Consider the following 57,671-nt stretch of genomic DNA (forward strand, 5'->3'; position numbering starts at 1 on the left):
TGAGGCCGCTCCCGTTGCACTGACAGCACCCGCTATCGCCGCATAAGATCAAAATTGGTTCCTTAATTCAAAACTTAAGTCATTCACCGTGGGGAGTTTAATGCTCCCCTCTTTTGTCAACAATTCGTGTAAAGCATCTATATGACAGAAAATTCAGTCCCGAAAAACACAGCAACCAAGCCGCCCTTGAATTGGACAACTGTTACCTTTTTTACACTTGTTCATCTTCTTGCTTTGCTAGCTCCCTGGTATTTTTCATGGCAGGCTTTGGGCCTTACCCTATTGCTCCACTGGCTCTTTGGCAGCATTGGCATTTGCTTGGGATATCATCGGCTCCTCAGTCATCGCAGTTTCCAAGTGCCAAAATGGTTGGAATATTTGATTGCCTTGGTCGGAACATTAGCGTTGCAGGGAGGGCCAATCTTCTGGGTTGCTGGCCATCGTCTACACCATGCCCATACAGAAGATGAACAGGAGGATCCCTATTCTGCTAAGCGAGGATTCTGGTGGAGCCACATGCTCTGGATGTTATATCCCGAAGCAAAGTTTTTTGACTCAGACCTATACAGCCGTTATGCTCCAGAGTTAGCAAGAGATCCTGTTTATCGATGGTTAAATCGCAACTTTATACTCTTGCAAATTCCTCTAGGATTATTGCTCTATGGCCTAGGTGGATGGTCCTTTGTGATTTACGGTATCTTTTTGCGGGCGGTGCTGCTATGGCATAGCACCTGGTTTATTAACTCAGTTACCCACATGTGGGGGTATCGCACCTTTACTACTGAGGATAATTCTCGGAATCTCTGGTGGGCTGCTATCTTCACCTATGGAGAAGGCTGGCACAACAACCACCATGCCTATCCTAATGTCGCTCGAGCTGGATGGCAGTGGTGGGAAATTGATGTCACCTGGTGGGCGATTTGGGTATTGAAAACGCTCGGACTTGCTACAAAAGTTGTCAAAATACCTGCCCATGTGAAGCCAACACTCAAACAGATTTTTTGATCACTCTTTACAAGTTAGCAAGCAGAGTCATCATTCCACTGACCGTAAGATGGAAAAGTCTTTCCCCGAATCACCTCAACAGTATGGGGTAACCGTTCCGAAGTGAATAGCCCCAGACATCGTTTAGCGCCACACCGCTGCTGACCAGGGAGACAGAGCCCTTAACCCTACAAAAGAGGGCTGTCTCCCTGGTCAGTTTTGCCATGGGACTCTTCCAGTAAATACCATGCTTTAAGATTTGAATCTAAGGTTTTTATATGGTAGGGATGGCCGTGCAATGCTGACATTTGGACGAGAGCTTTGTGGAGATTTGGCGACGGCTGAAACTCGAGAATGGCTGGTAACAAATGGTATGGGTGGTTATGCCGCTGGTACAGTGGCAGGCATTCTTACCCGGCGTTACCATGGCTTATTGGTCGCGGCTCTGCAACCACCCCTGGGGCGCACGCTGTTGGTAACCAAATTAGAAGAAGCAGTCTATACCAATAAGTCCTATGAGTTGAGCACCAATCGTTGGATAGATGGTAGTGTTTCTCCCCAGGGCTATCGGTTTATCGAAAGCTTTCGGCTTGATGGGAGCATACCAGTTTGGACGTTTGCCCTAGACGATGCCTTATTAGAAAAACGTATTTGGATGCAGCCTGGGGCCAATACAACCTATGTCCGATATTACTTGCATCGGGGCAACGCGGTGAAATTGTCGCTAAAAGCGTTGGTTAACTATCGGGATTATCACGGTAACACCCAAGCACGAAGCTGGCAGATGGAGACCGGATATGTTCCCCATGGCCTTTGTGTGCAAGCTTTTTCTGATGCGATTCCCTACTATCTTTTTAGCGATCGCGGCCAGTTTCAATTACACCATGATTGGTATCAGAAATTTGAGCTTTCCCTAGAGCGGTATCGAGGCTTGACCCATATAGATGATCACCTATGTGTTGCCAGTTTAGCCGTAGAACTGGCTCCAGGTGAATCATTATTGGTTGCGGCTAGTACCGTGGCTGCACCGTCCTTAGACGGGGAGTCGGCCCTGGCCATGCGGCAAACCTATGAACGCCAGTTGTTGACCCAGGCATTCAACATATCAGAACAACAGCATCCATTATCCACGTCAGGGGAGTTTCAACAGCTTGTTTTAGCTGCCGACCAGTTTATTGTTGATCGCCCCTTGGTGAATGAACCTGAGGGTAAAACTGTGATTGCCGGTTATCCATGGTTTGGTGATTGGGGACGGGATACGATGATTAGTTTGCCGGGGCTAACCTTGGCAACGGGGCGTCCCCAAATCGCGCGTACGATTATTCGGACCTTTTCTCGCTATCTGGATCAAGGGATGTTACCTAATCTGTTTCCTGATGCTGGAGAAACCCCTGAATACAATACGGTGGATGCGATTCTCTGGTATTTTGAGGCAATTCGAGCGTACTATGCAGCCACTGGAGATGATGCGCTGCTGAGGGAGATTTGGTCAGAGTTGGCGGCGGTGATTGACTGGCATCAATGCGGTACTCGCTACAACATTCATCTGGATAGCGATGGCTTAATCTATGCTGGCGAGCCCGGTGTGCAGCTAACTTGGATGGATGCCAAGGTGGAGGATTGGGTGGTCACTCCCCGCATTGGCAAGCCGATTGAAATTAGTGCGCTTTGGTACAATGCATTGCGCTGTATGGAACTGTTTGCGCGGGTTTTAGGGAAGCCAGCACAGGATTATAAAACCCTGGCACAGCATACGTTAATCGGGTTCCAACGGTTTTGGTACGGGGCTTACTGCTATGACGTTCTAGATGGTCCCGAGGGCCATGATGCGGCGATGCGTCCGAATCAGATTTTTGCCATTTCCCTACCCTTTGCTGGCGGTGAGGCTGGGGGTGCTTTATTAGAGCCGGAGCAACAACGATCTGTGGTTGATGTGTGTGGTCGAGAACTGCTAACGTCCCACGGGTTGCGATCGCTAACGCCCACCCATCCTCAATATGTTGGTACCTACGGTGGTGATTCGCTGGAGCGTGATGGTGCTTATCACCAGGGCACTACCTGGGGGTGGCTGTTGGGTCCCTATGTGCAGGCACATTTTCGGGTATATCAGGATGCGGCTCGGGCCAGGGAGTTACTTACCCCCCTAGTGCAGCATCTCCATGGGGGCTGTATTGGTAGTCTCAGTGAGATTTTTGACGGGGATGCACCGATGACACCACGGGGGTGTATGGCCCAGGCGTGGACGGTGGCAGAAGTGCTGAGGGTTTGGCAATGGTTGGGTTAAACCTGGTGTTTTCCATGTTTGAGCATCAGCCAGATGAGCACCGGGGCTCCTAGCAGGGCCATGACGGCATTAAGGGGTAAGACCGTTTGATTGCCAGGCACCTGGGCAATACTGTTGGCCACCAGGGCCAACAGGGCTCCTAGTAAGGCAACGGCGGGAACCAGCACACGATGGTCTTGGGTGCGGCAAAGACTGCGCCCCAGGTGAGGAACGGCAACACCTAGAAATGCAATGGGGCCGCAAAAGGCGGTGACGCTGCCCGCTAACAAAGAGGCGCTAAAGATCAGATAACAGCGGACCATTGTCATGGATAATCCCAGGCTGATGGCTTGTTCTTCTCCCAGGAGTAAGAGATTTAAGGGTTTACAGGTAAGTTGGGCAATGGCGAGTCCAAAGATGACGACGGAGAGCAAAATCGGTAGTTGTTGCCAGGTGACGCCGCTAAAGCTGCCAAAGGTCCAGTTTAGATAGGTGAGGGTTTGTTCAAGGTGGCTAAAGTGCAACAGGATAGTCACTAGGGCAGTGGTGATGTAGCCCAGCATCAGCCCAAACACTAGCAGGGCCAGGGAGCTACGTATTTGGTGGGCCATGAGCAGGATCAGGAACATTGCGATCGCAGCACCCACACTGGCGGCTCCGACCACGCTTAGCTGTCCCCACCAGCCAATACTGCCGCCGGTTAAGACAATCAGGGCCGCGCCCAGACTAGCACCGGCATTGATACCAAGGACTGACGGTCCGGCCAGGGGGTTGCGGAATAGGGCTTGGAGTTGGAGTCCGCTGATGGCCAGGGCTGAGCCTGCTGCCATGGCGGTTAGGGAGCGGGGGAGACGGAAATTAAGGATAATTTCTTGCCAGGCGGGCTTAGCGGCGGTGCCGCTCAAGAGAACGGTCAGCACTTCGTTGGGGGGAATGGCGACGGAGCCTAGGGCGAGGCTAGCAAGAAATATGATAATGAGCGCCAGGGTGAGGAGGGTAAGGCCACCGAGGTGGCTGATGGAAAGTGATTTAAGTCGGTGATTAGTTAGTTTGTTGAATATTTTTTTTGGCTGGGAGATGGTTGGGTGTTTTGTATGGGTGGAGTTGAGGGTGTAGATTTTGTTGGCCATAGTTTTTGGGTGGGTGAGGTAAGTTTTTAGTGAGATAGTCTTTATGATTAGGAACTTCCCAACCCCCCCTTTTTGAGGTGCACTGCGGAGTTCTTCTCCCTACCCCTCTAATGCGAGGGGCGTGGGGACGTTGAGGTCCCCACATCAGGAGGGTTTCAGGGAGGAAAGCCCTGAGCAACCCCCATCCCTACTCACCGCTCCCCATCCACAATATTCACCCTCCTCACCTCTGTCTCATACCTCCCATCCCCATACAACCAAACCAACCGGAACCCTGGCTGAGTATCATCCATAGCCGTAACCGCTGGTGTCACCTGCAAACAAGTCGACGGACACCCATAAACCCCAATGCCCCTGGCTGTTTTGTGTTGAAATTCATGGTGAATATGTCCAAAAACAACTAACTTCACCTGCGAAAATTGCTCAATCAGCGCGAAAAACTCATCGGCATTTTTCACGCCTATTTGATCTACCCAATCGATGCCCACAGAGACGGGATGATGATGCAGTGCAATTAAAGTGGGCTTGGGCGGATGATGGGTTAAATAAAAACGCAGTTTTTGTAACTGCTGTTCAGAAAGATGACCTTCGCCAAAGGTGGCATCTAGAAAAACTGAATCAAGCAAAATCAGTTGCCATGGCCCCAGATCAATGGAGCTCAGCCCCTGACTAGCGGGCAGAACCTGGAGTACTTGCTGCAGCATGTCTAAACGATCGTGATTACCAGGTAGCCAGTAGGTGGGAATTTGCAGAGGTGAGAGTGCATCCACCAAATTCCCATAGGCCTCAGCCTCTCCCTGTTCAGCCAAGTCACCCGTCAATAGCAATCCATCAGGCTTACATTGGGCAACCTCCCGTAACACTGCGTTAAAGGTCTGCCAAGTATTACAGCCCCGCAGCTGGTCCGTGGTTTTGGCTAACAAATGGCTATCAGTCACTTGGGCTAAGAGAATAGAATGGCTCATGGTTCTAGCTTTTGGTAATAAACCAGTTCATGGTCAGGTAATAGCTGTGGATGAAAGATCTTAACTAAATCTGCCAGGAGCAGGTGGGGTTTAACGGCCCCACTCTCCCAGTAGTCATTGCCGCCAGTGTCATTGATGCGGGCATTGTTGTTAAAGACGTTGCCCTGCTTAAAGGCATCAAAACTGCCATAGCGAGGGTCGGTTGCGATCGCATCGCCATAACTGAACCAATCTTGACTGACATTTACCCAGACATCAGCTGTCGCCGCCTGGTCAACGACAGACTCAAAGTCAAGCGGTATGGTAACCGTAGACTCATTCTCTTCCCACAGATAAGCAGAACCTGCATCTCTGAGTAACTGGGCGGCATAGCTCTTGCCACCTGGCATGTACCAGGTACCCTCATAACTGAAACCAGAAAAGACCGTTGGCCGGTCTAACAGACCAGCCGTCAGCTCCACTAGAGATTCATACTCAGTCGAAATATCTGTAAAGACCTGCTGAGCTTTAGCCTCCTGGTTAAAGAACAGAGCTGTAAACAGCAGCCACTCAGCGCGTCCGAGGGGAGAGTTTTCCACATATTCTCCTGCCAGGACCACTGGCAAGCCTGCCTGTATCAGACGACCGTAGCCATCAACATCCGGGTCGCCTATACCATAGGTCATGATCAGCTCTGGTTCACTCACGAGTAGTCGCTCTAGATCGAGAGTTTTACCAGAGCTAAAGGCTATGAGTTCCCCTTGTTCAATTTTTTGACGAACGCTAGGAGTATACACAAAGCTGAAGTCATCCATACCTACAAGCCCATCTAACTGGTTCAGCAGTTCTAGGTGAGGCAGGTAGGTGGTAGAAAGTGTAACCACTGTATTGACCGGGACTTGTATGACTTGAGCCTCTTCAAACCCTTCTGGAACCGGAGTTCCGCACTGCACTAGCAGATACTCAAAAGTCTCATTAGCCGCTTGCCAGGGCTGAGTAACGGTAACGACCTTGTAGTGGTTGTAATAGTCAACGGAAAAGCCAGTTGCGTATTTAGGCTGAACTTTGTTGGGAAAGTAGTCTGTGGCAGGGTTGTAGTCTGCGACACAGGCAGCATGATTATCAGCTGTGGCAGGTTCTGATGGAAGTTGTCGGCAGCCAGCCGTCGCCAACAGCCCTAATAGCAAGACGGTTGTTACAGACTTTAGAATAGATGATGTTGACGTGGTCGAGCCCCCCCTATAGTCTCCCTTTACAAGGAGGACAGAGGCCAGCTTTTCAAATCGATCCATTGTTACCCCTCTCCCTACTTGATCAGAAAGTTCCTTTCAAACCCACCTGAACGCTCCGACCTATGCCAGGAAACCCAGGAAACTCTTCAAACTGCTCATCAAAAATATTGTCTAAGCTGGCATTCAATGCCCAGCTGTCGCTTAGAGGCAACCGTAGCTTAAAGTCCAAGGTTGTTCGCCCATCAAGGGTTTCTGAATTACCCCGATCAACAAAAGTATCACTGATGGAGCGTAAGAATAGAGCCGCGTATACCCCATCGCCGGGTTCATAAGCCACACCTAAATTAAAGCTGTCGGCATTGGTAAACGGCAAAGAATTACCTCGATCATCGGGGTTATCACTTTCCCTAATTTCTGGACGATTCCACGTGTAATTTGCAAAGGCAAACACACCGTCAAGCACTTGGTAATTTAGCTCCGTCTCAATCCCGATGGCCTCCACTCGATCAATGTTTTCGAACCTCATGGTATCACTGTCAAAGTTAATGGCATCCTTAATTTCATTGCGATAGAAGGTAACCCTAAATAAGCCCCGGTCGCCGATTTGTTGATCAATACCTACGTCAAAGCTAATGCCAGTTTCAGGTTCAAGGTTTGGGTTGTTGGTGTTGAATGTGGTCAGAAAAAGATCCGATAAGGTAGGCACACGAAAATTGCGAGCAAAGTTAGCCCGAAAATTCGTGGTATCGGTTAAAGCCACCCGTGTACCTAAGTTAAATGAAGTAAAAGAGTCTTCATCAGCCAGATCGTTAAAATCTTGTCGAATACCGGCATTAACACTGACACGAGAGGTGATATCAGCCTGGTATCGAGCAAAAATACCGGTTTGATTAATGCTTTTGTCATAGGCCTCAGTGGTTAAATCTGTCAACAAATTAGTTGTTTCGTTGTCTGCTTGAACATTACGGTAGTCGACACCGTAGGTAATGTTCTGATTATCAGCAAACTGCCAGGTATGCTGCAATTGCCCACCTAGGGAAATTTGATCGATCCTATCTTCTGAAGGCGTATCAAAACTGCTATCGGCAATGGGATCCTTGAAGGTAAGGTCAAGGAAATCACCAAATAATCGTGCTGTTAGCAATGAGTTATCCCCTTGCCCCAGCTTGGATTCATAGGTTAAATCCAGTAGTAAATTTTCTGTATACTGACTATCGTCTTCAGTCAGTGTATTGAACGCACCAAAGCCGCTAGGAGTCGGCACACCACCAGGAACATTTAAATCTTTGGTGAGATACAATGCCCCCAGACTTACCCGATTGCGTTCATTAAGGTCAGCTGCCAACTGAAAATTAAGATTGTTATAAAGCACCTCCGCATTGCTGCGATCACCCTCAAAGTCTGTTGTGCTTAGGCTAAAAGGAAAATCATTTTCTGAATCGGTACGGTTATAACCGAGTCTCCAATCAATATTGCCAGTGTTTCCCCGCACCTGTAGTGCCTGACTGTTATAGCCAAAGCTGCCAAGATCTAAGCTAGTGGTCACCTCTATGCCTTCTTCTTCCAGCGGTCTGCGGGTAATGATATTGATGACACCACCAATGGCATTGGATCCATACAGGACTGAGCCCCCCCCTGGCAGCACCTCAATTTGTTCGACCGCATCGGTTGTAAAGTTCGAGAGATCAAATCCACCGGCTGCACCGATCTCGTTTATTGGACGACCATCTAGCAAAATCAGGGTTTGAGCTGTTCCACCTCCCCGAATAAACTGACCACTCTGAGAGCCCAACTGACCACCGGCTGTACCTTCGCTCAATATTCCGGGTAGATAGAGTAGGGCTTCATCAACAGTGCGGGCTCCCTGCGTTTCAATTTGCTCGCGATTAATCACATAAACAGGTTGTGTTGATTCACGAACAGTGCCTTCACGACGAAAAGGAGAGTAAACAGGCTGATCAAGGATACTTTCAACAACATTAATCCGAATAACGTCATCTACCTCAGGAGTCTGAGCTAATTCAGATTTTTCTAGTTTGGTTGTTTCTCCAGCCCAGGCAGGTGATGCCAATAGAAAAGATAGAAGCGTTAGAGAAGCAGGGAACTTGGACATAGTAGACATTGGTCTTTTGGTTTTAAGTGTGTATTGTGTGGAGAAACGAACAACCAAAGGATCACCTTTATCCCCCAAACCCTTCTCCTGAAGAAGGAAGGCAGTAAGAGAGGAGATTTTTTGAGAAAAACAAATTCTTTCAAGCCAAAAATTCTCTCCTTGAGGAGAAGGAGAGGGATTTAAGGTGTGGAGGCCAAAGCAACTTGCAGACAAAAGTTAAGGCTAGAGCCATGCTTCAGATGACTATTTAGCTATGCCACTGAAGCTAAAGACCGTATGCATAGACTCTAGTCAATTCTGTTTCAAGGGCTATAGACATATCGACAACAAACTCGCCGTTGGAGCCTGGACCGGGCAAAAAAGATTTGATTCACATCCGTACCTCGCAGATATTTTAAGTCACAGCATCGGCGGGCGTTCTGACTGAGAGGCATAAACAAAGTTTAGAACCTCTTTCACAGCTGCGGGACAGTGGTAGATTTTCACTACGCTTTCCCCATTAACTCCAGTGGCTGCTCCCCACTAGAACCGATCCAGAGTAAAATCATATCACACTGATCTAAACTGAGATGTTCAGATTAGATAACTAGATACTGTTGGCCTCCTCAAAAGACTTTTGCCTGAGCCACCTTGTGAGCGACCTTGATAACCAATGCCTATCCAGGTCGCTCCCCACCATTCTATGAATCTGCAACGGCGATCATTAATCTGTTTACTATGCCTCAGCCCAGCTTGACTATTAAAGCGACGTATTCGACCTTGAGTGCATCTGAGCTGTTGAGTAAAGTAGCACCGCAATATAAAATGCCGAATCCTGTCTCCTGCGAGTTTTGGCATAGGGGGCTCAATGACACCTATAAATTATCTTCCGAAAAAGATGATTTTATATTGCGGGTGTATCGACACAATTGGAGGACACGCTCAGAAATAGAGTTTGAACTAGCGGCACTGATGCACTTACATAAGCAGGGGGCAGCTGTTGCTATTCCTATTGAAAGAAAGCAAGGAGGGTTTATTACCCCGATTATGGCTCCAGAAGGAGAACGATACGTTATTATCACTCAGTTTGCCCAAGGAAATATCTTAAAGTTTAACGATCCAAAAGATGCAACTCTCTTTGGTCAGGCAGTGGCAGAAATACACAGTTGTTCTTCAGGATTTGAGTCTAATGCTAGCCGCTATACGCTAGACCTCAAACATCTTATCGATGAGCCTTTGGTCAAGATCCAACCTTATTTAGCAGAAAGGTCCTCAGACTGGGAGTTCTTAAGTGAGTTAGCCAACAGTCTTTTTACAATTGTTAATGCTACAGAGGTAGGTAAGTTGGACTATGGGTTTTGCCATGGTGACGTTCATGGAGAGAATGCCCATGAGCATGGTGGCAAGGTCACACACTTTGATTTTGACTGCTGTGGTTTAGGTTGGCGCGTTTATGATCTGGCCACATTTAGGTGGGTGATTAGGCTGCTTGGCAAAGAAGATGCCCTATGGTCAAGTTTTCTAGAGGGATATAGGTCAAAGAGAGAGATTTCTGATTTGGATTTAAGTCTTGTCGAACCGTTTATTGCCATACGAGATATTTGGTTCTTTGGGCTTAATACCGGTCATTCCCTGGCCCAGGACTGGCTCAATGATGACTATATTAATTTTCATCTAAATTTTCTCAACCAGATATCTGAAAAGATCAGCTCAGGTAACTAATTAGACCTAAGGGTGGACAGGCTAATCGCTCGCAAGCGACTGGACAAACTGTTTACCACAATCCTTACAGAGATAACACTGCTTTCCTCGACGACGACCATTTTTTGATAGCTGTTTTGACTGACAGTGCGGGCATATCATTACTTTCATTACATTGGTGGCACGATCATTCCCAACATGCGGTTCTAAATATGACACTAGTAAGTCCTCAATCTGCTGTGTCAAGCGCTGACGATGCTCTTGGTCAGAGGTGTGTAGAGCCTTCAGAATCAAGGCATTAGAACTGTGCACACACACTTCGGCCAGAAGGTCACATTGGGCTTGCCCTAAGGATGAATTGCGCTGTTGTAGAATGTTGGCCAGGAAGTCAATGGCTTCTTGGGTCATGCTGTCGTCAATCGACTGGAACATATCGCGAGCGGTGTAAAACTGGACAAACACCACTCTAGATACGGGCTGCTCAAACAGCTCTACTGCTGAAGATATAAGGGCATGAATCATTGGCCGCAGGGGTAGCTGCACAATTTCTGGCGTATTAATATGGGCCCAAAACTGCTTGACGCGTTCCACATGGCGCAGCTCCATCGCGTTAAAAATAGCCGCTTTATCTGCAAAAAACTGATACACAGACCCAATGGCTGTCCCAGCTTTCGCTGCAATTTGATGGGTGGTGGCAGCGTTATAACCAACCTCATCAAAAACTGCCGCCGCCGCATCTAAAATTTTTTCCACCCGCTCTTTGCCCCGCTCTTGCTTGGGCTGTCGACGAAGATTTTTTGACAAATGCGACTGGTCTGTCATATTTTTAAAACACGACGGATTCCTCACAATTTTATAACTAACGGAGACCCCCATGAAGTCTATGCTTTTTGGTGCGCCCTGGTTATTGGCGCACAGGTCTATGCTGGCAGTGGATCAACCGCGCAAAATGTCGCTGTATGGCAGTGACTACGTGATGTGGAAGGATGCCATTGGAGACATTCATGCACTGCCCAATGCTTGCCCTCACATGGGAGCCATGCTGTCAGAAGGATGGTGTGAAACCAACAGCGGCACCAGTACGGTAACCTGTCCATTTCATGCCCTTGCCTTTGATGGCAAGGGCTGTACGGTATTGCCTGGGTCAGGTAAGAAAACGCTGCCTCAATTAAAGCCGTTAAAACTCTTTATTCAGGGCGATTTTATCTGGTCCTATGGGGATCATCAGCCAAAAATTGGGATTCCCACAGTGTTGGATGATGTGGCCAAAACATATAACTTTGTGGGTCATACCGCTGATATCAGGGTTGAAACTGATTTACTGACGATGCTGCTCAACATGCATGACTATAACCATCAAAACGGTACTCACCGAGATTTATTTCGGATTACTGAGGTAGAATTTCATCAGTTTGTTGATCAGGGGCATCGCTCCCATGCGTTTTATGAAATGCCCACTGAACCTTATTCTCTATTAGAGAAAGTGAGAAAGCCAGATCTCTTTCTATTGCCTAATAGGCTGAAAGCTCACCTGGAGAACCATTTTCCATCTTTGGTTATTTTTCATGGAGAAACTCCATTGGGTAAAATTGCTCAATGTCATCTCTTTATACCTGAAGCGGAAAACCGAACTCGCACATATATCTTGTTGTTTGGTCAGGTAAAACACCCTCTATTTAATCTGCTAGGTGACAGCTTTCTTAACTTTAGCAAAGTGGTTGTCGAACAAGATGCAGATATTCTGGGCAAAATTTACTCTGATACACCTAGAAAAATCAAGCTCAACAATGAAGTGGGTATGGACTGGGTACGTCGTAACTTTGAAAGTTTTCCAACTGTTGTCGAACCTAATCTTTCAAAGTAATGGAAGGTAACAAGCTATATTGAAATTTTGCTTAGAGATTGTTATCTTCTGACCATTTTTTTAACTCTTCTAGAAAGCCTAGGGCAGTACAACCAAACGTTGTGATTTCGTAAGCCACGGCAATGGGTCTTGTGCTGATTACCTGGCGTTTCACGAGTCCTGCGTCTTCCATCTCTTTAAGACGCTGGTTCACCATTTTCTTGCTAGCACCGCCAATCTGACGAGCGAGATCATTAAATCGCACGGGGCCATCTTTGAGATGCCAGAGAATTGAGCCTTTCCACTTTCCCCCTAAAACTCTCATTCCTCGTTCAATGGAGCAAGGCTCCAGGCAAGGCTCAACTGCCCGTTTACGACCATGACTATCGGTTTCAATTTCTATGGCCAAGCCCATGACTGGTTACTAAAAGTATACTGGTTGACTATCGTATCTTAGATTTGTACGGTATGCGTGTCTGGTTTTTATTCCTTAAAGGAACTCCCATGCACGATATTCATCTGTATACGGCTTCAACGATGAACGGTTGGAAGCCACTGATTTTTTTAGAGGAAGCAGAGGTTGGCTATGAACTAACGCCGATTGACTTTAGTCAAAAAGAACAGAAGTCTGATTGGTATATACGGCTGAATCCGAACGGACGTATTCCTACGATTGTGGACCGAAGTAATGATGATTTTGTTGTCTTTGAGTCGGGGGCCATTCTCTGGTACTTAGCGGAGAAATATGGGAAGTTTTTACCTGAGGATAGAAATTTGCGATCGCAAACCCTCCAATGGCTTATGTTTCAAATGAGCGGAATTGGTCCCATGATGGGGCAGGCCATGTATTTCCAGAGAATCGCCGAACCTCAAGGACATCGAGATGAGTTTGCCATCAACCGCTATGGGGCAGAGTCACGCAGACTGCTTGAAGTGTTAAACAACCAGCTTGACAATAAAGATTATCTTGTTGGTGATGACTTTAGCATCGCTGATATCGCTATGTACCCGTGGGCAAGATCTTATTATTGGGCCAAGGTTTCGGTAGATGGGTTAAACAATCTAAAAGCCTGGTTTGAACGCATCGATGCTCGACCCGCCACTCAGCGTGCCCTTGAGATTCCCAAGCCGTTTCCTGCCTTCTTTGGCAAGGGGGATGTGGCAACATCGGAAGCTGCTAATGCCAACCGTTTCAGAAGCGATGTTAAGTAATAATTTTATAGTCTTTATCTCTGTCTCAAGATCAAATAGTTGATGAAAACTTTCCAAAGACAATGGTCGTATTGTGACCACCAAAACCGAAAGCATTAGATAGAGCAATGTTCACGTCACAGCTATGGGGTTTGCCAACCGTATAGTTCAGGTCACAGTCTGGATCAAGAGATTCCACATTAATAGTAGGAGGAACAACATTGTATTGTGTAGCGAGGATGGTTGAGATCGCTTCAATCGCCCCCGCTGCCCCCAGTAAGTGACCAGTCATACTTTTCGTGGCAGATAGCTGCATCTGATAAGCATGCGTGCCAAAAACCTGTTTAATAGCGTTCGATTCTGCCACATCGCCTAATGGTGTTGAGGTGGCATGCATATTGATGTGATCCACCTTATCAGGGGTAATTTGGGCATCCTGCAATGCCCGTTTTAGTGCCAGAATCACACCAGCACCTGATGGGTCAGGGGCCGCGTAGTGATAGGCATCGGAGGATGCACCAAATCCCAGCACTTCGGCGTAAATCTTTGCTCCTCGGATCTGGGCATGACTCAATGTCTCTAAAACAAGCGCACCAGCCCCTTCACCGAGAACAAACCCATCGCGTGTAGCATCAAATGGACGGCTCGCTGTCTCAGGGGTGTCATTACGGGTCGAAAGGGCACGCATGGTAGCAAAACCGCCCACACCCAGCGGTGTAATCGGCGCTTCACTACCACCACAGACAATCACATTGGCATGCCCCTGTCGTAATAGCAGCACTGCATCCCTAATTGCATCATTTCCAGTAGAGCAGGCGGAAACAACGCCGTGATTAGGTCCTTTTAAACCGTATTGCATGGCAATCATGCCAGAGGCCATATTGCCAATCATCATCGGAATCATGAAGGGGGAAAGGGAATTAGCCCCCTTCTCTAACAAGACTTTTGATTGGGTTTCAAGCACCTGCAGTCCCCCAATACCTGAACCAAAGACAACACCGACAGCATCACGTTCGTCTTGCGGCCAATCGGTTAGGGCTGCATCGTTAATCGCTTCACTGGTAGCTGCCAGGGCATATTGGCAAAATCGATCCAGACGTTTTGCCTGCTTACGATCCATGTAATTTAAAGGATCAAATCCTTTCAGCTCACAGGCAAAGCGAGTTTTGAAGGAACTGGCATCAAAGCGAGTTAGGGGAACAGCTCCACTCTCACCGCGCCCCATTGCTTTCCAGAACGCATCAACGGAAAGACCAATGGGGGTAATTGCACCCATGCCAGTAACTACAACTCGCTCTTGAGAATTCATAAGGTAATCAAACGGTTTTACTTCACTAAAGTTATCGTAATATAATACCGACCAATCGGTTTTTTTGGTGGGCTTGATGGGCAAAGGCGAACAAACGCGACAGGCAATCCTAGAAACGGTAGCCATTCTGTTTAATGAGAAGGGCTATGCTGCGACATCCATGCAGGATATTACCCGCGCTACTGGGATTCAGCGGGGAGGGATTTACAATCACTTTTCCAGTAAAGACGAATTAGCCTTGGAAACGTTTGAATATGCTCTATCTGTTCTTAAAAAACAGTTAATACGCGGCATAGCTCCTCAAAAAACGGCTGTTGGTCGATTAAAGGCAATTGCGACCACATTTGCAGAGCTTTACAGCCAAAATCCACGGTTTCCCTGTGGTTGTCAGGTGCTGAATACGGCTGTTGAAGCCAAGCGACATATGCTACCGCTACGACAAAAGGCACAGGAAGCGATGAATCAGCTGAAAGCCTTAATTGTGGAGACGGTTGTTAACTGTGTTGAGCAGGATGAATTGCCGAATGCGGTTGATGGAGATGAGATCGCAACCATATTCATTGCTACGTTGGAAGGGGCTATGTTGTTAAGCGTTTTATACGATGATTCTGTTCATCTACATCGTGCGGTCAATCATCTTCACGGGTACATTAATAGTTTGGCCACCGGATCCAAAGCTTAGAAGTTAATAGAAATAATGGCTAAGAGAGTCTTCTTGCCACTATCATTTTGCAAAACTCTTTCTTGACTTAACCGCTGGACCAATCAGGTCAATTCGATCGGTCCAAATGCCCCCTGCATAGTTTGAGGGTAAGTCCCTAAGCCGCTCTGGATCATCAAAACCTTGGGAGAAGCCTTCGCCGTTATAGTCACCAACTAGGAAAACCTTGGTGCCCACATTGTTCATGCGTTGCAGAAATCGGTTGGGCCAGCCCCATAACCAGGGGGCAACGTTGGCAGGGACCAGAAGCATGTTGCGATCGCACCTATCCGGTACCCATCCAGTCCAACCCAAAGCTATATAGCGAATCAAACATTGTTTTAGTCGACGTGGCCACAGCGTCCGAATCGTGGGAAATTGTTCGCGAATAATACCAACCGGCTGGTCTGCACCATACACCATAAATTGTGCCTGACGTTCAGGAGGTAGCATCGCTAATCGCTCAGCTAAAAGCTCACCCTCCTTTGGATCCTGACTTTTCACATTAATAACAAAATTACGATCAGGAAAGGCATTGAACACCTCGTCCAGTGAGGGCATCATACCAACACCTCGTCCACGAAATGGATAGGTTTTTCCGCCATCGGCGGTATACCCATAACCAATGTCAAGGGCCTGTAGACTATCTAGAGTTTGCTCACGGGTAACACCAGCACCATTAGTACGACAGTCAATGGTCCAATCGTGAAATACAGCAAAATGCCCATCAGTCGTTGGGTGAACATCCAGCTCAACGATGTCAGCGCCATAGTCAAACGCCGCTTTCATCGACGGCAGCGTATTTTCAAGATAGTCATGGGGCACGGATAACATCCGTTCAGCAGTGCACGTATCATTGGTTAACCCCTGGCGATCATAGCCTTGACTCAACCCACGATGGGCCACCAATATCGGAGAAAGACCAATGGGTTTCACCCAAAAAGAAGCATTACTAAAATAGAGAAAACCGATGGCTGCCATCAGCACAATAGCCACTAGCTTCTGAAATTTACGCCGTTTCCTGACCATAAATGAACAACACCCAATTGTCATTACATGCTTGTTTCCAGTAATGCCTGAACAACAGGATGAAAGTCCTGCCATTGATTAAAGACATTCTCTGCCCACTGGTTTACCAGCTCATAATGCTGGGTGGCATTCTCCGCTCGCAGAATGTCATTAATTGTTAAATGACCTAAACAATCGGGCGGCTCTAACCAGACAAACTGATCTTTGTGTTGAACCACCTTTACCTTTATGTTAGAAAGCTCGCCAGCCGAAACATCTAACTTAAAATAGGCATATAGACTCGATAAATGAACATTTAACGAGCTGATGGTCTGACGACTTGGTTGACCTGGATGTTGAATCGAATAGGTGTCTACCGTCAGATCATGAACGGCCCAATAGGCAAAATCAGAATACTCGCGGGCAAGCACTTCGCCATACGTTGCCCAGCACCCCGGTGTGGATAACAGATAGCTGTGGGCAGCCCCATCAATATCGTCTGTTTCAGCCCCACAGGAGAAACACTTGATCAATGCCATAGCCACGATTCCCATACTTGATCGGGACACCCATCAGTATAGCCATAGCTTTAAAGATGTTGTAATTGCTCAACTCGGTTGCAAGAGAAATAAGGGATATGCTCAAAAATAAAGTCCCCCATAAAAGATTGTCGTAAAAGGTCTAAGGTTCTAGTTTTTAGGTCTACCTTCCAGTCACTTGGATGAGGCTAAATTGCCTAGTCCCTAACACCGAACACCTATCACCTGACACTACCGGGGATTTTATTTATTCACAGATCCCTTAACACTTATCTACTTAACCAAGAAGACCCAACCTACTTAAACCTCTCCCATATCTACCGTGTAGTGTCCCACCAGCGTGATTCTCTCATAGGACATCGGATACACATGCAAAAGATTGGGATTCTCCTGGTCTCGGTGTAGTACAACACCATTGAGACCAATATCGATGCGATAATCAACGACCCGATCATCACCATCAAGCACCATAGCCATAAATGGATGTTCCGTTGGATTGATCCGCTTTAAATCTTCATAGTCTTGCGTAAAGGGTGTCCCAAAGCCTAAAGGTCTATAAATGCCATCACTATAGTCTTCAGGAGCTAGCTGAGGAATTGCGTCCATATCCAATCCAGTTAAGATCAGCTTGCGCGTACCTTCACTGCCATTGAATACAATCTCCACCTCCTTGAGAGGTTCAGTAGCTAAGGGGGAGTCAATTTCCCGCCCGATTACTTTATCGAGAGTTTCAATTTGGCTATAGTCAGACCCCCACAGCCGGTTTTCATCATAGGTACCAGGGGGCACAAAGCTATGAAACTGTAGATCCGAACTGCGGAGATCTGCCCAAGTAGTTCCAACGATGTCGCCAACAATCAGGTTTGACTTTTTATCTTGTTCTCCAAGGGCCATAATCTCTGCATCAGCTAAATCGGTAGCCGTGACCTCCGACTCTTTGACCACATCTCGAAAAGCACCTAAATCAAGCTGCATGCCTTTAAGGAAACCAAATTTTGGCCAAGCCTCCAGATTGCGTGCCTGTGACCAATAGCTAACAGGGTTAAGATCCGAAACGATATCGGCATAAGCACCCCGAGGGAAATCGAAATATCCCTGATAAATAGTTTCCTGACCCGACGGTGTTTCAGCGTAGATTGCCAGTTCCCAGTAACTTGCGCCCAAACAATTATTGGTGAGGCCAATTGACAATTGATCAGCGCTGTAACCACCTAATCCACCCGGAATATCAATGTGTTCAGAGCCAGCAGCAAATATCACCCGCTGGCGATTAAACTCACGTTCGGTCAAAAACCATCGTCTCAATGCAGGGTTATTCTTAGCAAACTCTGGCACTTGGGGAATAAGCCGGCTGAGATCGATATTACGTAGATTAAGGGTTGTTTCTCCATCAGGACCAACAATGTCAAATGTGACATCTGTTTGATAATTATCGCCAACCTGAAAACCAATAGTTGAGCCGACAAAGGTGGAATCTTCGGCTGGCGTTTGGAGCGCCATCTGCTCAATATTCTTATTGCTATAACGACTAATAAACAACAAGAATCCTGAACCTGAAATAATTGCGGGGACTAAAAACCATAAAAGAAAATTTTTCTTACGGGGCAAAACCTCTTTGGAATGAGACGATTTATCAGACAGAATTTGCTCTTGATCTTGGGGCAAAAGAGTCATGGTAGAGCTGAGATTTGTACGTGTACATAAGCGATATTACTTAATATTTATAGAATTTTCTTGATCTAAGACCACATGAAATTTATTACAAAGGGACCCCCTGTTGAAATTACTTAGATAATTCCGCCTTAAGCTTGTCAAAAAAAGACGATTTTTTTCAGTAATATTCCGTATTTTAAAGTTTTTTTAGTAAAAAAACATACTTTAGACTACGCAAAAAACATGGAATCATTAACAATATTATTTTTTTGTAATTTTGAAGCTTATTTATCCTGTTGTTAGCAAAACCCCTGGAAATACGTTGTTATTTTTCTTTTTTCGATAAAAACAAATGCTTTTTTGTACGTATACATACCTGTCTATATGTCTGTATATCTATACAATTTGCGGTATAGTTACGGTGTAATACTGATAATGAAGTTTGTGATTTTTATTGTGTTTAAATAATGAAAAAGAATCCACATTTATAATACTAAATACCTATTATTATAAATGTAATTGATACTAATTCCCTGCAAAAATAGCCTTTAAGAAAGTATTTAGAGCATTTTTAGAAGGATTCGCTGACTATAAGTTCGCTAACGTCTAAAAGCTTGGGTAAATCCAGTATTTGTATAATCTGATCCCCATAAGGCACTTGTCCTTGAGCATAGTCACTGCCCATAATTTGAGCATTATCAGTGACTTCTTGAATATCGCTTAAAGTTGCAGAAAATAGTGCATCACGAATCTCTTCTACAACAATAGCTATAAGACTGTCCTGATACTCTACAACAATAGCTTTAGGCAATCTTTGTAACGCCTTTAGGGGCAACCCTAAGGACTGAGTAATATCGATCACAACTAAAACTTTGCCTCGTAAATTGATAGCCCCAATAATGTGTTTTGGACAGCAAGGAACAGGAGTTGCCTGGCTAATAGTGATAAATTCTCGCACCAGATTGGAGTCAATACCAAAAAGATTATCACCTAAAGAGACGACGATTAAGGCTCTAGACTCCGTAATTGCGCTTTTCTCATCAAGTGACTGCCTCAGGTTTTTAGCTCGCTGATGAAAGATTGCTCGATCCTCAGGAGTGACCGCAGGTGCAAATGTTGTTATAGAAGTATCATCTAATAACTGTGTTTCAGAAAGTGCTTTCTCAGGTTGAGCGCGATAAAAATCATCGGCTAAAGAGCGAGTAACAGAGATGACCTGCTGGATTTCCCCAGTTTTGAACCAGGCTTGGGGAGAGTTTAAGATCAAAATATCGCTTTCATCTGTGACCATGCCTGAGAAAAATCTTTTTAGGTTAAGATTGGATTCCTCTTGTTGTTTATCCATATCAGCTTTGATATCTGATGCAGATAATTCTTTAATTCCTTGGACTGAGTTCACAATGATGCCTATGTTTAAATCTGCCTGTTGGAGAACAATAATGCTGTCGCTCAGATGATAATGTCGCGGTTGGGACTCATGATTAACTTGGAGGTCAACAATAGGTAAGGTGTCCCCGCGTCGATCAAGGACTCCAATGACACCCAGGGGTGCATTCGGAATGAGTACAAGCTCCGGTAAAGCAAATACTTCCTCAACGTAAGCTGTGTCCACTGCGGCTTGACACTGATTGATTTCAAAAAGGCAATAGGATGTTTCCATAATTGTTCTCTAATCGATTTCCTTTGAAGCTTGTTCGTACTGCTGAATAATTTCAGCAGCTGTGAGATTCCCAAATTTGGCGATTCTAGTGTCTCCAGGAAGTTGTCGAAGAAGATTGAGGGCTGTTTTTTGCATTTGCAGGCTAACATCTTCCAGGGAATCATCTAGAACCTGAAGTCTATCCTCAGTTATGACCGTTGCCTGTGGGAGCTGTTGCTGGGGCAGAGCCAATGATTCGCTGGCTATGGGTTTGATAACCGTATCTGCTGGCCGCTGGTAAGTAATAGATTCTTCAAACATTTTGACCCAAAACTTATCAGGATTTTGACTGTGAAGCTCAGTGTGTCCCACCAGGAGATAACCCAAGGGAGCAAGCGCATTATGGAATTTATCTAACGCCATTTTGACAGCTGCGTCACTAAAGTAAATAAAGACATTGCGACACAATATTAAATCCATATCTCTGAAATAACAGAATGGATTTAAAGATGAGTTATCGAGTAGGTTGCCAATTTGAAAGCTGACCATAGTTTTGATGTCATCGTTAATATGATACTGATTGTTTGCTTGTCTAAAAAAACGTTTCTGAATCTCTGGATCAATTCCCCGAAAAGACCAGGGACGATAGAGTCCTTTGCTGGCTTTCTCCAGTGCTACCGAGTTAATGTCTACTCCTAAAATTGTCAGATCCCAGTCCTTGATATTTGGGATTAAATCGTAAAGCAGCATGGCGATGGAATAGGGCTCCTCACCCGTTGAACAACCGGCACTGCAAATACGAATTGTTTTTGTCTGAGCCTTACGTTTAAGTAAATCTGGAAAAATATGATTTCTTAATAAATTAAACTGCCCTTTATCTCGAAAAAAGAAACTCTCGGTATTCGTGATTGCTGTGGTTAAACTGCCCCACTCCTGCTGACTTTTGTATGTCTCGGTGGCCAGTAATCGATAATAGGCTGTTATGGAATCTGAACCTATGATCTTAGCCCTGCGGGTAATCGTTTCTTTGAAGACTGCCTGATCGTTTTCTCTAATAATGATGCCAGTGCGCTTGACAATCAGCTGGATAAAAGCTTGAGTCAGCTCTGGACTTAAGGGCTCTATGGATGACACAGTGGGTTTTTACTCTGAATTTTAAGATAAGGACTAATTATTGGAGTTCGAGCGAAAACTGTTGAACAACTCTTAAAACGGTCGGCCCAATAGCCTGGATGGGTAAAACCTGTTGGGCTGCCCCCAGGTCAATGGCTTCTTTAGGCATCCCAAACACAATGGACGTTGCTTCATCTTGGGCAATAGTTAGCCCCCCTGCATCGGTGATAGCTTTCATTCCATCTGCACCATCACATCCCATTCCTGTTAATAAAATTCCAATGGCTCTACGTCCATAAAATTGGGCAATTGATTTAAATAAGGTAGTCACAGAAGGACAATGTCCATTGACCAGAGGTGATTTTGAGTGAATAAATCGGCCTTGATGATCAATCTCTAGGTGTTGACGCTCGGGTGGAAAATAAATGTTGCCAGGTTTAGGGCGTTCTCCGGCTGGGGCGATCTGGATTGAGAGGTGACAGGATTCATCCAGCCAGTCTATCAGTCCCTGTAAAAATCCAAGGCTGATATGCTGCACACAGACTATCGGTAGGGGGAAATCTGCAGGTAGCGATGTTAATATCTGCTGTAATGCCAGGGGACCACCGGTGGAAGAGCCCACTGCTAAAATTTTGGGTCTGCTACTTAGTTTTATGGATGAGGCGATTTGATTATGACGGAGCAATGCCTGATGAGGCTTAGATTTTTGTTGTTTTTTCTTAAAAACTTTGACACCAGATAGTATCTTTATTTTATCAATCAGAGCTTGCTTAAGTCGTATATTGTCGCTGTCTAATCCAGCTTTTGGTTTAGGTAAAATGTCCACTGCTCCAGCCTCTAGCAGTTGAAAAATACGATGAGTATCTTCTTCTTCTTGCACTGAAGCACTGACCACAAGTATAGGTAGTGGGTAGCGCAGCATGACCTGGGATGTGAATTCAAGACCATTCATATGGGGCATGAAAAAATCGGTGCAAATCACATCGGGACGTGTGTCAGGAATAAGGTGTAATCCTTCCAGTCCAGTTCGTGCTGTCCCCACAATTTCAATATCAGGTGAGGAACTGAGAATTTTTTTGAGAATTGCCAGGGCAACGGGAGAGTCTTCAACAACTAGAACACGAATAGACATCAGGTGCTAAGAATAAATAGGTACTAAATAAGTTTTGCTAAGGTTTCTAAAAGGGCCTCCTGATTAAATCGACCTTTAAGAATATAGGCACTTGCCCCTGCATCTGCACCACGCTGGCGATCAGCAGCCGAGTCTAACGTGGTTACTAGAATAATGGGTAAATTTTCAAATTTTTGGTGCTGACGAATTTTGGTGGCCAGGGAAAACCCATCAAGGTAGGGCATTTCTACATCAGAGACAACGGCATCAAATGTGCCACTCTGGAGAGTGTTGTAACCTTCGAGACCATTGTTAGCTGTAACGACGACATAACCAGCACCCTCAAACAATCGTTTTTCCTGAATTCGAACAGGCGGTGAATCCTCCACTAAGAGAATGACAGGTTTTCTCTGGGTGTTTGATTTAGTTATAGTGAGTGTTTCAGATCGCGACTGTTGCTGTACCGACTTAAGTAGGTCTGGCGCATTGAGAATCATACAGATTTCTCCTGAACCCAAGACGGTCGTCCCAGAAACATTGCGCACCCGCTTGAGTAGCTTACCCAGAGGTTGGCTCACCACCTCCTGTTGACTAATCAATCGATCGATAAAGAAACCGACGTGATCATTACCAGCATTGAGGATCATACAAGGTCGGGTATCATCAGAACTTAAGCCTGGTTGAGCAACCCAATCGTAGATGGGAGAGTTAGATAGCTCTAAAACATCGGTTAAATTGGCCACTGGAATAGCCTGGTCGCCTAACATAATTGTGTATTCTCCATCGCTGGTCAGAATTTGCTGAGGAGAGATCAGTAGGGTTGTTTTTAGAAACTCAATGGGTGCAGCAAACATCATGCCCTGGGTTTCCACTAGCACCACATTGGCTGTACTTAGAGCTGTGCTAAGTTGTAGGCGAAACGTGGTGCCTTGCCCGAGGGTAGATTCGATCTGAATATTTCCTTTGAGTTTTTCGACCTGGTTGCGGACAATATCTAACCCGACACCTCTACCAGAGATTTCAGTAATAAAGCTACGGGTTGAAAAACCAGGTGCCAGAATTAGCCGTTGAATTTGGCTGGTGGACATGGTGTCCAGTTCATCTGAGCTATAGAGTTTCCGTCGAACAGCGGTTTGTTTGATTTTTTCTAAATCTAGGCCTCTACCATCGTCTGTGATTTCAATGATTAGACTCATAGCCGTTTGATAAGCTTTGAGCCGTAGGGTAGCCACAGCGGGTTTACCCAGGGTTTCGCGTTCGGCTGAGGGTTCAATCCCGTGGTCGATGGCATTGCGCACAAGATGCATAAGGGAGTCTTTGATGCCTTCTAATAGCCGCTTGTCACCGGTGGATTCTGCCCCTTCAATGGTGAGATTGATGGTTTTAGACTGTTGTTTGGCTAGATCACGAACGACACGCTGTAGGGGTTGAAAGAGGGTGGATAAGGGCAGCAGCTGTAGTTTACGAACCTGATTTCTTAACTCTTCGGAGACCAGCTCAAGCTTAGTGCTGTTGCTTTGCAGGGTAGATCTCAAGTTTAAGATCAGGGTTTCTAAGCGATCTTCATAGGACTGGCCTGGGACAGCCTGCGGTTTATTTTTGTTGGCTTGCCATTCTTCCCAAAGCGTCATTAGCTGATCAGTTTGGGTCGAGGTTTGGGCGATTTGAATACGGGTGACGGCTAACTCTTCTGCTTGGGTCGTTAAGCTATCAAGATCGCGCAGTTGAACCCGAATGGTTTCGGTTTGGGGGGTGTCTTTATTGCCAGCTGGGTTGGCTGGGGTGAGTTCCAGCGTTGGCAGCGCGTTGGTGTCGACGTCGGCTAACGTTGCAACATCGGTAGGAATGTCAACGCCTGTGGGAATGGCGGTTGGCGGTAGGAGTCTGGTAAGGGTTTCCAGGAGCTGTTCAGTGTCGACGTTGGTGGGTATACCAGTGACGGCTTCATGGGCCAAATCAGCGATCGCATCTAGACCTGCATACAAGTGATCGCTGACCACCGCATCCAGCGACAGAGCCTGATTTTGAATACCACCCAGAATGTCTTCCACCCGATGGGTGAGGGCTTCTATCGATTCAAGGCCTGCACTTCTGGCATCCCCTTTCAGACTATGGGCCTCCCGTAACAATACCGATAAAGACTCCTGATCGTCAGGAGTCTGCTCTAAATTTAGAAGATTGGACTCTAGTACTTGCAGTCGTTCTGCCGTAGTCGTTTGATAAATCTGTCGCAGTTCAGGGTCAGCGATCAAATTGGCGCTGACGATCGCATCAGGTGCAGGGAGTGGTGTGGCTGGCACCTCGAACCCTTTTGTCACCTCATCTAACCGTTCAAACACTTGAGATAACACTACCTGGCTGGGTTCACCGGTCGTGGCTTCGTGGATCAGCTGACTGATGGCATCTAACGCATCTTCCAAACAACTGCCAATGTGAGCGGTAAAGGAGATGGTTTGACGCTGAATATTGTTGACAATCTCTTCAATAACTTCGACAAGATCGGCAATCTCGTCCAGTTCAGTCGCCCTAGAGTCACCTTTGAGACTATGGGTTTCCCGTCGCATTAGCTCCAGGGTGGTGGCATCATCCGGACTGTGCCCTAGCTGTTGAAGGCTAGCTTTTAAGGCTTGCAGACGATCATGACTGGTTATCCGATAGATCTCTCGCAGCTCATCATCGTCGATGTAAAGAGTTTTGACCGTGGGGTCTAAGCCAGGGGCTGGTGTAATAGTGGTTGAGGCTACAACCGCCTTGAGAAAATCCAGGGTCTGATTATAATCTATATCAATGGAGTCACCCGTAACCGCCTCGTGCACCAGTTGACCAATGGCATAAATACCCTGATAAAAGCAATCGCTGATATCCGGGGTAAACTCAGCCTGTTGTTGCAGGGCTTTGATTAACTCCTCTAGTTCCTGAGCCAGGATCGCAACAGCATCTAGACCAATGACTTTGGAGTCGCCCTTAAGACTGTGAAATTCTCGCCGCGAATCTTCGAGAATAATTGAATTATGGGGATCTTCTGTTAACTGTAGCAGACTAACTTCCAGGGTGTTGAGTCGCTGTGTGCTGGTTTCTTGATAGAGGCTGCGCAGTTCTGCATCTTGGATCATCATGCGTTTGAGTCATCGGGTTAGAGATTACGGTGAATTCGCCTGGTTCGGCAAACTCCCTGGCTGAGCCAGGGAGCCATGATGCAGTCAGGGCCTAGATGATCTTTTCCAGGTCTAGAGCGGCCTCATTTAGCTGATCTGTACCTACTTTGGTTTGGTTCAAACCACCAGCCGTTTCCTGAGCACCCCGGTTAATCAGTTCCATCGCGTGGACAACCTGTTTGATAGCATCTACCTGCTGTTTGAGGTTCAGTGACACTTGCTGGTTATTGATCACCACCTGATTGACAGAGTCCTGGATTTGATTGAAGGCTGATTCTGTGCGCTTGGCGATTTCCACACCTGTTTTCACAGTTTTGGTACCTTCCTCTGTCACCATGACGGTTTCATTAATTGCTTTTTGAATGTCAGACACCAGGTTGTTGATTTTGTCAGCTGATTGCTGGCTTTGGTCTGCCAGCTTACGAATTTCGTTGGCAACGACAGCAAATCCCTTACCATGTTCTCCTGCTCGGACAGCTTCAACCGATGAGTTAAGCGCAAGCATATTGGTTTGGTTGGCAAAGTCAATCACCAGTTGGGAGATATTACTAATTTGATCCGCCTGGCTACTAAGATTAACAATTTGCTCTGCGATCTCATCTACCTTCTGCTCCAGACTAAACATCCCCTCCAAGCTGGCATTCAATGAATTCGCCCCTTCTTCCGAGGCCGAAAAAGCCAGTTTTGCGGCTTCAACGGCGGCACTTGCCTGTTCAGCCGCGTGACGAGAAGACGCTTCTAGCTCGTCCATCGTGGTGGTCGTTTCATTCACCGAAACAGCCTGCTGGTTAGCAATCCGTTCTTGCTGGGCCACAGTGGAGGCCATTTCTTGGGTAGACGTAGCAATGTTAGAAGATACTTTTTCGAGCACCAATACTAACTGCCGTCCACGCCAAATCGCAAACGGAATCACCAGCCCCAGAGATAACACAACGGTTAAACCTGCAAAAAGTTTGAATGAGTTAACCGAGGCAAATACTTCGCTACGGGGTACTTTTGCGATCGCAGTCAGTGCATAGGCTCGATCTGGATTAGGCACAAACCGTTTATAAGCAATAATGTGTTGATCCAGGTTAATAATGCCCGATTCACTGGACAGGATTTGTTCCGCCAGCTCTGGGGAATAATCAGTTGCCAGGGTTTCCTCTTTACCCAAGTCAAAGCCCCACAACTTTTCAGAGTCTGGGTGAGCGAGAAAATAACCCTCTTGGTTAACGAGCTGTAGCTCCTCGTCCTGCAGTTCCTCTGAATCACTCAGAAACTCTAAAAACTTATTGGCAAATACATTGGAAATGATAATTCCCCGCTGCTGACCGGATGCATCTACCACAGGCGTAGCATAGCGAATAACCGGTTTAAAGGGGACTTCAATCTCTCCCTGTTCCTGGTTGAGATTCACGGGTGATGTATAAACGCTACCGGGTGATAACGAGACCGTCTCAGTAAAATAACCTCGGTCCCCTTTATTCTGCAACTGAGACCTCGGAATGGGAGTCACTGAACTACCATCAGAATCTACCCGCACCAGCTCTTCGCCAGACTCATCAATATACCGCAGCTGCATATATTGAGGCTTCTCCTCCATGATGCTCTGAAAGACATCCTGTAGACGACCAGCCCATTCATCATAGGAAGAATTATCTTGAGGATCGGTACCACCGTTGGCACGGGCACGGATCATCCCCTGAACTGGAGGCAGCTTACTCAGAAACAGAACATCCTCATTGAGCCCTGTCAAAAAAGTACTAATTTCATCAGTAGTTTCCTGCGCCTCTTCCTGTAGTAACTCGGTCGCATTGTTGCCTAAGGTATTACTGGCAGAGGTTGTACCCAATAGTCCAACGACTGAGGCTGGAATTGCTGCGCTCAAGATAATCAGAAGTAGAAGCTGCTGCTGGATTTTAAGTTTTTGGAAGCTGCCAAAGATGTTTGCAAACATGGTGAGTGCTCTTCTGAGATTAAGAAACTAAAAATTAGACGAAAACTGAGAATGAGGTGCAAAGAATGAGGAGACGCTGCAATTTCGCTGATTCAATGCATATTTGAGACTTCAGCCAATATTGTTGCCTATCCCATTAAGTGAATCTATCAACTTTAATTAGACACACCAAAACATGACTTCCTAATGAGTCAGAATCAGGATAGATATCAAAAAAAAAATAAAAAATAAAAAATAAAACTCAGGCACCATCAGAACAATTAAAATATGAAAGATTTCTCATCTAAAAAATCTCTAAAAGCAACCCAAAAATAAAAATTTTCTCATTTATGGGAGCACCTAAAAACGCAAGCTTTTTGCATCTGATCTAACTGTTTTATTTATCCAAGAATAAGAACTATATTTGACTATTAATCCTCTAAAAAAGCCAAAATTAAGCTATAGTTTTAGCAGCTCAGAGAGGGATAATGAAAGATATATGTTCATAACAAAGAACACCAGAAGCCCTCTATTTCAATTGGTTGCAGCTACCTTTCTAGACAAAAGTCTAGTACCTATCTCTACAAAGGATGGCAAATCACCTTTATTCAAAGGATCTAGCAATTTGTATAGACAAAAGTCTAATAGTTATTTCCATTGAAAACCATTAGAAATTCTCTATAACTCACTGCGAAACTGAAAAGTATATTCGTGATTTGGGCTGATTTACTACATCTTTAAAAAAGTTGCTGATAGGATTAAAGTTCAAGCAAGACAGGTGCTTTACCTAGCCAAAAACGATTAGCTTTGAAAATATTACTAATTATCAGTGGAGTGATATTAGTCCGATTGATCTCTAGAATTTATCATCAAAGCCATCATTGGTTAATTGTTAATTCGCATTAAGCTTTTGTTTTTAGTGCGAGATACTTTATTTGAGTTGGCTATAATCCTCTCTTACGTGGATGGTTTGTTGGTTAAACACTATTCATAGTCTTATTTATATTATTGATACTTTTTGGTTAAAGAACTGCCAATGCATTCCCCTTAACCACTATCCCAGCGTGTATTCATCTCAATCGAGAAGCGCTTAAAATCAGGAGCTTCTTGGCAATCATCGCACCCTTAAATACTGTTACCGATGGAAATTACAGAGCTGACTCAGCTGTTAAAGCTTCCCAACACAAACTTGGATGGATACTTGATTTTCAGCAATCAACAGTTGAGCTGGAAGCTCACCGTTATCCAAGGACAATTGCTCTACGCTGTGGATAATACACATGTTGTTCGACGCTGGAACAGAAACTTTGAAAAGTATTGTCCTAACGTGAGTTGGGCTAATACAGAAATACACCCCTCAACGGATGAGCCCTGGCAGATGCAGTGGCTAGATTTTGGAGTGAGTCAAAAACATTTAAGTTTGATTCGCGCCAAACTAATGATTCGTGCAATTATCCAAGAATGCTTATTTGAGTTAAGCCTGTGTAAGTTTCTCCAACATCACTGGCAGCCAAGCAAATTGTCACTGTCCCAAGTATCTCGAAGTCTGGCGCTATCCACTTGGGAAACCAAGATGACGCATCGTACAGTTCAAAACCTTCGACAGCAATGGCAGGCAACAGGATTAATGGGGCTTAACCCTAGCCTATCTCCTGTCCTGAAAACGTTTGTAGAACCACAAATATTGCAATTGCCCCAACAATATTTCACTGGTCGAAACACACTGTGGGATATTGCCGTAAAGCTTGATAAGTCCATTGTCGAGGTCACCCAGCATCTACTGCCCCTGATTAAGAATCAGGCATTAGAATTAAGGACTATACCTGACTTACCACTATCCAAAGCTAAACTCTCCATATCGCAGTCCTCAAAGACGTCAACTCGTTCAACAACGTCATCTGTATCCCGTAAATCAAGAACATTTTCGGCGTCGACCATTTCAGCAAAACTGGAAAAACCTGTCTCATCATTTATTGAGTCTGCACCGGCTCCCCAAGCCACAGATGACCAACCTCTAATTGCCTGCATTGATGACAGTCCTGTGCTGGCTCACAGTCTCAAAAAAATATTGGCTACGGCTGGCTATCGCACGTTGATTATTCAAGAACCCATGCAGGGTTTTTCTCAGCTGATTGAACATGTACCAAGATTAATACTGTTGGATGTCATGCTACCCAACGCTGATGGCTATAATATATGTCGATTCTTAAGAGACACACCCACCTTTAAAAACACACCGATTATTATTCTGACTGGGCGCAGTAGACCCGTTGATCGGGCGCGGGCCAGTATGGCCGGTGCAACAGAATTCTTGGTGAAACCACCAGAGCCTAACGAACTGCTCAGTATGATTCGTAAATATCTCCAACCATTATCGAATTAGGGATGGGGTAATGGGGTGATTATTTAAATGAGGTGCCCTAACAGTTGAACCTATCGGCGACTATTTCTTAGAGGTGAGCACGAACGTAGCGTAAAAGCTCGCTAAATCTAAACGGTTTGGTGATGTAATCACTGGCTCCCAATGATAGGGATTGTTGTCGATCATTATCACTGTCTCGTGCTGTTATGACAATGATCGGTGTCTGCACCCCTTGAGAGCGAGTTGCACTAAGAACCGACAGACCATCCAGGTCAGGTAACCCTAAATCTAACAAAATGAGGTCAAAATTTTTTGAAGTGGCTAGCGATAGAGCTTGAACACCGCTTTGGGCCGTATATATTTCATACCCAGCCCGGCGAAACCCTTTTGTTAGAAAGGCTGTAATTTGAGGCTCATCTTCGACAATCAGGATAGTTGCCACTGTGTATTAAGGCTGTAGTAAATTACTACTTCATTACAGCAGACGGTGAAAGGCTCGGGCAACAAACTTAGATGTATTCAGTACTTGGGCGGTATTTATGGGATAAAAAGCTTAGAAAGACGGAACCACAGGAAATGATGGTTCAAACTATATGCTGAATGTGAATTATTTAAATAGCCCTTGTGTTTTTGATCAAAAAATGTTTAAGAACATGGGGTTGTACGGCCATACCTATAGAGTAATCAAGATTCCGAGCGCTAAAATTTGACTTGACAGTCTGTTGGGAATGCTAGTGTGGGCAAAATTTTTATATTGTTAGTGACGATACGTTTCCTTGGGAAATTTTGCGTCAGTAGGGCCGGAGCTTCCCAGAAAATGGTCGGCACACATTGAAAGATGTCAATAGTCAATATTGTTTTGTTTGGTGCCCAAGACTTGAGATGAAGAATAGTCAGAGAACATGGCGATTTGCCCCTAATGTATTGCAATCACTGATTGTGGCTATTTTGTGCATTGGCTTGGCTAGTGCGTCAGCCATGGGAGCGCGAATGCCTGCTTCGTTCCCACTACACTCTTCTAACGGAGGAGATGGGCAATCTAGTTTGGAATCTTCTTCTGAATCATCTCAGTCGTCATCCGACGTTAGGCTGATTGCCCGTGCTTTGCCTGGTGTCTATGCGGTGCCATCAACCTGCTCAGTCCCGATCATTCCTTCAATCATTACTGAAGAGGAAATTCAATTACGGCAGTATCAGACTGATTTTGCTAAATATATAGAGGAGCAAGCAGAGTTAGATCGCCAGGCAGCCCTAACTGCTAAACGGGATGTACTGTCGATTGAAAAATTTCGACTTGATTGCGAAATCATGGTGCTGCACGCTAAGCAGTTGCTGGAAGCAAAGGATATGGCATTACCTCTTTCTGAACCAACGGTAACCTCTCAGGAAGTTGCATTTCGGAAACGCCAGTTTCAAATTGCTAAGGAAATTGACAATGACGAAATCATTGCCCATGAGGCTGGTGTTGCATCTCTAAATCGAGTCTGGACTGCCAGACGTGAGCGCATAGATGCCGAAATTTTACTGCTCCAAGCTACGGTTCAGCAGGAAGCGCAGGATAGACAACGTGATTCTGCCATTAATCGAGAGCTAACTACAGATGACATCAATGGGGCTGAGGTTGAGTAGTCTTTAGCGTGTCTGATGGTGGTGATCGCAAACAGGAATGCCCCCGTATGTACTCAATGGTACCCATGGTGTTCTCTCCCTGGGGGTACCATTGCGAGAATATTCAATATTAATCTGAATTATTTCTGGGTACCACATTCAAGCTTCGCAACATCATATTTAAACCAAAAAGAAATGATTGATTAAAAAAGTTTCTGTAAACTTCACCGTTCTATCCGGATTGTTTCCTCCGACGATAACGTTTCCATAAACCCATCTTTACCTGGAAGCATTACTTTGTCTGTCGGGCTAGCGTTTACTACTGCTTGGGGGACACGGTTCTACTGAACTGTTATACGGAGCTAGTTATGCTCATCGCGTTGCCTGCTTTTAAAGTCAGGCTTCCTGTTTATCATGCCAAGTTTTATTCCTATCCGACGGGTACTGCTGATGAGGCTTGGGTGCAAGGTATAACTGCCCTGACAATGAGATCCTTCGTTCAAACGTAACAACAGTCGCCCGCCATGGGGAGCAGCTCATCAGCCTATCTTCTCCCCTGGGGCCATGGAAATGTAGTCCGCTAGCAATTATTTAATTTCTGGGAGAAACCATGACGGATTTTTTAGAGAGAATTGGTAGTTTTACCAGTGATATTGGTGCTGAGATTGCGGCCTTTGATTCAGCTACCAATGCTGTGTTCATGGTGAGTGGTGATACTGAAGTACAGTTGCTGAGCCTGGCTGACCCCCATAACCCTGATCTGCTTAGTGTGTTAGATGTTGCGGATTTTATTCCTAACATTGATGGGGTAAACAGTGTCGCGGTTGCCAATGGGGTGGTTGCGATCGCAGTTAGTGCTGACCCTCAAACCGACCCTGGTTTTGTCGCGGTTGCCGACATCGACGCTGTGATCGCGGGTGAGCCTAACGCATTCCAGGTTGTGCAGGTGGGGGCTTTGCCCGACAACGTTGTCTTTAGCCCTGATGGGACCAAGCTGCTGACCGCCAACGAAGGCGAGCCCGATGACGGTGTGGACCCCAACGGGTCCATTAGCATTATTGACATATCCGGTGGCTTGACCGGTATTTCTCAGGCAAGTGTCACCACTGTTGGGTTTGAAGCCTTCAACGGTCGTGAGAACGACCTACGGGCTGATGGTGTGCGCATCTTTCCCGATGCCACAGTTGCTCAGGATCTTGAACCCGAGTATGTGGCGGTTTCTCCCGATGGCACCCAGGCATTTGTCACACTGCAAGAAAACAATGCCCTGGCTGTGATCAATCTGGCAACGAATGAAGTTGAGGGGATTGTTCCCCTGGGGCTTAAGGACTTTAGTCAGGTAGGCTTAGATGCTAGCGATCGCGATGGCGGCATCAACATCGATACCGAACCTGTGTTTGGCATGTACATGCCAGACTCCATTGCCTCCTTTGAGGTGAATGGTCAAACCTTCTACATCACCGCTAATGAAGGTGATGACCGGGGAGATGCAGACGAAGATGCCCGTGGCGATGCGATCCGTGTGGGTGATTTAGGTGACGTTACCTCCTTTGGCCGTAGTGGATTGTCCCTCGACGAGCGCTTTGATCCAGCCATCGCTGACGACGAAAATCTGGGCCGCCTAACAATTTCCTCCATCGACGGCGACATTGATGGCGATGGCGACATCGATCAGCTGTTCTCCTACGGGGCTCGCTCTTTCTCCATCTGGGATGACAATGGCAACCAGGTGTTTGACAGCGGTAGCCAGATTGCTGAGATTACGGCTGAACTGACTCCCGATCTGTTTAATGCCAACGATGGTGACCCCGCTGAGGTTGACAACCGCTCTGACAACAAGGGGGCTGAGCCTGAGGCAGTTACGGTGGGCGAAATTGGTGGTCGTCCCTTTGCTTTTGTGGGTCTAGAGCGGGCTGGCGGGGGTGTGTTGGTGTATGACCTGAGCGATCCCACCAACCCTGAATTTGTGCAGTATGCCCGCAGTGATGAGGATATTGCCCCTGAGGGTTTGACCTTTATCTCGGCAGAAGACAGCCCCACCGGTCAGCCGTTGCTAACAATTGCCAACGAAGAGTCCAATACCTTCGCAGTGTATGAAACTAATGTGCAGGCTGCTACCATCTCTGAGATTCAGGGTGCAAGTCATGTCTCTCCGTTAGAAGGTGAGTTGGTACAAACCGAAGGTATTGTCACAGCCGTTGACTTCCGTGGCTTCTATGTGCAATCTGCTGTTGATGATGGCAATGATGCCACATCCGAAGGCTTGTTTATCTCCACTAGCGGCAGTCCCACCGTTAGCATTGGGGACGAGGTGCGTCTGTTTGGTGAAGTCAGTGAAGTGGTTTCTCGCACCAACGAACTCTCTACTACCCAGCTCATTGATCCAGATGTGGTCATCCTCTCCTCTGGAAATGATTTACCAGAAGCCACGGTGATTGGTGAAAGCGGCCGAGTTGCGCCCAGTGAAATTGTCATCAGTGATGATGAACTACCGGTCAACCTACAGGAACCCGGTGGCAACTTTGACCCCGATGAAGATGCCATTGACTTTTACGAGAGTTTAGAGGGCATGCGCGTTACGGTTGAGGATGCAGTGGCTGTATCTCCCACCCGGGTATTTGGTAGATTCTCTGCTGAGGCGGTTACCTTACCTAACCAGGGTGCAGGCGTCACTCCTGAAGATGGTTTGACTGCGCGGGGCAGCATTAATCTCAACTCTGGTCCTGATAATACAGGCGATCAAAATCCCGAGCGGGTGCAGATTCAGTTTAATCCCAACCTGTTGCCTGAGGGCTTTGATACTCCTGCTCTCACCGTGGGCGATCAGCTGGGTGATGTGACCGGTGTTGTTGGCTATAGCTTTGGCAACTTTGAGGTAAATGTTACCGAAGAGTTTGACATTACCCCCAGCGGTCTAGAGCAGGAGGTTACTGATCTGGTAGGTGGCGACAATGATCTCACTGTTGCTAGCTACAATGTGCTCAACCTGGCCGCCGACGGTACTGATACAGCACAGTTTGAACTGTTGGGTCAGCAAGTGGTTAACAATCTCAATAGTCCTGACATTATTGCTTTGCAAGAGATTCAGGATGACAGCGGTGTGACCAATGACGGCACCGTGGATGCGACGGCCACATTACAGGCTTTGGTGGATGCGATCGCAGCTGCTGGCGGTCCCACCTACGAGTTCTTCGACGTGGCTCCAGAAGATGGCACCCAGGGCGGCGTTCCCGGTGGCAACATCCGCAACGCTTACCTGTACAACCCCGACCGGGTCACCCTAGACTCCTTTGCCACTATCGATCAAGCCCCTGCCTTTGATGGCACTCGCCTGCCACTGGTGGCCAACTTTGAGTTTAACGGCAATCTGGTGACCGTGGTCAATAATCACCTCACCTCTCGCTTTGGTTCTTCTCCTGTTTACGGCGGACCTCAACCCTTTGTACAAGCAGGCGAAGAAGAACGCGAAGCCCAAGCTCAGGCTCTCAACGATTTTGTAGACAACATTGTGGCCACCAATCCCGATGCCAAGGTAATTGTGTTGGGCGACCTCAATACCTTTGAGTTCACCAACGACCTGGCTGAGATTCTGCCCGGTACTGGCGATGAGCGAGTGCTAACCAACCTGGTGGATCAAGCTGTTGCCGATGATGATGCCTACACCTTTATCTTTGATGGCAACAGTCAGGTTCTGGACCACATATTTGTCACCGACTCGTTGTTAGACGGAGCCGAATTCGACATCGTGCATGTCAATAACGACTTCCCCCGCGATGACAACGGTGCACAGTTTACTGACACTGTTGTGGCTAGTGACCATGAACCTTTAGTAGCAAGATTTACCTTAGAAGAAACTGTGACTGCACCCTCTACCTTTACCCTACAGCTACTCCATGCAGCGGACCAAGAAGCTGGCATTCCTGCTTTAGAAGATGCCCCCCGATTCTCCGCCGTCCTTAACGCCCTGCGGGATGACTTTGATAACACCATTACCCTGTCATCCGGTGATGCCATTATTCCTGGCTTGTTCTTCTCCGCCAGTGAAGAGGCTTTTGGCGGTGCCGGTCGTGCTGACATTCTGATTCAGAATGAACTCGGATTTGAGGCCATCGCCTTTGGTAACCATGAGTTTGACCTGGATACCGACCTGGTGCGCGACCTGATTGCCGGTGCTGAAGATGACCCCACGACACCAGACGTAGATGAGTCATTTGAGGGTGCTCTGTTCCCCTATCTCAGCTCCAACCTGGACTTCAGCACCGATGAAAATCTGGCAGACCTGGTAGTCCCCGACGATCAGGCTCCTGAGCCCAACAGCATCGCAGCCACCACGGTGATTGACGTGGGGGGTGAACAGATTGGCGTTGTCGGTGCCACCACCCCCACCATCAACAATGTGAATGTTCGCATCTCTAATCCTGGTGATGTGACTGTTTTACCCCAGCCCTTTGATGGTGTACCTACGTCTGAGCAGCTGGATGCCCTAGCAGCAGAGATCCAGCAAGACGTGGATGAGATGCTGGCCCTCAACCCTGGGTTGAACAAGGTGATTGTTCTCTCTCACATGCAACAAATTGGCATTGAGCAAGAGCTGGCCACGCGTCTAAGTAATGTGGACGTAATTGTTGCCGGTGGGTCTAACACCCGTCTGTTTGATGAAAACGACCGTCCCCGTGATGGTGACACTGACCAGGGCACTTACCCCATTTTCACCACCGATGCTGATGGTAATCCCGTCGCCATTGTCAATACCGATGGCAACTACAAGTATGTGGGTCGTTTGGTGATTGACTTTGATGAGAATGGCATCATTATCCCTGAAAGCTATGACTCTGAGGTGAGCGGTGCCTATGCCACTGACGAACAGGGTGTGGCTGATCTGAATGCAGAGAACTTGGTGGATCCTGACATTCAGGAGATTGTCGATGCCCTGGAAGAGGTGATTGTTGCTAAGGAAAGCAATGTCTTTGGGGTTAGCGATGTGTACCTCAACGGTGTGCGCGGCAGCGTACGCACCCAAGAAACTAATTTGGGTAATCTGACGGCGGATGCAAATCTTGCGATCGCAAAAGAAACTGATTCCGATGTCGTTATCTCCATCAAGAACGGTGGCGGTATCCGTGATGACATCGGTCGCGTCGTTGTTCCCGCCGGTGGCACTGGTGAGCCAGAGCTGCTACCCAACGAAGAGATTCCTGGAGTGAAACCCGAAGGTGGCATTTCTGAAAACGACATTGTCAATAGCCTGCGGTTTAACAATGGCCTTACCCTGTTGACAATTACCGCCGAAGAATTGCTTGCCGTTATCGAACACGGTATTGCCGCCAGCAGCCCCGATGACAGCAATACCCAAGGACGCTTCCCCCAGGTAAGTGGTTTAGAATTTAGCTTTGACCTGACAGCTGACCCCAATGACCGGGTACAATCTCTAGTTGTTCTTGACGAAGACGGCAACGACGCCGATGTGATTGTTCAAAATGGTGAACTGGTGGGTGACCCCAGCCGCACCTTCCGCATGGTTACCCTTAACTTCCTAGCAGGCGGTGGCGATGGTTATCCCTTCCCTGACCGCGATGTAGTCCAGCTAGCCCAAGAAGACGATGCGGCCCGTACCGGTGCGGCCACATTTGCCCCCGATGGTTCTGAGCAAGATGCATTGGCAGAATATCTAGCCGCCAACTTTGGCACAGAGGAGACTGCCTTTAACAATGCGGATGCTGGTCGAGAAGAGGATACTCGCATCCAGAACCTGGCCTTCCGTGAGGATACCGTTATTGATGGCGGTAGCAATGGCGGCGGTAATGGCGGTGTTGAGCCCGATGCCGATGTTGTCGGTACCGACGCAGCTGATACCCTCGCAGGTGGTGAGGGTGACCAAACCATTAGCGGTGGCGATGGTGATGACATTCTTCGCGGTGACCTCAACAACCGCTATCCCCAGGGCCGTAGAGGTGGCAATGATGCCATCTTTGGCGGTGCCGGCAATGACCGTATCGGCGGTAAGGGCGGTGACGACCTGCTGTTTGGGGATGAAGGCGATGACCTGATCTGGGGTGACGACGGCGATGACCTGCTCCATGGCGGCGTCGGCAACGACACTCTCACTGGCGATAACTTCTCCGGTGGTCAAGGTAGTGATACCTTTGCCTTTGCAGTGGGTCACGGCACTGACACCATTACTGACTTTGAAGTCGGTACCGACTTTATTGGTCTGCTGGGAGATTTAAGCTTTGGAGCCATCACCCAGACAGTGCAAGGCAATGATTTGTTGTTAAGCACGGGGGGTGAGAATCTAGCTGTGGTTCAGAACGTAACAACTTTATTGGATGAGACGTCCTTTACTCAGCTAATTGCTTAATGCTCTATTAGCAGGCATTCAGGGTGGTTGGTTTAAGCGGTAGCATCTTCTACAGCGAACCAATCGTCCCGAATGCCAGCAAGGAGTGACTTAAAAACAGGGTGATGCGTCATTGCCTCGCGCATCACCCTGTTTTTATAAGCGGCCCCTCCGACTCCGCTCATTGAAGTGTTGGCTAACTCTATTGGAGATACTATGCGTTAGGCTTGCCCATGCCCATAGGGTTATAGCAACGGTATAACGGTCAAAACAGCAGCTGCCTAGCCGTATAAATCCCGTAGGTAGGTACAACTGTCAAATGTGACGTATGAGCACCTATCCACCATACTTAACTGTCAAATGTGACGGATAACAACCTGTTTTCCCGGAGTTATACGTCAAGAGTTGCATATAAGTTCTGTAAATAAGGATGTTATTACCTAACACTGACGGATAAGATCCGGAAATATGGATCTTATCCGTCAGATCTGACACTGAATATATAGTTATATGGATTCTATACCTGCTGTGACTCTCCGGAAAGTGGGTATCCTTGACTGCATATATCCTTGAGACATTAAGAAATAGGTTAAGTGAACTTCGATGTCAGAGTCTCTTCTTGGTTTAACTGTCACTAGGGCTATCCCACCAGAGGTTATAACAGGGCTACTTACTGGACAATATAAGCAATACGGTGGAGTGATTCGATGGGCTAGTGGCACTGAGAATGCGGGGCAAATTGTTCGGCATTTGCTCCCAGTAGCCAGTCAATCACTGACATCACCATTATTTGCTCCGATGACTAGTGCTTTAGGAGCAGTGAATACGTATCAGCTACATAGGCTATCTGGGCAAGTTGGTAATCTTACAGCAAGCGTCAACCAACTATTCCAGATAGCACATGGAACTATGCTTTTGTCAGGATTAAATTTAGCTGTTTGCGCTGTCGGCTTCACTGTACTAAATGCAAAGCTTAAAAAGCTTGAGGGAAAATTAAATGAAATTCAGCAAGAAGTTAAGGCAATCCGCGCTTTACTGGCACTTGAGGAGAGGGCAAAGCTTGGTGCTGCATTGCGTGATTTGCTCAGCATAGCCGATGTAAAAAATCTTAATCATCGTCACACAATACTCTTCAATGCAAAAAATGTTTTTGCTCCAGTTAGTATTAAGTATAAAGAGCTTTTGCAAAATGCCGACACTATAGAAACGGCAATGGCTTACGAAGAGTATTTCTGTCTTACGTCTTTAGCGCATGCCCACTGCTTAGCTGAGTTAGAAATGCTAGATATGGCATTTAGGGATATTCTAGAAACTCATATTTTCTGGAAAGAGCAATCCAGGCGAATTGCTAATGATCTACTCTTATCTAATAACCCCGAACGCTTTCTCTTTAGCGACTTTTCTCAAGATTTACCTGTTTCAACCTTGGCAGACTGGTTAGATTTTGCTTATGGCGAAGAAAAAGGTTACGGATGGATTGATGAACTGAGAGCTAAAACTCGTCCTTGGTATTCAGAAGATGGTTACGTTGAGGTTGGTAAAGGTGCTGAAAAGATTACATCTTCCTTATTTAACTTGGCCAGCCGATATACAGGACAGGTTGTAGAAGAAGAAACAGACCGACAACAAACAAAAGTGCTACCTTCTTTTCAAAAACTTGTAGCTCGTAATAATGTCTTAGAAGGCTATGTTGAGCAATATAGATTACTAGAAGCATCAGGTACTACTCCTACAGACTTTGAAACACAAATTGCTTCAATAGCTCAATCTGAAGCAGTTGATGGATACCTGATTTTAGAGCCTTCAAGTTAAAATGGGTAAATCTTGATTAATGAGGACATTTTCTAAGTAAACTACTGGGAGGTCGTACATGGAAATGCGTACAATTACAGTCCGTGTAGATACGGACACAGCAAGTGCCTATGAAGCGTCGTCGGAGATAGATCGACGCAAAATCGATTTACTACTTAACCTCAAATTGAAAGAGGTGATCAGAAAAATCCGGTCCTTAGAAGAAGTAATGGAAGATATGAGTCGCAAAGCTCAGGAACGAGGATTAACTCCAGAAATACTTGATGCTATATTAGCCGAGTCGTAAATTGCGTTGCATTTTTGATACTAACACTATAATTAGCGCTCTTCTTTTCAAGAATTCAGTACCAGGGAGGGCACTTTACTTTGCCTTAGCTAATGGAATTATTTTGATTTCTTCAGAAACTATTGCTGAATTGGCTGAAGTTATCAATCGTCCAAAATTTGACAAATACTTAACACTCGATGAGCGTGAAGAATTTTTAGAAGCACTTCTCTTAAGAGCAGAACTCATCGAAGTGTTGGAAGATTTAAAGATCTGTAGAGATCCTAAAGATGACAATTTTCTGAATCTCGCAGCAAGCGGTAAAGCGAATTACATTGTTACTGGGGATGAGGATTTATTAGTTTTGGGAACGTATCGTGGTGCTCAAATACTTAATGCGAAGAGTTTCCTAGAATCTTTTAGTTAGTAGTCTATCCATATAACCCTGCGCAGGAGCGGACGGAATGTATAATCCTGGCATAGATGAAAAAAGTGTTGACCGCCGCTCAGCTCCTCGTTATGCCAATTGGCGGATGAATACCTTAGGATCAGGATATCATCGAAGCTCAAAAAACATGATCGATGACGCGTTGCAAATCACAGGAGGAGTTTGGTGCGTGGTGGCAAACATCAAACGCGATCACCCATATGGCGAAGGTGGTATTGAATCGAAATCTGGAACTAGACAATTTCGTGGCGGCACAAAGGTTTACATTGGCGGTTGTTACGCTGGGACTTGCGACGGTGTGGTGTGCGTTGGGCTTCATCGCAAGAGCCGAAAATTCATAACCTGCGTCGTTAGTGTAATGCACGTTGAGAATTTTCGCCCCAAGGTCGCGTATCATCCAGAAGTTGTTCGACAGCTAAAGGAAGATGAACGATGCTGGTTCCAGACTCAAGAGGATGCCCAGAACTGGGCCGCTGCATTTCCGAACTGGCAAGAGATTTGGCGACCGAACAAAACTTCCAATATGGATGAACCGACGCTATAACTATGATACGTTGTTACCTCTTTGGGTATCAATCGTGGCATAACATGCCAATGGACCCAGGGAGAATTCGTTCAAGGTATAAAAACTACAATGCCTGAATAACTTATGTTTGAGGTGTTGAGAATGTCGGTCAGTCTAATCGAAGAATTGAAAACTATTCGTGATTTTCGCTCTGGCAAAGGTCGTCGATATCCTCTTTGGTTGATCTTGTTGCTGATTGTGATGGGGACAATGAGTGGTTGTCAGGGTTATGCCGCCTTGGAAGACTTTGGCATCCGTCACTACTCGGTCCTCTGTGACGCCCTAGAATTAACTCTGAAGAACAACCGATTACCCTCTGATACAACCTTTCGACGGATCTTGGAGCGTCTTAACTTTCAAGTCCTCAATGCTCATTTTGAACGGTGGGCCATGCAATATACCGATATCAATGCCAACGATTGGATGAGTCTCGATGGCAAAAGTATTAAAGGGACTGTTATTGAGGGTGGCACAGAGTATCAAAATTTTGTCACCTTAGTGTCGTTATATGCCCAATCTCAAGAGACGGTGCTGGCTACCGAGAAATTTGAAACCCATCAGACGAATGAAATCAAGGCTGTCCAAACCCTCTTAGATCGTCTGCATCTGACCTCGGTGGTGTTCACCCTGGATGCTATCCATGCCCAAAAAAACAACTGAACAAATAATAGACGATGACAATGACTATGTGATTACCCTCAAGGCGAATCAACCCACCCTCTATCAACAGGCACAGCTGACAGTCAATGCGGCCATCCAAGCCAGTGACTATGACCAGTTCATTGAAATTGACACGAGTCGTAATCGGTATGTTTGTTGGATTGTTAACGTTGTTAAAGACCTGACGAATATTGACCTGGATTGGCCAGGTCTATCCTCAATCATTGAGGTCACCCGCTGTGGTCTCAGAGAAGGCAACCTTTTCCATGAAGTTCATTACTATATCAGTTCCCTACAGGCTACGGCTGAATCCTTTGCTCAAGGCATTCGGGGGCATTGGGGGATTGAAAATCTAGTGCATTGGGTCAAAGATGTGGTCATGGGAGAAGACCACGCTCCCTTTGCCGCGTTCAATGCCGCGACCAACTGGTCCATTATTCGAAATATGGTCATCAATGTTGCACGGCATAATGGCTATCATTCTTTGACCAAAGCTAGGCGATTCTTAGCTCATGACATTCCAACAATTCTTTCCTTTCTTAAATGAATTCTCCCTGTGCCAATGGACCCAAGCCGCAGTTCGGGCCGCTTTTAATATTAAATTTAATCGCTGCGACTGGTTAATCGCAGGCGTTATACAGGTTTGAGCTTAAACGATCGCCCCTGCCGTGAGTAGAACCCATGAAGGGCGATATCAACTCTTGCTCACCCTCACTACCATCACCCTGCTGGGGGCCTGCCGTGAGTAGAACCCATGAAGGGCGATATCAACTCATCTATCCATCTCCTTGTACGTCATTATCTTTTGATTCAAAACAAAGAACGATTGTTCGTCGATTGGCCCTAGTTCGATGCTTGACAGTTTTGGGAATTGTCATCATTTGGCCCGAACTTAGCCTTTCAGTTCGATCTTCTAAATCAATGAATAATTCTCCATCAATGACAAAGAAAAATTCATCACTGTTAGTGTGAGAGTGCCAGTGAAATTCTTTTTGGGTAACGCTGAGTCGAACAACATGATCATTGATATCGCTGACCTCAAAGTTTTTCCACTCCTCTCTGATATCTTCTGTCAAATTGTTTATATCTAGCTTCTGTAGCTGCCCAAGTTGACCCAACATTATATTTCCTCCATTTATTCAAGACGTTAAATTTGTGAGCCCCTATAAAGCTTCGCCAAGGATAGAGAGTGCAATATTTGTCATTGTGCTTTTAATGCCAGGGATTGCACGAAGATGATCCAGAAAATCCTGGAGAGATTTTGTTGAAGATGCATGAACTTTTAGAAGCAAACACCATTCACCAGTAACACGATGACATTCTTCAACAAATACTTCATCATTACTCAGCGCTTTGATCTCTGCAAATACTTCTGTGCAGGGAGTTAAATCAATGCCGATCCCAATGAAAACAGTTAAAGATAATTCAATCGCACTCCAATCTATTAATGCTGTGTAACCACGGATGACTCGATTTGCTTCTAATCGCTTGAGTCGTTCATGAATAGCCGGTCTAGAGAGATTCACGGCTCGTGCAATTTGCTCTTGGCTAAGCCGACTATTCTGCCGTAAAAGGCTGATAATCTGTCGGTCGGTTATATCCATCTCTAGAATTATCAAACTAAAGTTGTATACATAGGCAATTTTATCAACGCTTCGTCATCAAACTTAAGCCCTAAAATATATTGTTGTAAATAAAAATACTCAAAGTCTGACGAAACGTCATTTGCTGTAGGGGCAATATCTGTTTAAGCAGCTCTGGGCTGACGAAACGTCAGCTTGGGATAAGAGAGTGAACCGCATAACACTACGTTGGAGCGGTTTGAGCGGAAAGTATCGGCTAAGATTGGAAAGTACTGCACAGCCGCACAACTTCGACGTTAGCTGTCACTGCTGAGCTTGTGCTTAGGGCAGCCATGGGTGCTGTTATCGCTGGCTAAACATATGCCTCCTAGGGGTATAGATCTTCTTTAGATGATTTGATAGTTTGAGGCTGTGTTAATCACAGTATCAAGCTTATGCTTTTAGGCTGTCGCATAGTTGAAATGCTGCATAAGTGCATTTTTTGAACTGTTGACTGCGTCTCAGTTCTGCCTGTCCATAGGCAGCATATTTTGTTTTGTTGAGAGAGGATTCAGAACTTATGGCTTACAAGCTTCCGGTTTTACCTTACGACTACACCGCTCTTGAACCTTACATCTCAAAGAGCACCTTGGAGTTTCACCACGACAAGCATCACGCAGCTTACGTCAGTAAGTTCAATGCCGCTGTTCAAGGGACAGACTTAGACAACAAGCCCATTGAAGATGTCATTAAAGCAATCGCAGGCGATGCTGAAAAAACCGGAGTGTTTAACAACGCTGCCCAAGCTTGGAACCATACCTTTTATTGGAACAGCATGAAGCCAAATGGTGGCGGTAAGCCCACAGGCGATTTGGCCAAGAAAATTGAGACTGATTTTGGTAGCCTTGAGAAATTTGCAGAAGCTTTCAAAACTGCTGGGGCCAGTCAGTTCGGCAGTGGCTGGGCTTGGTTAGTCTTGGATAACGGCACACTCAAGGTGACAAAAACCCTGAATGCCGATAACCCTCTCACCCATGGACAGGTTCCTCTACTGACCATGGATGTCTGGGAGCATGCTTACTATTTAGATTACCAAAATAAGCGACCTGACTACATTGGAGCCTTCTTAGATAACCTGGTGAATTGGGATTTTGCCGCTCAAAACCTCGCAGTGGCCTAAGGAATACAGAGTCTATGCTATCTTCTTCAAATCCTAGTGCCAATCTGACTCTGTAGTTTGGCTTGAGGTCTTACTACACAGCTCTACCTCAGCGGGGTGGAGCTGTTCAATAATGCTTATACAACCTAGTCATGATGTTGAACCCTGATTTCCCTCATATTATTTGGTCGTTTACTTACCGAGAATGGCGGCTAGATGTAGACCAAAGTGAGGAAAACGGTCAAATCTTTTATTCCGTATGGGCAAATTACAAGATGGGCTGTGCTGTCGCTGTCCCCTGTGCTTTAACCCGAACAGATGCTATCAAGAGAGCTAAGAAATACGTTGATGCTCGATTGAGGCACCCTTCTATCAATATTGTGTGAGAACGAAATGGTTTAATCATGATAATGACCTTTCTTGTTTATCGGAATTAGTCAGAAATATCCGTTGAACAGAAAAGCTCGCTCCATTTTGAAAGATCGTCAGGGCGATCTTTGTTACCATTCTCCTCGCTACGATGACCGCTGAGAGTTTTCTGTTTATGGTTTTGCTTCGCTACAATAACGGTCTTATACTTTGAGTGATTCTCTTCAGAATGCGCTGGCGGTCGGTCGGACAATAATTTGGGTTCGTCGTGCCCCTAGAACAACTTTCGCACCGTTCTGGGCCAGCAACTTGGCGCTCACTTCGCCAATACCACTACTGGCTCCCGTGATAGCAATGATTTTGTTTTTTGCATTTAACATGATGACTTTCCTTATGTACGACACAATGGCTCGAACCGGCAATAGAGCCATTGCCTTATCCTTTCATTGCGTTTTTGGATGAGTTCATCATAGGTTTGGCGCAGCTAACTCTAAATACACAAACCTCGCAGATTATTGCCTAATTTTCTCAAGCATGCGATCGCTGACTATGAAGCCGTGAACGTTCATAACCTGTAAATCCAACGTCGCTAAGACTGTATTGCCCATAGCACCGGATCCACAGGGTCAGGAAAAGTAGGCATAGTCAGCCTTAATCCTCCGCTAGCTTTGGATTTTTTGGGTTTTGCCCATGGTGAAGGCTTCATAACTTATTTTTATTTGCCCTTACTAAATTTGACATCCTCTTGATACTTACAGCTTTCAATTTAGTTAAAATCTTACCAGGGTCAGCATTTTCGCGTAGGAATTGTTTAGCCGTTTTACAGAAACCATGACTGATCGCCTGATACCCTCGGGAGTACACCAATCAACACCTGCCTTTATTGCCTTAGCTGATGGTGAGCAGGTGGTGCAAGACGACACTATTATTGATTCCACGGCTACTGCCATCGTGAATTTCATTCTGGCTGAGGATGGTAGTGGTCTGACTTACAAGATTCAACTCAACGGCCTAGCCCTCAAGGAAGATCCCCTCAGCCGCACAGCAGATAACGATGTTACTAAAATCCACTTCCATATAGGTGCACCCGGTACCAACGGTGGACATACCCTAAATATTTTTGGACGTCCTAGTGAAGACGACGATGATCTCGTTGTTGACTATGAAAACGGCATCATTACAGGTCTCTGGGAAGATAGTGACGCTAGAGACCTGAATGGTGATGGCGATACGGATGATGGTCCCGAGTCAAAACCCCTCAGCGATTTTCTTGAGGCTCTGAAGGCTGGCGAACTCTATATCCAGGTTCACGATGTTGCATCTGATAAGTTGGGGACGCCCGGTGCAGTGCGCGGTCAGATTACGCCTCTAAAATCAGAAAACAGCTTTACTCTCTTGGCTGAAGGTGAAAAGGTGGTGCAGGATACCGCAATTCCTGATGCAACGGCCACGGCCACGGCTACGTTTACGCCCCTCAAAGGGGGTGAGTTGCTGGCCTATCAAATCGAATTTGATGGTCTAGATCTAAAAGAGGTTCCAGCTAGCCGCACGGCAGATAATGATGTTACCAAGATTCATGTTCACCAGGGAGGTGAGGGCCAAAACGGTCCCCACGCTCTGAATATCTTTGGGAAGCCTAGCGAAGACGATAATAATCTTCTCGTTGACTATGGGAGTAACGTTATTACTGGTGTCTGGGGCGATGATGATGCCACTGACCTAAATGGTGATGGGGATACCGATGATGGTCCTGAAACCAAACCCCTGAGTCAACTGATTGACGAGCTAGAGGTGCGTCAGCTTTATCTACAGATTCATGATGTAGCTGCCGATAAGCTAGGTACTCCAGGGACTATTCGGGGGCAGCTGGATACTTCGGTGACTGAACCCAAGGCATCATCGCAGGAGATTTTTGTTGCGATCGCAAACGGCCCCCAGGTTGTTCAAGATCCAACCATCACCGATGGCACCGGCACCGCCAAAATCACCTTTATCCTGGCAGAAGACGGCAGCGGTTTAGCCTACCAAATCAAACTCAACGGTTTCACCCTCAAAGCAGATCCCGCCGCTCGCACCGAAGACCACGATGTTACCAAGATTCATATCCATGCGGGTGAACGCGGTGCCAACGGTCCCCACACCCTGAATATTTTCGGGTTACCCAGCGAAGACGACAATAATCTCGTGGTGGACTACGAAAACGGCATCATTACCGGCATGTGGGACAACAACGATGCCACCGACCTAAACGGGGATGGTGACACCAATGATGGTCCTGAAACCAAACCCCTCAGCCAGTTTATTCAAGCACTGCGGGCCGGGGACCTTTACATCCAAATCCACGACGCCGCTGCCGACAGACTGGGCACACCCGGCAGTGCCCGTGGCCAAATCACCCCCATCGACTCATTTGACAAGGGCATGATCAAAGCGGTGGGGGACGACCATGACGTCAGCGACTTAAGGGGTGATGGCGACACCAGTGACCCCAATGAGACCCAACCTCTTAGCCAGCCGATTGATGAGCTAGAAGCTGGGGATCTTGATCGCCAGATCCACGACGTAGTAGCTGATCAGCTAGGCACACCGGACACCATTCGCGGTCAGATTGAACAACCTCTCAAGGCAAATATCTTTACTCTGGTAGCCGATGGCGCACAAGTGGTTCAGGATGCAGTAATTCCTGATTCCACTGCCAGAGCAACCGCCACCTTTATCCTGGCGGAGGATGGCAGTGGCCTAGCGTACCAGATCAAACTGGACGGGATTGCCCTAAAACAAAACATTACTGATCGCACTGAACTCAATGATGTTACTCGCATTCACTTACATGTAGGTCCTGAAGGCGAAAATGGTCCCCATACCCTAAATATTTTTGGGCTCCCCAGCGAAGATGACGACAATCTTGTGGTGGACTTTGAAAATGGCATCATCACTGGTATTTGGAACGATAGCGACGCTACCGATCTAAACGGAGATGGTGACACCAATGACGGTCCAGAGACGAAACCCCTCAGCGAGTTTATCGATGAGCTGCAATCCGGCAAACTCTACATTCAGATTCACACCGTTGAGTCCGACAAGTTGGGAACCCCCGGTGCAATTCGCGGGCAAGTGACACCCTTGTTCGACTCAGACAAACGTTTGCTGACGACGCCACCGACAGAAACCCTTATCGGTACTGATGCTGGTGACACCATTGTTGGTGGCCCCGGTAACCAACGTATTCGCGGTAAGGGTGGCAATGATACCTTAAGGGGCGGACCCGGCAACGACCGGATTTTGGGTGACGATGGCCACGATATCCTCAAAGGCGGCACGGGTGACGACACCCTCAAAGGTGGAGATGGCAACGACGAGCTAGAGGGTAGTACCGGTAACGATCTGCTTAACGGTGAGGCGGGTAATGACAAGTTGTTTGGTGGCCAGGACAATGATGCGCTCAAAGGCGGTAATGGCGATGACATCTTGAAAGGTGGCATGGGCGACGACTATATTTCTGGCAACAATGGCGATGATTTCCTCCAGGGCGGCATTGGTGACGACACCTTGAAAGGCGGCAGCGGTAACGATGATCTAGATGGTGGTGTTGGTGACGACTCGCTGAAGGGTGAGGCGGGCGACGACAAGCTATTTGGTGGCCAGGGCGATGACACCCTTAAAGGCGGCAGCGGCAATGATGTTGTAAAAGGTGGTATGGGTAACGACCATCTTTCGGGTAACGTCGGCCACGATATTATTCAGGGTGGTATCGGTAACGACATCCTAAAAGGTGGCGAAGGTAACGACGTGTTACTGGGTAGTTCAGGCAATGACGTCTTAGACGGTGGTGCTGGTGATGATCAGCTCTCTGGCGGTAAAGGCTATGACACCTTTATCTTGATGATTGGCGGCGGTATTGATACCATCACTGATTTTGCAGTTGACATCGACCGCATTGGCCTATCCAGCGGTCTGAGCTTTAATCAACTCACCCTATCGGGGAATGACATCATTGCTGGCAACGAAGTGTTAGCAACTCTGAAAGGTGTGGCCACAGAAGAGCTTACAGAGAATAGCTTTACCAATCTCTAGATTCTGTAGCGCTAAAACAAACGCAGCTGAGGGCTAACTCAGCTGCGTTTGTTTGCATTCACTTCAAAGACCAAGCTAACACTACATAAAAGAAGCTATTGTTGAGAACCGCTGGAGAATACCCCTTTTTACAGATATTTACCTAGGAAATCTAAAAATACAATTAAAACAGCCAGGGATCAAGGACGCATACATTCCTGTGCGCATAGGTTATATTCTTTGATAAGAGCACTTTTATAGCTTTTATCAATAGTTGTCTTTGTAAAAATACTTACACTCTTTAACTAGTTAAAATCTCCCATTAACCTCCCATTAACCTGTAAAAAGTTTGTTTGTGGAACCATAGGCTGTAGGGGATAAATGGGCTGAGCCAGATTACTGGTGCTGTCTGATTTTTTATTACACAAGTACTGCCAAATATGTTGGCTAATCGTCTTTCTATGTGGTCTAGCAAGCTCTTGCTAGGCGGTATCTCTATGGCAGCCTGCCTTGCTGGCACGTTTTCCATAGGTGCGTTTTTCGAATCAGCTTTAGCGAATTCAGATGGGCCAGTTCTTTTGGAGATGCCCATTTATAGTCGGACATCTAGCGATGACTTGATTAGTCGCGCTGAGTCTATGGTGAGCCAAGAAATTAACCAGCACTTTGATGCCGATCCCAGCTTGGCTGCGATCGAAATTGTTGTGTTGGGTAGTCGTAATGGCGATGTGATACCAGTTTTAACCACAACCGTTTCTCGGACACAGTGGCAAGAGAAACCGCAAGTCAGTGCTTGGACCAAGTACTACAGCGCATATGCTTTGATTCGACGACATGATAGCCAGTCGCCTCCCCAGGTGGCCGCTTCGCCATCTCGTCGTTCCTCGCCTGTTGCGTCGCGGGGGATTGCGACCCAGTTTGATCGACAGTTTGACGCCGGTCGACTGAATGGTAGAACTGTGCAGTCCTATGTGGATTTTGTGGATTAGCTGTTCACAACAAGGTGTCTTTGGTAAGAAAGGCTTCTCATTAGGAGACTGCAACTTGTCAGCTCTGAAGGGTCAGCTATGGAGGGTTTAAGCCCCCGTTCTTTGATAGTGCAACTACGATTCAAGAGAGGAGATCAAATTTCCATGCTTCATGATGAAATCCCCAGCAATCGCTCGGGCAATCGCCCTTTCCATGATGTATTGAAGGCAAACATGTCACGGCGCAATCTGCTAAAGCGCAGTGCTGTCTTGTCTGCCGCAAGTTTTGCTAGTGCGCTTGTAGGCAACGGTTTAACCAGTAAAACCGCCGCTGCAAGTTCTCCTGGAACTAGTTTAACCGAGTCTCTTTTTGCTCAGAGTCTTAGCCCTGACATTGGCTTTAGTCCAGTGACTATTGCAGAGGCTATTGTGGACAGCAGAGTGCCCCACATCTCCTCTGATTATCAGTACGATGTCCTGATTCCTTGGGGAACTCCACTGGAGTCTGGCGTCCCAGAATATGCAGGGGATCCGGTCAACCGAACTACCGCTGATGCTCAGCTAAAGCAAGTGGGTATTGGTCACGACGGGATGCACTTCTTCCCTGAGAATGGCACCAGCAATACAAAGGGTGTACTGTGCATTAACCATGAGTTTGGCCGTACTCCCCATGTCCTGGGCAAGGATCTTCCTGAGTCGCTGGCAGATGTTCGCACGATGGAGCATGCCCACGGCGTTGCCTGTGTGGAAATTCAGAAAGTTAACGGTACGTGGCAGGTTGTATTGGACAGCCCCAAGAATCGTCGAGTCACCTTCAACACACCGGTTGCTTTCAGCGGCCCTGCAGCCAATAGCTCTCTATTGCAAAACCCTGCTGGTAATGAGTTCAAAGGAACTGTCAATAACTGTGCCAACGGCTTCACACCTTGGGGCACTTACCTGACCTGTGAAGAGAACTTTAACGGTTACTTCAACAACTCTCAAGTCGACCAGTCTAACCCTCCCGATGATCCTGCGTTGGGTGAGGGGAGCCCTCTCACCGGGGCTGATGAGCGCTACGGTGTAACGGCTGAAGGCTTTGGGTATGCATGGGGCGGTAACAATGGCACCGTTTTTGATGTCCGTTGTGATACCTCTAATCCTGGTTATGTGAATGAGCGTAATCGTTTTGGATGGGTTGTGGAAATTGATCCAGAAAACCCAACTGCAAAGCCTGTGAAGCGGACGGCGATGGGTCGCTTTAAGCACGAAGGTGTTGGTGGGACCGTGGGTGCAGGTGGTCGTTACGTTGGTTACATGGGTGATGACCAGCGCTTCGACTACTGTTATAAGTTTGTGTCTCAGGCAAGTTGGCGTTCCATGGTTGCTCGCGGTCTGAGTCCATTGGACTACGGTAAGCTATATGTCGCGAAGTTCAATGATGATAATACCGGCGAGTGGATGGAAATTACATACAGTAATCCTGCCATCCGTGATGCTGTAGACGAACAGGGACAATCTCTATTTAGAAATCAGGGAGACGTCCTGGTATTTACTCGTGTGGCGGCTGACATCTTGGGAGCAACTCCCATGGATCGTCCTGAGTGGGTAACCGTCGGACCAACTGGTGATTGTTTCTGGGCGATGACCAACAACAGCCGACGTGAAACAGCGGATGCTGTAAATCTCCGGGCACCCAACCCCGATGGTTACATTCTGAAAACACGGGACTCAAATAATCACGTTGGCACCACATTTACCTGGGAACACGTCATCTTTGCAGATGAGACCCACGCTGAAGGCGATGAGCGGACGTTTAGCGATCCCGACGGTCTATGGGCTGACCCCGATGGGCGTTTGTTTATTGAAACCGATGGTGGTCAGCAGAAGGGTCTGCAAGACCAGTGCTTGGTTGCTAATCCTGAAACAGGTGAGATTCGTCGTCTCTTCGTTGGTGTGAGTGGTGATGAAATCACTGGTGTCGCATACACGCCTGATCGCAAGACTCTGTTCATCAATACCCAGCATCCCGGTAACGGCAATCCAGCGGCAACCAACTTCCCGGCACCGACGGATGGTATTACAATTCCTCGCGATTGTACGATTGTCATCACCCGTAAGGATGGCGGCATTGTTGGCTCCTAATTAGTATCCCACCCTGTTCTGGCTCAAACCAGAACAGGGCGAGCTTTGGGGGACCTGACGCAGTTTAGTCCATTTATTTACCTGGTTTATTCATAGACAGAATTATGAAACGAATTGTTTTTGCAGTGGCTGCTACACTGGGCGTAACGGCTTTTGCAGCACCTGCCGATGCAGCTCTCTTCAAGTGGAGTGTTGACTACACTGGTTTTTTTGCTGAAGATGCTTTCATTAGTGGTTTCTTTATTGCTGAAGGTACAGCTGCCACTGATGGTGTTGTCTCCGGTGATGAGTTTGATTCTTGGGAGTGGAGCTGGAGTGGTAATAGCGAAGTAGACGCATTTACTATTTCCTCCTCTGACGGTGAGTTTGCCAGTTTGCTTGACAATACTGGCTTCTTTGTAGACGGTACACCTAATGAACTTGGGTTGACTGACGGTCTTGATCAGGGTCTCTACAGCTCTGATGATTTTGGTCTTGATCTAGAGTTTTTGTTTGTAGACAACTTTGGTGCAGGTACAATTTCCGATGGTGATCTAACTGCACTTGGTACAATTTCAGTCTCTGATCCTGAACCTGTTCCTGAGCCTGCGACTCTACTGGGTCTTTTGGCCGTAGCAGGAGCAGCAGCTGTAGCCAAGCGTCAAAAGCAAGCGGCTTAATTAAACTGTTAAGCCGAAAAAATTGACTTTTTAATACAAAACCCCAGGCAGTTGCCTGGGGTTTTGTGCTTTAAAGATTGTGGTTAATAGTCTTGTCCTAACCCTTTATTAACGTCCTCTTATTGGAATGTTCAAGACGTTTGCCTAATGTTTGGTGTCTCTTTTAACTAAGTCATAACACCAAAGGATATGCGATGATGCTAAAACTCTTGTCTGGCTTGTGTTTAAGTGGTCTACTAGTGTTGTTGGGATGCCGGATTTCAGGAGCAACGACGGTAGCGCAAGTGCCGACTAATCAGGCAGCATCCCCATCGCTGACTGTTACCATCTCAGCAGATCAGGTGCGCACCTATGGACGTTTGATCGAGCAGGTGGTCGGCACGGCAAATGATACAATGTCTAATGTCTTTGCAACAAATCCTGATGCGGCTCCCATCAAGTTGACTGTCCTTGTCCATCGCAATGGACAGGTGCTGCCTGTTTTAGTAGCAGACATTTCTCGTGACCAGTGGCAACAGCAACCCGATATTCAAAACTGGGCTCACTATAGTCCAAGTGTCCGAATGTTGTTGGGATACACCCAGCCTAACTCAACGCCACCTCGTTCTCAGGTGGCGCGTCGTCGACCCATTATTGAAAATGCGGCTTTTATTGATGAGCTTGATTAGTGGGAAGAGGGCGCATGATTAGCGATCGCATCAACTGAAATGTAGCCCCCTACCCAAAGAAGAAAAAACACTAAACTCTCTTTAATCCCACCTTAACTACTTATCCTAAAACGGTTGCTAGAATCTGAACATTCTATTCCATAGGCATGGCAGCTGGTTTATAAAAAGAGTGATTTTAAACTGCTCTTTTTTGATGGATATCTGTAGTGTGGCTGCCGCCTGATATCTCGAAAGCATTCTTATCTTAGTCGTCATAACCATGGCCTCAGTTGCCATCTGTCGATGGGAGTTCCGTGTGAGTTAATGCCTTGATTTTTGTATGTGTTCTTAGAGAGGAGAGAACATAGTGGTTTCCCTATCTCGCCGTAAGTTTTTTGGTTATATGGGAGCTGGTGCTGCTGGCGCACTGGCTATTGCCCCCCTACAGGCCCTTGTCGCTAAAAAAGCCTTTGGGCAAAACCCTACTGCTAACCCATTTGGTCCTCTGGTTCCTAAGCTACCTGCAAATATTGACCCTCGATTCAGCCCAGTCTACAATCTCCAGTCCGCAGGAGCAATTTTAGAGGTACCTGCTGATTTTGAATACTGCGTTTTCCACGTCAGTGGCATGAAGATGAGTGATGGTAAGCCTTGCCCCAGTGACCATGATGGTATGGCTTGTTTTCAAGGCCCTCGCGGTACACATATTCTAGTGCAAAACCACGAACTCAGCCCTGGTGAAGATGATGGTTCCGGTTTTACTGACGGTACTGGTTTACAGAGAGCCTACGACAGATTTGACGGTGATGGGGGTCCCGGTGTAGGGGCTGGTGGTACGTCCACCATGATCATTACCGATCGTGGTCAAGTTCTACGGGATTATGTTTCTCTAGCAGGTACTATCCGTAACTGTGCCGGTGGTCCGACTCCCTGGGGAAGCTGGATTAGCTGTGAAGAGAACACTAGTGTTCCTGCTGACAACCCTGCCATTACTCAAAAGCACGGCTTTAACTTTGAAGTGCCTGCCCGTGGCGGTTTAGTTAACCCCGTGCCCCTGATTGAAATGGGTCGCTTTAACCACGAAGCTGTCGCTGTCGATCCTGCCACTGGCTATGTCTATGAGACTGAAGACCGTGGCGACAGCTGCATTTATCGCTATATCCCCAACACTCCAGGTAATCTGACAGATGGCGGTGAACTACAGGTACTCACCTTTGAAAGTGGTCTTCAGGATACTCGTACTGGTGTGCTTTCTCTATTAAACCAGCCCCAACGGGTAAGATGGGTGAGCCTCACCGCTAATGGTGTCAACGTTAATCCCGATACAGATACCCTCCGCTTTGATGCTCAGGGACTGGGCGGTGCCATCTTTGCCCGTGGTGAAGGTGCCTGGGCTGGCAACGATAAGATTTACTGGGTCTGTACCAGCGGTGGTGATGCTGGTCAGGGTCAAGTCTGGTGCTATGACGATGTGACTGAAACCGCTACACTCTTTGTGGAGTCCACTGACGAAGCGGTACTGGATAACCCAGACAACATTACTGTTTCTCCCGCCGATGGCAGTCTCTATCTATTTGAAGATGGCGGCGGCGACATCTTTGTTGTTGGAGTTACTCCCGACGGTGGTCTGTTCAAATTTGCTAAGAACATTACGCCTGGCTTTGAAGGCAGTGAGTTTGCTGGCGGATGTTTCTCTGCTGATGGCACCAAGATGTTCTTTAACATTCAAACACCTGGTATCACTATCATGATGTACAGAACCGACGGTCAACCCATCACTGTATAGATTTGGTGTTTGTGACGGATGAGCGAATGGGTCTTGGGATTAGTCCTGAGGCCCTTTTTTATGAGAGATATTGTTTTTCTTGAGCCGAAATTTGAGAGTACCTTATTGTTTCTTGATCCGCTCCCAACAGGGCACTGTATCCTGGGCCTAAGCCGTTAGTTGTGATAATTGCTTGTGCTGTGAATTGGTTACACGCAAAGCACTGCGGGGTAAGACGCGAAAAACTTCATCAATGCTGGTGACACCGGCAAATACTTTTTCGATGGCGGCCTGACGGAAGGACATAAAGTCAGTTTCCCTTAAGTAACGGTGTAAGTCGATCATGTTGCCACTGTGGATAATTTCCCGAATGGGTTCATCCACTTCAAGCAGTTCCACAATTGCCTCACGACCTAGATAACCTGAACCTAAACAATGGTTGCAGCCACGACCTCGGTGTAAAACAGGGTTGGCTTTAATCTGGGATGGCAGTATCCCTAATCGTTTAAAGTCTGTCTCGGTAGCTGGATAAGACTCTATGCAGTGGGGACAAATACGACGGACTAGCCGCTGGGCCACGACACCCAGCAGTGCATCGCTGATCAAGCTAGGATCGGGACCAATATCCTGAAGCCGGGGAATTGCGCCAACGGCATCGTTAGTATGGAGCGTAGTAAAGACGAGGTGCCCCGTTAAAGCCGCTCGCACGGCAGTTTCTGCTGTCTCGTGATCCCGCACTTCGCCTAACATAATAATGTCAGGATCTTGCCGGAGAATGGCCCGTAATCCTGCGGCAAAGGTCATGCCGGCTGCTTCATTTACCTGGGTTTGGGTAATCCGGGGCAGAACATATTCCACCGGGTCTTCCACGGTGACCACATTGACATGCTCTTTAGCAATGGCCTGCAAACTGGTGTATAGGGTACTGGTTTTACCAGAGCCGGTGGGACCGGTGAAGATAATTAGGCCCTGGGGCTGTTCTAACCAGGTTTTGTAGGTGGGCAATACTTTGGGAGAAAACCCCAGTTTATCAATGGTGGAGAACGGATTTTTGCGGGGTAAAAGCCGGATAACGGCCTTTTCTCCACAGACACAGGGAAGCGTGCTGACTCGCATATCCATGCCCAGGGCATTGCCATCCCCAGACATATATTGTTCACCAATGCGGCCATCATGGGGTCGACGGCTGTCGGCAATGTCCATGCTGGCCATTACCTTGAGGGCAACAATCACCCGGCGGCTAATGTCTAAGGGTAGTTTTGTGACGTTACGCAGGACGCCATCAATGCGATAGCGCACCTGTAGACCTTCGGTGGTGGGCTCTAGATGAATGTCGCTGGCCCGGTTGCGTAGAGCACTGGCAATAATGGTTTTAATCCGCTCGATCTGGCCTGCCGCCTTTGACAAAAATAGCTCTGTTGTTTCGCTAATATCTTCTGCGTCCTGGCTACCGGTGAGGGGGTTAACTAAAGGGGCCGCACCGATGCAATTTACGTCAAAGTGGCGGGTGTGGTGCCAGCAGCGATAGCTTTTTTCTGTAATGGATAAAATTTTGACCTGGGTGAGGGTGCGATCGCAAACCTGCTGTTCTACCTCAGGGGTCAGGGCAACAGGACTGCCCAGATAGTAACAATTGCGCCACAGCAATAGGGGCACCACCGGCGGCAGCTGCTGTGCGTCAGGGAACAGCTGAAAAAATCGTTGGCAGACTTCGTCATCCAGCAGGGTTAGATTCAGGGCTCCCTGGTCATCCCGCAACAGCTGTAATGCTCGCTGACAGTCAATTTGACCATTTCTAAGCTGTTGCCACGCCGTCAATAAATCGGAATCAAGCACCATAGAAAACCCATTGCCAGTTAAAAAGGATGGACATAAGCATGGCCCTACACTGTGTTCAAAAGCGCTGACACCCATGCTTAACCCCCGTTTAGATTATTCCTGATGTGGATGAAGAAGAGATTAAAACAGGTTAAGGTTTAGTCGCCGCTGCCAATAATCGCAGCAACTTTACGAAAATTATTAGCCAACATAATTCTTACACCATTTGCACCACATGCCTTGAACGATAATCTGGCACCCGTAGCCAGTTTGTTTAATGGTTCGAAAATGTTTTGTTAACCTTGCTCCTGAATATTACCTCCTGGGGGATTGTTACCACCCGGAACGACGGAGATTGTTCTTCACTTCCTTACTGGGAGTGTTCAAGGTCTCCACATCAATAGTTATCTACTAATCACATAGTTCAGAGGTAAAGATGGTCACCTTAAGAGGGTTTGCTTCCCTATCAGCCGACACTTTCGCTGATGGTCCTCCGTCTGGGACAGACAACGGTCGGATTGATGCGGCCAATCGCATTCAACCCATCTCTGCAAATGGCCGCACCGGTCCCTTTAATGGCCAGCCAGTGCAGGGGTTTAGTGCCGTACAATTCGCGCCTGATACCGACGCTAGAACATTTTGGTTTTTATCTGACAACGGCTTTGGCGGTGAAAGTAACAGTACCGACTATCTGTTGCGCATTTACCAGGCTCGACCAAATTTTCAGGGTCAAGGTGGTGATGGTAGCGTAGATCTGCAAGGGTTTGTTCAACTGAGCGATCCCGATAATTTAATTCCCTTCGATATTCAAAATGAAGAGAGTGCCGAGCGTCTTTTGACCGGTGCTGACTTTGATATTGAGTCATTTGTTATTGATAATAACGGTGATATCTGGGTGGGTGAGGAGTTTGGTCCTTATCTATTGCACTTCAACAGTGAGGGTGAACTCTTAGAAGCACCCATTG

Annotated in this window: 40 protein-coding genes, 2 pseudogenes and 1 riboswitch (1 of these 43 running past the window's edge); of the genes and pseudogenes, 22 read left to right on the top strand and 20 right to left on the bottom strand. The window is 46.8% G+C overall.

All coding sequences use genetic code 11. The features are described from left to right. Positions 1–141: 141 nt before the first annotated feature. Both DXZ20_RS20250 and DXZ20_RS20255 read left to right on the top strand, forming a co-directional pair. Complete coding sequence (locus tag DXZ20_RS20250; protein ID WP_163700125.1) at positions 142–1,005, top strand: acyl-CoA desaturase; 864 nt, start codon at positions 142–144, stop codon at positions 1,003–1,005. A 277-nt stretch (positions 1,006–1,282) separates the two neighbouring features. Further along, entirely contained in the window at positions 1,283–3,268 is a 1,986-nt protein-coding gene (locus DXZ20_RS20255; protein WP_163700127.1) for an amylo-alpha-1,6-glucosidase, read from the top strand. Here DXZ20_RS20255 and DXZ20_RS20260 read toward each other — a convergent pair. From DXZ20_RS20260 to DXZ20_RS20275, 4 genes are all read right to left on the bottom strand, one after another. Further along, positions 3,265–4,377: an iron ABC transporter permease gene (locus tag DXZ20_RS20260; protein ID WP_250565848.1), complete on the bottom strand. Its 1,113-nt coding sequence runs from the start codon at positions 4,375–4,377 to the stop codon at positions 3,265–3,267. The genes DXZ20_RS20255 and DXZ20_RS20260 overlap by 4 nt on opposite strands. A gap of 191 nt (positions 4,378–4,568) precedes the next feature. Further along, positions 4,569–5,342 carry a phosphodiesterase gene (locus DXZ20_RS20265; protein WP_163700130.1) on the bottom strand — a complete coding sequence of 258 codons (774 nt, stop codon included), beginning with the start codon at positions 5,340–5,342 and terminating at the stop codon, positions 4,569–4,571. Next, a complete protein-coding gene (locus DXZ20_RS20270; RefSeq protein ID WP_250564644.1) occupies positions 5,339–6,613 on the bottom strand; it encodes an ABC transporter substrate-binding protein in 1,275 nt (424 codons plus the stop codon). The genes DXZ20_RS20265 and DXZ20_RS20270 overlap by 4 nt, the downstream gene beginning before the upstream one ends. 22 nt (positions 6,614–6,635) lie before the next feature. Next, a complete protein-coding gene (locus DXZ20_RS20275; protein ID WP_250565849.1) occupies positions 6,636–8,675 on the bottom strand; it encodes a TonB-dependent receptor plug domain-containing protein in 2,040 nt (679 codons plus the stop codon). 383 nt (positions 8,676–9,058) lie between these two features. Then, positions 9,059–9,214, bottom strand: a riboswitch (cobalamin riboswitch). Between the two features lie 94 nt (positions 9,215–9,308). Here DXZ20_RS20275 and DXZ20_RS20280 point away from each other — a divergent pair. Beyond that, positions 9,309–10,367, top strand: coding sequence for a phosphotransferase enzyme family protein (locus tag DXZ20_RS20280; RefSeq protein WP_163700132.1), 1,059 nt, complete (start codon positions 9,309–9,311; stop codon positions 10,365–10,367). 21 nt (positions 10,368–10,388) lie between these two features. On the opposite strand, the gene DXZ20_RS20285 is transcribed toward DXZ20_RS20280, so the two are convergent. Beyond that, complete coding sequence (locus DXZ20_RS20285; RefSeq protein ID WP_163700134.1) at positions 10,389–11,168, bottom strand: TetR/AcrR family transcriptional regulator; 780 nt, start codon at positions 11,166–11,168, stop codon at positions 10,389–10,391. A 52-nt stretch (positions 11,169–11,220) separates the two neighbouring features. Here DXZ20_RS20285 and DXZ20_RS20290 point away from each other — a divergent pair, with 52 nt between their 5' ends. Further along, positions 11,221–12,210 (top strand): Rieske 2Fe-2S domain-containing protein, encoded by a 990-nt coding sequence (locus DXZ20_RS20290; protein ID WP_163700135.1) that lies wholly within the window; start codon positions 11,221–11,223, stop codon positions 12,208–12,210. A 31-nt stretch (positions 12,211–12,241) separates the two neighbouring features. On the opposite strand, the gene DXZ20_RS20295 is transcribed toward DXZ20_RS20290, so the two are convergent. Continuing rightward, positions 12,242–12,604 (bottom strand): winged helix-turn-helix transcriptional regulator, encoded by a 363-nt coding sequence (locus DXZ20_RS20295; RefSeq protein WP_250565850.1) that lies wholly within the window; start codon positions 12,602–12,604, stop codon positions 12,242–12,244. An 89-nt stretch (positions 12,605–12,693) separates the two neighbouring features. Here DXZ20_RS20295 and DXZ20_RS20300 point away from each other — a divergent pair, with 89 nt between their 5' ends. Further along, complete coding sequence (locus tag DXZ20_RS20300) at positions 12,694–13,401, top strand: glutathione S-transferase family protein (protein WP_163700137.1); 708 nt, start codon at positions 12,694–12,696, stop codon at positions 13,399–13,401. Positions 13,402–13,432: 31 nt separating this feature from the next. Here DXZ20_RS20300 and fabF read toward each other — a convergent pair whose 3' ends face one another. Continuing rightward, positions 13,433–14,689, bottom strand: coding sequence for a beta-ketoacyl-ACP synthase II (gene fabF, locus DXZ20_RS20305; protein ID WP_163700139.1), 1,257 nt, complete (start codon positions 14,687–14,689; stop codon positions 13,433–13,435). Between the two features lie 76 nt (positions 14,690–14,765). On the opposite strand from fabF, the gene DXZ20_RS20310 reads away from it, so the two are divergent. Beyond that, complete coding sequence (locus DXZ20_RS20310; protein WP_163700141.1) at positions 14,766–15,371, top strand: TetR/AcrR family transcriptional regulator; 606 nt, start codon at positions 14,766–14,768, stop codon at positions 15,369–15,371. Between the two features lie 42 nt (positions 15,372–15,413). Here DXZ20_RS20310 and DXZ20_RS20315 read toward each other — a convergent pair whose 3' ends face one another. The 8 genes from DXZ20_RS20315 to DXZ20_RS20350 form a co-directional block, all read right to left on the bottom strand. Then, on the bottom strand, positions 15,414–16,418 hold the full coding sequence (locus tag DXZ20_RS20315) for a glycerophosphodiester phosphodiesterase family protein (RefSeq protein WP_250565851.1): 1,005 nt from the start codon (positions 16,416–16,418) through the stop codon (positions 15,414–15,416). Between the two features lie 23 nt (positions 16,419–16,441). After that, positions 16,442–16,936 (bottom strand): DUF5946 family protein, encoded by a 495-nt coding sequence (locus tag DXZ20_RS20320; protein WP_163700145.1) that lies wholly within the window; start codon positions 16,934–16,936, stop codon positions 16,442–16,444. A gap of 300 nt (positions 16,937–17,236) precedes the next feature. After that, positions 17,237–18,610: a hypothetical protein gene (locus DXZ20_RS20325; RefSeq protein ID WP_163700146.1), complete on the bottom strand. Its 1,374-nt coding sequence runs from the start codon at positions 18,608–18,610 to the stop codon at positions 17,237–17,239. A gap of 550 nt (positions 18,611–19,160) precedes the next feature. After that, a complete protein-coding gene (locus DXZ20_RS20330; protein WP_163700148.1) occupies positions 19,161–20,249 on the bottom strand; it encodes a chemotaxis protein CheW in 1,089 nt (362 codons plus the stop codon). A gap of 9 nt (positions 20,250–20,258) precedes the next feature. Beyond that, entirely contained in the window at positions 20,259–21,362 is a 1,104-nt protein-coding gene (locus DXZ20_RS20335) for a CheR family methyltransferase (RefSeq protein ID WP_163700150.1), read from the bottom strand. A gap of 37 nt (positions 21,363–21,399) precedes the next feature. Then, on the bottom strand, positions 21,400–22,473 hold the full coding sequence (gene cheB / locus DXZ20_RS20340; protein ID WP_163659307.1) for a chemotaxis-specific protein-glutamate methyltransferase CheB: 1,074 nt from the start codon (positions 22,471–22,473) through the stop codon (positions 21,400–21,402). A 23-nt stretch (positions 22,474–22,496) separates the two neighbouring features. After that, positions 22,497–25,568 (bottom strand): hybrid sensor histidine kinase/response regulator, encoded by a 3,072-nt coding sequence (locus DXZ20_RS20345; protein ID WP_163700153.1) that lies wholly within the window; start codon positions 25,566–25,568, stop codon positions 22,497–22,499. 91 nt (positions 25,569–25,659) lie between these two features. Continuing rightward, entirely contained in the window at positions 25,660–27,546 is a 1,887-nt protein-coding gene (locus DXZ20_RS20350; protein WP_163659309.1) for a methyl-accepting chemotaxis protein, read from the bottom strand. 1,120 nt (positions 27,547–28,666) lie between these two features. Between DXZ20_RS20350 and DXZ20_RS20355 the strand changes: the two genes are divergently transcribed. Next, positions 28,667–29,908, top strand: coding sequence for a response regulator (locus DXZ20_RS20355; protein ID WP_163659310.1), 1,242 nt, complete (start codon positions 28,667–28,669; stop codon positions 29,906–29,908). Positions 29,909–29,975: 67 nt separating this feature from the next. Here DXZ20_RS20355 and DXZ20_RS20360 read toward each other — a convergent pair whose 3' ends face one another. Further along, positions 29,976–30,329, bottom strand: a complete 354-nt coding sequence (locus DXZ20_RS20360) for a response regulator (RefSeq protein WP_163700156.1) — start codon at positions 30,327–30,329, stop codon at positions 29,976–29,978. A gap of 440 nt (positions 30,330–30,769) precedes the next feature. Between DXZ20_RS20360 and DXZ20_RS20365 the strand changes: the two genes are divergently transcribed. The 7 genes and pseudogenes from DXZ20_RS20365 to DXZ20_RS38770 all read left to right on the top strand — a co-directional run. Next, positions 30,770–31,516, top strand: a complete 747-nt coding sequence (locus tag DXZ20_RS20365) for a hypothetical protein (protein WP_163700158.1) — start codon at positions 30,770–30,772, stop codon at positions 31,514–31,516. A gap of 589 nt (positions 31,517–32,105) precedes the next feature. Then, on the top strand, positions 32,106–37,853 hold the full coding sequence (locus DXZ20_RS20370; protein WP_163700160.1) for a choice-of-anchor I family protein: 5,748 nt from the start codon (positions 32,106–32,108) through the stop codon (positions 37,851–37,853). 582 nt (positions 37,854–38,435) lie between these two features. After that, positions 38,436–39,644, top strand: a complete 1,209-nt coding sequence (locus tag DXZ20_RS20375) for a hypothetical protein (RefSeq protein ID WP_163700162.1) — start codon at positions 38,436–38,438, stop codon at positions 39,642–39,644. A gap of 64 nt (positions 39,645–39,708) precedes the next feature. Beyond that, a complete protein-coding gene (locus tag DXZ20_RS20380; RefSeq protein WP_348918713.1) occupies positions 39,709–39,930 on the top strand; it encodes a hypothetical protein in 222 nt (73 codons plus the stop codon). 1 nt (position 39,931) lies between these two features. Continuing rightward, positions 39,932–40,336, top strand: coding sequence for a putative toxin-antitoxin system toxin component, PIN family (locus DXZ20_RS20385; RefSeq protein WP_163700167.1), 405 nt, complete (start codon positions 39,932–39,934; stop codon positions 40,334–40,336). A gap of 190 nt (positions 40,337–40,526) precedes the next feature. Further along, a complete protein-coding gene (locus DXZ20_RS20390) occupies positions 40,527–40,901 on the top strand; it encodes a hypothetical protein (RefSeq protein WP_163700170.1) in 375 nt (124 codons plus the stop codon). A 153-nt stretch (positions 40,902–41,054) separates the two neighbouring features. Then, positions 41,055–42,126 (top strand): annotated as a pseudogene (locus DXZ20_RS38770) (ISAs1 family transposase); the annotation flags it as partial. A gap of 232 nt (positions 42,127–42,358) precedes the next feature. Here the strand turns inward: DXZ20_RS38770 and DXZ20_RS20405 are convergent. Then, complete coding sequence (locus DXZ20_RS20405; protein WP_163700180.1) at positions 42,359–42,703, bottom strand: cupin domain-containing protein; 345 nt, start codon at positions 42,701–42,703, stop codon at positions 42,359–42,361. Between the two features lie 42 nt (positions 42,704–42,745). Continuing rightward, a complete protein-coding gene (locus tag DXZ20_RS20410; protein ID WP_163700184.1) occupies positions 42,746–43,186 on the bottom strand; it encodes an Lrp/AsnC family transcriptional regulator in 441 nt (146 codons plus the stop codon). Positions 43,187–43,724: 538 nt separating this feature from the next. Between DXZ20_RS20410 and DXZ20_RS20415 the strand changes: the two genes are divergently transcribed. After that, positions 43,725–44,324, top strand: coding sequence for a superoxide dismutase (locus DXZ20_RS20415; protein ID WP_163700187.1), 600 nt, complete (start codon positions 43,725–43,727; stop codon positions 44,322–44,324). 608 nt (positions 44,325–44,932) lie between these two features. On the opposite strand, the pseudogene DXZ20_RS20420 reads toward DXZ20_RS20415, so the two are convergent. Next, positions 44,933–45,052 (bottom strand): annotated as a pseudogene (locus tag DXZ20_RS20420) (SDR family NAD(P)-dependent oxidoreductase); the annotation flags it as partial. Between the two features lie 451 nt (positions 45,053–45,503). Between DXZ20_RS20420 and DXZ20_RS20425 the strand changes: the two are divergent. From DXZ20_RS20425 to DXZ20_RS20450, 6 genes are all read left to right on the top strand, one after another. Continuing rightward, a complete protein-coding gene (locus DXZ20_RS20425; protein WP_163700190.1) occupies positions 45,504–48,746 on the top strand; it encodes a CHRD domain-containing protein in 3,243 nt (1,080 codons plus the stop codon). 440 nt (positions 48,747–49,186) lie between these two features. After that, positions 49,187–49,714, top strand: coding sequence for a hypothetical protein (locus DXZ20_RS20430; protein ID WP_163700192.1), 528 nt, complete (start codon positions 49,187–49,189; stop codon positions 49,712–49,714). Between the two features lie 144 nt (positions 49,715–49,858). Next, the gene (locus tag DXZ20_RS20435; RefSeq protein WP_163700194.1) at positions 49,859–51,817 is read left to right on the top strand and encodes a PhoX family protein; all 1,959 of its coding nucleotides are present in this window, start codon (positions 49,859–49,861) and stop codon (positions 51,815–51,817) included. A 104-nt stretch (positions 51,818–51,921) separates the two neighbouring features. Beyond that, positions 51,922–52,476 carry a PEP-CTERM sorting domain-containing protein gene (locus DXZ20_RS20440; RefSeq protein ID WP_163700197.1) on the top strand — a complete coding sequence of 185 codons (555 nt, stop codon included), beginning with the start codon at positions 51,922–51,924 and terminating at the stop codon, positions 52,474–52,476. Positions 52,477–52,670: 194 nt separating this feature from the next. Then, complete coding sequence (locus DXZ20_RS20445; protein WP_163700199.1) at positions 52,671–53,144, top strand: hypothetical protein; 474 nt, start codon at positions 52,671–52,673, stop codon at positions 53,142–53,144. Positions 53,145–53,490: 346 nt separating this feature from the next. After that, positions 53,491–54,909: an alkaline phosphatase PhoX gene (locus DXZ20_RS20450; protein ID WP_348918714.1), complete on the top strand. Its 1,419-nt coding sequence runs from the start codon at positions 53,491–53,493 to the stop codon at positions 54,907–54,909. Positions 54,910–55,056: 147 nt separating this feature from the next. Here the strand turns inward: DXZ20_RS20450 and DXZ20_RS20455 are convergent, their stop codons facing one another. Then, positions 55,057–56,727: a GspE/PulE family protein gene (locus DXZ20_RS20455; protein WP_250565852.1), complete on the bottom strand. Its 1,671-nt coding sequence runs from the start codon at positions 56,725–56,727 to the stop codon at positions 55,057–55,059. A gap of 415 nt (positions 56,728–57,142) precedes the next feature. On the opposite strand from DXZ20_RS20455, the gene DXZ20_RS20460 reads away from it, so the two are divergent. Next, positions 57,143–57,671 carry part of the coding region annotated (locus DXZ20_RS20460) for a glycerophosphodiester phosphodiesterase family protein (protein WP_163703563.1) on the top strand (this coding region is incomplete at its 3' end). 2,240 nt of the annotated region lie beyond the right edge of the window, so 529 of the 2,769 annotated nt are shown.

The sequence above is a fragment of the Adonisia turfae CCMR0081 genome (genome assembly GCF_011009555.1).
In the GTDB taxonomy this organism is placed as follows: Bacteria; Cyanobacteriota; Cyanobacteriia; order Phormidesmidales; family Phormidesmidaceae; genus Leptothoe; species Leptothoe turfae.

Excerpts from the sequence above, each read along its gene's own strand:
- DXZ20_RS20380 (WP_348918713.1), top strand. The coding sequence starts at position 39,709 with ATGCGTACAATTACAGTCCGTGTAGATACGGACACAGCAAGTGCCTAT.
- DXZ20_RS20295 (WP_250565850.1), bottom strand. The coding sequence starts at position 12,604 with ATGGGCTTGGCCATAGAAATTGAAACCGATAGTCATGGTCGTAAACGG.
- DXZ20_RS20415 (WP_163700187.1), top strand. The coding sequence starts at position 43,725 with ATGGCTTACAAGCTTCCGGTTTTACCTTACGACTACACCGCTCTTGAA.
- DXZ20_RS20430 (WP_163700192.1), top strand. The coding sequence starts at position 49,187 with ATGTGGTCTAGCAAGCTCTTGCTAGGCGGTATCTCTATGGCAGCCTGC.
- DXZ20_RS20325 (WP_163700146.1), bottom strand. The coding sequence starts at position 18,610 with ATGACTCTTTTGCCCCAAGATCAAGAGCAAATTCTGTCTGATAAATCG.
- DXZ20_RS20265 (WP_163700130.1), bottom strand. The coding sequence starts at position 5,342 with ATGAGCCATTCTATTCTCTTAGCCCAAGTGACTGATAGCCATTTGTTA.
- DXZ20_RS20275 (WP_250565849.1), bottom strand. The coding sequence starts at position 8,675 with ATGTCTACTATGTCCAAGTTCCCTGCTTCTCTAACGCTTCTATCTTTT.
- DXZ20_RS20435 (WP_163700194.1), top strand. The coding sequence starts at position 49,859 with ATGCTTCATGATGAAATCCCCAGCAATCGCTCGGGCAATCGCCCTTTC.
- DXZ20_RS20355 (WP_163659310.1), top strand. The coding sequence starts at position 28,667 with ATGGAAATTACAGAGCTGACTCAGCTGTTAAAGCTTCCCAACACAAAC.
- DXZ20_RS20445 (WP_163700199.1), top strand. The coding sequence starts at position 52,671 with ATGATGCTAAAACTCTTGTCTGGCTTGTGTTTAAGTGGTCTACTAGTG.
- DXZ20_RS20255 (WP_163700127.1), top strand. The coding sequence starts at position 1,283 with ATGCTGACATTTGGACGAGAGCTTTGTGGAGATTTGGCGACGGCTGAA.
- DXZ20_RS20345 (WP_163700153.1), bottom strand. The coding sequence starts at position 25,568 with ATGATGATCCAAGATGCAGAACTGCGCAGCCTCTATCAAGAAACCAGC.
- DXZ20_RS20330 (WP_163700148.1), bottom strand. The coding sequence starts at position 20,249 with ATGGAAACATCCTATTGCCTTTTTGAAATCAATCAGTGTCAAGCCGCA.
- DXZ20_RS20290 (WP_163700135.1), top strand. The coding sequence starts at position 11,221 with ATGAAGTCTATGCTTTTTGGTGCGCCCTGGTTATTGGCGCACAGGTCT.
- DXZ20_RS20365 (WP_163700158.1), top strand. The coding sequence starts at position 30,770 with ATGAAGAATAGTCAGAGAACATGGCGATTTGCCCCTAATGTATTGCAA.
- DXZ20_RS20405 (WP_163700180.1), bottom strand. The coding sequence starts at position 42,703 with ATGTTGGGTCAACTTGGGCAGCTACAGAAGCTAGATATAAACAATTTG.
- DXZ20_RS20320 (WP_163700145.1), bottom strand. The coding sequence starts at position 16,936 with ATGGCATTGATCAAGTGTTTCTCCTGTGGGGCTGAAACAGACGATATT.
- DXZ20_RS20455 (WP_250565852.1), bottom strand. The coding sequence starts at position 56,727 with ATGGTGCTTGATTCCGATTTATTGACGGCGTGGCAACAGCTTAGAAAT.
- cheB (WP_163659307.1), bottom strand. The coding sequence starts at position 22,473 with ATGTCTATTCGTGTTCTAGTTGTTGAAGACTCTCCCGTTGCCCTGGCA.
- DXZ20_RS20375 (WP_163700162.1), top strand. The coding sequence starts at position 38,436 with ATGTCAGAGTCTCTTCTTGGTTTAACTGTCACTAGGGCTATCCCACCA.
- DXZ20_RS20285 (WP_163700134.1), bottom strand. The coding sequence starts at position 11,168 with ATGACAGACCAGTCGCATTTGTCAAAAAATCTTCGTCGACAGCCCAAG.
- DXZ20_RS20315 (WP_250565851.1), bottom strand. The coding sequence starts at position 16,418 with ATGGTCAGGAAACGGCGTAAATTTCAGAAGCTAGTGGCTATTGTGCTG.
- DXZ20_RS20270 (WP_250564644.1), bottom strand. The coding sequence starts at position 6,613 with ATGGATCGATTTGAAAAGCTGGCCTCTGTCCTCCTTGTAAAGGGAGAC.
- DXZ20_RS20370 (WP_163700160.1), top strand. The coding sequence starts at position 32,106 with ATGACGGATTTTTTAGAGAGAATTGGTAGTTTTACCAGTGATATTGGT.
- DXZ20_RS20410 (WP_163700184.1), bottom strand. The coding sequence starts at position 43,186 with ATGGATATAACCGACCGACAGATTATCAGCCTTTTACGGCAGAATAGT.
- DXZ20_RS20310 (WP_163700141.1), top strand. The coding sequence starts at position 14,766 with ATGGGCAAAGGCGAACAAACGCGACAGGCAATCCTAGAAACGGTAGCC.
- DXZ20_RS20300 (WP_163700137.1), top strand. The coding sequence starts at position 12,694 with ATGCACGATATTCATCTGTATACGGCTTCAACGATGAACGGTTGGAAG.
- DXZ20_RS20350 (WP_163659309.1), bottom strand. The coding sequence starts at position 27,546 with ATGTTTGCAAACATCTTTGGCAGCTTCCAAAAACTTAAAATCCAGCAG.
- DXZ20_RS20250 (WP_163700125.1), top strand. The coding sequence starts at position 142 with ATGACAGAAAATTCAGTCCCGAAAAACACAGCAACCAAGCCGCCCTTG.
- fabF (WP_163700139.1), bottom strand. The coding sequence starts at position 14,689 with ATGAATTCTCAAGAGCGAGTTGTAGTTACTGGCATGGGTGCAATTACC.
- DXZ20_RS20260 (WP_250565848.1), bottom strand. The coding sequence starts at position 4,377 with ATGGCCAACAAAATCTACACCCTCAACTCCACCCATACAAAACACCCA.
- DXZ20_RS20440 (WP_163700197.1), top strand. The coding sequence starts at position 51,922 with ATGAAACGAATTGTTTTTGCAGTGGCTGCTACACTGGGCGTAACGGCT.
- DXZ20_RS20425 (WP_163700190.1), top strand. The coding sequence starts at position 45,504 with ATGACTGATCGCCTGATACCCTCGGGAGTACACCAATCAACACCTGCC.